This window comes from Streptomyces sp. NPDC104202 (assembly GCF_055584185.1).
In genome coordinates, this window is the sequence record NZ_JBVJMN010000059.1 from 1 (window position 1) to 55,086 (window position 55,086).

At 72.8% G+C, this 55,086-nt stretch carries 54 protein-coding genes and 1 rRNA gene; 34 read left to right on the top strand and 21 right to left on the bottom strand.

Translation table 11 applies throughout. The features are described from left to right. The 9 genes from rrf to ACZ60W_RS29635 form a co-directional block, all read left to right on the top strand. A 5S ribosomal RNA gene (gene rrf, locus ACZ60W_RS29595) occupies positions 1-91 on the top strand; the annotation flags it as partial. A 67-nt stretch (positions 92-158) separates the two neighbouring features. Further along, positions 159-806 carry an HAD family hydrolase gene (locus ACZ60W_RS29600; protein WP_469758454.1) on the top strand — a complete coding sequence of 216 codons (648 nt, stop codon included), beginning with the start codon at positions 159-161 and terminating at the stop codon, positions 804-806. 43 nt (positions 807-849) lie between these two features. Then, complete coding sequence (locus tag ACZ60W_RS29605) at positions 850-2,049, top strand: MFS transporter (RefSeq protein WP_469758455.1); 1,200 nt, start codon at positions 850-852, stop codon at positions 2,047-2,049. Then, positions 2,018-3,193 (top strand): acetoin utilization protein AcuC, encoded by a 1,176-nt coding sequence (locus tag ACZ60W_RS29610; RefSeq protein WP_469758456.1) that lies wholly within the window; start codon positions 2,018-2,020, stop codon positions 3,191-3,193. Before ACZ60W_RS29605 ends, ACZ60W_RS29610 begins: the two co-directional genes overlap by 32 nt. A 151-nt stretch (positions 3,194-3,344) precedes the next feature. Continuing rightward, positions 3,345-4,160, top strand: coding sequence for a phosphatase (locus ACZ60W_RS29615; RefSeq protein ID WP_469758457.1), 816 nt, complete (start codon positions 3,345-3,347; stop codon positions 4,158-4,160). A 127-nt stretch (positions 4,161-4,287) separates the two neighbouring features. Continuing rightward, positions 4,288-4,497 (top strand): helix-turn-helix domain-containing protein, encoded by a 210-nt coding sequence (locus ACZ60W_RS29620; protein WP_030223786.1) that lies wholly within the window; start codon positions 4,288-4,290, stop codon positions 4,495-4,497. Between the two features lie 164 nt (positions 4,498-4,661). Next, positions 4,662-4,760: a 30S ribosomal protein bS22 gene (locus ACZ60W_RS29625; RefSeq protein ID WP_003948845.1), complete on the top strand. Its 99-nt coding sequence runs from the start codon at positions 4,662-4,664 to the stop codon at positions 4,758-4,760. Positions 4,761-4,899: 139 nt separating this feature from the next. Further along, positions 4,900-5,991 carry an NAD-dependent epimerase/dehydratase family protein gene (locus ACZ60W_RS29630; protein WP_469758458.1) on the top strand — a complete coding sequence of 364 codons (1,092 nt, stop codon included), beginning with the start codon at positions 4,900-4,902 and terminating at the stop codon, positions 5,989-5,991. A gap of 16 nt (positions 5,992-6,007) precedes the next feature. Continuing rightward, positions 6,008-7,054, top strand: coding sequence for a lysophospholipid acyltransferase family protein (locus ACZ60W_RS29635; RefSeq protein ID WP_469758459.1), 1,047 nt, complete (start codon positions 6,008-6,010; stop codon positions 7,052-7,054). A gap of 70 nt (positions 7,055-7,124) precedes the next feature. Here ACZ60W_RS29635 and ACZ60W_RS29640 read toward each other — a convergent pair whose 3' ends face one another. The 3 genes from ACZ60W_RS29640 to ACZ60W_RS29650 form a co-directional block, all read right to left on the bottom strand. Next, positions 7,125-8,357 (bottom strand): DUF5667 domain-containing protein, encoded by a 1,233-nt coding sequence (locus tag ACZ60W_RS29640; protein WP_469758460.1) that lies wholly within the window; start codon positions 8,355-8,357, stop codon positions 7,125-7,127. Positions 8,358-8,664: 307 nt separating this feature from the next. Beyond that, positions 8,665-9,450: an ECF subfamily RNA polymerase sigma factor, BldN family gene (locus tag ACZ60W_RS29645; RefSeq protein WP_469758461.1), complete on the bottom strand. Its 786-nt coding sequence runs from the start codon at positions 9,448-9,450 to the stop codon at positions 8,665-8,667. A gap of 482 nt (positions 9,451-9,932) precedes the next feature. After that, positions 9,933-10,892, bottom strand: a complete 960-nt coding sequence (locus ACZ60W_RS29650) for an HAD family hydrolase (RefSeq protein ID WP_469758462.1) — start codon at positions 10,890-10,892, stop codon at positions 9,933-9,935. A 149-nt stretch (positions 10,893-11,041) separates the two neighbouring features. Here ACZ60W_RS29650 and ACZ60W_RS29655 point away from each other — a divergent pair, with 149 nt between their 5' ends. The 7 genes from ACZ60W_RS29655 to ACZ60W_RS29685 all read left to right on the top strand — a co-directional run bounded on the left by ACZ60W_RS29655 (position 11,042) and on the right by ACZ60W_RS29685 (position 17,996). Further along, positions 11,042-11,323 (top strand): glutaredoxin family protein, encoded by a 282-nt coding sequence (locus ACZ60W_RS29655; RefSeq protein ID WP_469758463.1) that lies wholly within the window; start codon positions 11,042-11,044, stop codon positions 11,321-11,323. A gap of 272 nt (positions 11,324-11,595) precedes the next feature. Continuing rightward, positions 11,596-12,387, top strand: a complete 792-nt coding sequence (locus ACZ60W_RS29660; RefSeq protein ID WP_469758464.1) for a redox-sensing transcriptional repressor Rex — start codon at positions 11,596-11,598, stop codon at positions 12,385-12,387. Then, positions 12,384-13,739, top strand: a complete 1,356-nt coding sequence (locus ACZ60W_RS29665) for a glutamyl-tRNA reductase (protein WP_469758465.1) — start codon at positions 12,384-12,386, stop codon at positions 13,737-13,739. Before ACZ60W_RS29660 ends, ACZ60W_RS29665 begins: the two co-directional genes overlap by 4 nt. Then, a complete protein-coding gene (gene hemC / locus ACZ60W_RS29670; protein WP_469758466.1) occupies positions 13,736-14,722 on the top strand; it encodes a hydroxymethylbilane synthase in 987 nt (328 codons plus the stop codon). The genes ACZ60W_RS29665 and hemC overlap by 4 nt, the downstream gene beginning before the upstream one ends. After that, positions 14,719-16,389 carry a bifunctional uroporphyrinogen-III C-methyltransferase/uroporphyrinogen-III synthase gene (locus ACZ60W_RS29675; protein WP_469758467.1) on the top strand — a complete coding sequence of 557 codons (1,671 nt, stop codon included), beginning with the start codon at positions 14,719-14,721 and terminating at the stop codon, positions 16,387-16,389. Before hemC ends, ACZ60W_RS29675 begins: the two co-directional genes overlap by 4 nt. Positions 16,390-16,561: 172 nt before the next feature. Further along, positions 16,562-17,566, top strand: coding sequence for a porphobilinogen synthase (hemB, locus tag ACZ60W_RS29680; protein WP_469758468.1), 1,005 nt, complete (start codon positions 16,562-16,564; stop codon positions 17,564-17,566). A 160-nt stretch (positions 17,567-17,726) separates the two neighbouring features. After that, positions 17,727-17,996: a DUF1876 domain-containing protein gene (locus ACZ60W_RS29685; protein WP_469758502.1), complete on the top strand. Its 270-nt coding sequence runs from the start codon at positions 17,727-17,729 to the stop codon at positions 17,994-17,996. 51 nt (positions 17,997-18,047) lie between these two features. On the opposite strand, the gene argS is transcribed toward ACZ60W_RS29685, so the two are convergent. After that, entirely contained in the window at positions 18,048-19,817 is a 1,770-nt protein-coding gene (gene argS / locus ACZ60W_RS29690) for an arginine--tRNA ligase (protein ID WP_469758469.1), read from the bottom strand. 149 nt (positions 19,818-19,966) lie between these two features. Here argS and lysS point away from each other — a divergent pair, with 149 nt between their 5' ends. Continuing rightward, entirely contained in the window at positions 19,967-21,748 is a 1,782-nt protein-coding gene (gene lysS, locus ACZ60W_RS29695; RefSeq protein ID WP_469758470.1) for a lysine--tRNA ligase, read from the top strand. A gap of 98 nt (positions 21,749-21,846) precedes the next feature. On the opposite strand, the gene ACZ60W_RS29700 is transcribed toward lysS, so the two are convergent. From ACZ60W_RS29700 to ACZ60W_RS29710, 3 genes are all read right to left on the bottom strand, one after another. Then, positions 21,847-23,241 (bottom strand): DUF2637 domain-containing protein, encoded by a 1,395-nt coding sequence (locus ACZ60W_RS29700; protein ID WP_469758471.1) that lies wholly within the window; start codon positions 23,239-23,241, stop codon positions 21,847-21,849. Between the two features lie 120 nt (positions 23,242-23,361). Then, on the bottom strand, positions 23,362-24,102 hold the full coding sequence (locus ACZ60W_RS29705; RefSeq protein WP_469758472.1) for a DUF3558 domain-containing protein: 741 nt from the start codon (positions 24,100-24,102) through the stop codon (positions 23,362-23,364). 132 nt (positions 24,103-24,234) lie between these two features. After that, positions 24,235-25,131: a DUF3558 domain-containing protein gene (locus tag ACZ60W_RS29710; protein ID WP_469758473.1), complete on the bottom strand. Its 897-nt coding sequence runs from the start codon at positions 25,129-25,131 to the stop codon at positions 24,235-24,237. A 174-nt stretch (positions 25,132-25,305) separates the two neighbouring features. On the opposite strand from ACZ60W_RS29710, the gene ACZ60W_RS29715 reads away from it, so the two are divergent. Next, complete coding sequence (locus ACZ60W_RS29715) at positions 25,306-26,499, top strand: RtcB family protein (RefSeq protein WP_469758474.1); 1,194 nt, start codon at positions 25,306-25,308, stop codon at positions 26,497-26,499. Positions 26,500-26,579: 80 nt separating this feature from the next. On the opposite strand, the gene ACZ60W_RS29720 is transcribed toward ACZ60W_RS29715, so the two are convergent. Continuing rightward, positions 26,580-27,344, bottom strand: a complete 765-nt coding sequence (locus tag ACZ60W_RS29720) for an SDR family NAD(P)-dependent oxidoreductase (protein WP_469758475.1) — start codon at positions 27,342-27,344, stop codon at positions 26,580-26,582. A 163-nt stretch (positions 27,345-27,507) separates the two neighbouring features. On the opposite strand from ACZ60W_RS29720, the gene ACZ60W_RS29725 reads away from it, so the two are divergent. Next, on the top strand, positions 27,508-27,990 hold the full coding sequence (locus ACZ60W_RS29725; protein ID WP_469758476.1) for a hypothetical protein: 483 nt from the start codon (positions 27,508-27,510) through the stop codon (positions 27,988-27,990). 17 nt (positions 27,991-28,007) lie between these two features. Here the strand turns inward: ACZ60W_RS29725 and ACZ60W_RS29730 are convergent, their stop codons facing one another. Next, positions 28,008-29,423, bottom strand: a complete 1,416-nt coding sequence (locus ACZ60W_RS29730) for an FAD-dependent monooxygenase (RefSeq protein ID WP_469758477.1) — start codon at positions 29,421-29,423, stop codon at positions 28,008-28,010. 115 nt (positions 29,424-29,538) lie between these two features. Here ACZ60W_RS29730 and ACZ60W_RS29735 point away from each other — a divergent pair, with 115 nt between their 5' ends. Together ACZ60W_RS29735 and ACZ60W_RS29740 are read left to right on the top strand one after the other, a co-directional pair. Next, positions 29,539-30,099, top strand: coding sequence for a TetR/AcrR family transcriptional regulator (locus tag ACZ60W_RS29735; RefSeq protein ID WP_469758478.1), 561 nt, complete (start codon positions 29,539-29,541; stop codon positions 30,097-30,099). Between the two features lie 31 nt (positions 30,100-30,130). Then, on the top strand, positions 30,131-30,616 hold the full coding sequence (locus ACZ60W_RS29740) for a MarR family winged helix-turn-helix transcriptional regulator (protein WP_469758479.1): 486 nt from the start codon (positions 30,131-30,133) through the stop codon (positions 30,614-30,616). 54 nt (positions 30,617-30,670) lie between these two features. On the opposite strand, the gene ACZ60W_RS29745 is transcribed toward ACZ60W_RS29740, so the two are convergent. Further along, complete coding sequence (locus ACZ60W_RS29745; protein WP_469758480.1) at positions 30,671-31,408, bottom strand: Mut7-C RNAse domain-containing protein; 738 nt, start codon at positions 31,406-31,408, stop codon at positions 30,671-30,673. A gap of 79 nt (positions 31,409-31,487) precedes the next feature. After that, positions 31,488-32,339 carry an NAD(P)H-binding protein gene (locus ACZ60W_RS29750; RefSeq protein WP_469758481.1) on the bottom strand — a complete coding sequence of 284 codons (852 nt, stop codon included), beginning with the start codon at positions 32,337-32,339 and terminating at the stop codon, positions 31,488-31,490. A gap of 126 nt (positions 32,340-32,465) precedes the next feature. Here ACZ60W_RS29750 and ACZ60W_RS29755 point away from each other — a divergent pair, with 126 nt between their 5' ends. After that, positions 32,466-32,915: a GNAT family N-acetyltransferase gene (locus tag ACZ60W_RS29755; RefSeq protein WP_469758482.1), complete on the top strand. Its 450-nt coding sequence runs from the start codon at positions 32,466-32,468 to the stop codon at positions 32,913-32,915. A 46-nt stretch (positions 32,916-32,961) separates the two neighbouring features. Here ACZ60W_RS29755 and ACZ60W_RS29760 read toward each other — a convergent pair whose 3' ends face one another. Next, a complete protein-coding gene (locus ACZ60W_RS29760; RefSeq protein ID WP_469758483.1) occupies positions 32,962-33,492 on the bottom strand; it encodes a GNAT family N-acetyltransferase in 531 nt (176 codons plus the stop codon). A 14-nt stretch (positions 33,493-33,506) separates the two neighbouring features. Further along, positions 33,507-34,403: a DUF6597 domain-containing transcriptional factor gene (locus ACZ60W_RS29765; RefSeq protein ID WP_469758484.1), complete on the bottom strand. Its 897-nt coding sequence runs from the start codon at positions 34,401-34,403 to the stop codon at positions 33,507-33,509. A 104-nt stretch (positions 34,404-34,507) separates the two neighbouring features. On the opposite strand from ACZ60W_RS29765, the gene ACZ60W_RS29770 reads away from it, so the two are divergent. Next, positions 34,508-35,089 (top strand): TIGR03086 family metal-binding protein, encoded by a 582-nt coding sequence (locus ACZ60W_RS29770; protein ID WP_469758485.1) that lies wholly within the window; start codon positions 34,508-34,510, stop codon positions 35,087-35,089. Positions 35,090-35,107: 18 nt separating this feature from the next. Here ACZ60W_RS29770 and ACZ60W_RS29775 read toward each other — a convergent pair whose 3' ends face one another. Beyond that, positions 35,108-35,356, bottom strand: a complete 249-nt coding sequence (locus tag ACZ60W_RS29775) for a hypothetical protein (protein WP_469758486.1) — start codon at positions 35,354-35,356, stop codon at positions 35,108-35,110. Between the two features lie 271 nt (positions 35,357-35,627). On the opposite strand from ACZ60W_RS29775, the gene ACZ60W_RS29780 reads away from it, so the two are divergent. Continuing rightward, entirely contained in the window at positions 35,628-36,455 is an 828-nt protein-coding gene (locus tag ACZ60W_RS29780; protein ID WP_469758487.1) for an ABC transporter substrate-binding protein, read from the top strand. A 17-nt stretch (positions 36,456-36,472) separates the two neighbouring features. Here the strand turns inward: ACZ60W_RS29780 and ACZ60W_RS29785 are convergent, their stop codons facing one another. Beyond that, on the bottom strand, positions 36,473-36,889 hold the full coding sequence (locus ACZ60W_RS29785; RefSeq protein ID WP_469758503.1) for a MerR family transcriptional regulator: 417 nt from the start codon (positions 36,887-36,889) through the stop codon (positions 36,473-36,475). 97 nt (positions 36,890-36,986) lie between these two features. Here ACZ60W_RS29785 and ACZ60W_RS29790 point away from each other — a divergent pair, with 97 nt between their 5' ends. Next, positions 36,987-38,996 carry an APC family permease gene (locus tag ACZ60W_RS29790; RefSeq protein ID WP_469758488.1) on the top strand — a complete coding sequence of 670 codons (2,010 nt, stop codon included), beginning with the start codon at positions 36,987-36,989 and terminating at the stop codon, positions 38,994-38,996. 56 nt (positions 38,997-39,052) lie between these two features. Here ACZ60W_RS29790 and ACZ60W_RS29795 read toward each other — a convergent pair whose 3' ends face one another. Both ACZ60W_RS29795 and ACZ60W_RS29800 read right to left on the bottom strand, forming a co-directional pair. Continuing rightward, positions 39,053-40,219: an alpha-hydroxy-acid oxidizing protein gene (locus tag ACZ60W_RS29795; RefSeq protein WP_469758489.1), complete on the bottom strand. Its 1,167-nt coding sequence runs from the start codon at positions 40,217-40,219 to the stop codon at positions 39,053-39,055. A gap of 166 nt (positions 40,220-40,385) precedes the next feature. Further along, positions 40,386-40,988 (bottom strand): hypothetical protein, encoded by a 603-nt coding sequence (locus ACZ60W_RS29800; RefSeq protein WP_366308786.1) that lies wholly within the window; start codon positions 40,986-40,988, stop codon positions 40,386-40,388. A gap of 230 nt (positions 40,989-41,218) precedes the next feature. Here ACZ60W_RS29800 and hemL point away from each other — a divergent pair, with 230 nt between their 5' ends. The 8 genes from hemL (at position 41,219) to ACZ60W_RS29840 (ending at position 49,611) form a co-directional block, all read left to right on the top strand. After that, a complete protein-coding gene (gene hemL / locus ACZ60W_RS29805; protein ID WP_469758490.1) occupies positions 41,219-42,565 on the top strand; it encodes a glutamate-1-semialdehyde 2,1-aminomutase in 1,347 nt (448 codons plus the stop codon). Then, positions 42,562-43,266, top strand: coding sequence for a histidine phosphatase family protein (locus ACZ60W_RS29810; RefSeq protein ID WP_469758491.1), 705 nt, complete (start codon positions 42,562-42,564; stop codon positions 43,264-43,266). Before hemL ends, ACZ60W_RS29810 begins: the two co-directional genes overlap by 4 nt. Positions 43,267-43,535: 269 nt before the next feature. Then, complete coding sequence (locus ACZ60W_RS29815) at positions 43,536-44,786, top strand: polysaccharide deacetylase family protein (protein WP_469758504.1); 1,251 nt, start codon at positions 43,536-43,538, stop codon at positions 44,784-44,786. A gap of 77 nt (positions 44,787-44,863) precedes the next feature. Continuing rightward, positions 44,864-45,466 (top strand): TlpA family protein disulfide reductase, encoded by a 603-nt coding sequence (locus ACZ60W_RS29820; RefSeq protein ID WP_469758492.1) that lies wholly within the window; start codon positions 44,864-44,866, stop codon positions 45,464-45,466. Between the two features lie 4 nt (positions 45,467-45,470). Then, a complete protein-coding gene (locus tag ACZ60W_RS29825) occupies positions 45,471-46,208 on the top strand; it encodes a cytochrome c biogenesis CcdA family protein (RefSeq protein ID WP_469758493.1) in 738 nt (245 codons plus the stop codon). A gap of 5 nt (positions 46,209-46,213) precedes the next feature. Further along, the gene (gene resB / locus ACZ60W_RS29830; RefSeq protein WP_469758494.1) at positions 46,214-47,956 is read left to right on the top strand and encodes a cytochrome c biogenesis protein ResB; all 1,743 of its coding nucleotides are present in this window, start codon (positions 46,214-46,216) and stop codon (positions 47,954-47,956) included. Next, positions 47,953-49,035, top strand: a complete 1,083-nt coding sequence (gene ccsB, locus ACZ60W_RS29835) for a c-type cytochrome biogenesis protein CcsB (protein ID WP_469758495.1) — start codon at positions 47,953-47,955, stop codon at positions 49,033-49,035. The genes resB and ccsB overlap by 4 nt, the downstream gene beginning before the upstream one ends. A 45-nt stretch (positions 49,036-49,080) precedes the next feature. After that, positions 49,081-49,611 (top strand): SRPBCC domain-containing protein, encoded by a 531-nt coding sequence (locus tag ACZ60W_RS29840; RefSeq protein WP_469758496.1) that lies wholly within the window; start codon positions 49,081-49,083, stop codon positions 49,609-49,611. 10 nt (positions 49,612-49,621) lie between these two features. On the opposite strand, the gene ACZ60W_RS29845 is transcribed toward ACZ60W_RS29840, so the two are convergent. From ACZ60W_RS29845 to ACZ60W_RS29860, 4 genes are all read right to left on the bottom strand, one after another. Next, the gene (locus tag ACZ60W_RS29845) at positions 49,622-51,169 is read right to left on the bottom strand and encodes an ABC transporter substrate-binding protein (protein ID WP_469758497.1); all 1,548 of its coding nucleotides are present in this window, start codon (positions 51,167-51,169) and stop codon (positions 49,622-49,624) included. A 4-nt stretch (positions 51,170-51,173) separates the two neighbouring features. Next, on the bottom strand, positions 51,174-53,237 hold the full coding sequence (locus tag ACZ60W_RS29850; protein ID WP_469758498.1) for a hypothetical protein: 2,064 nt from the start codon (positions 53,235-53,237) through the stop codon (positions 51,174-51,176). A 148-nt stretch (positions 53,238-53,385) separates the two neighbouring features. Beyond that, positions 53,386-53,838 carry a nucleoside deaminase gene (locus ACZ60W_RS29855; RefSeq protein ID WP_469758499.1) on the bottom strand — a complete coding sequence of 151 codons (453 nt, stop codon included), beginning with the start codon at positions 53,836-53,838 and terminating at the stop codon, positions 53,386-53,388. Positions 53,839-53,869: 31 nt separating this feature from the next. Continuing rightward, entirely contained in the window at positions 53,870-54,154 is a 285-nt protein-coding gene (locus ACZ60W_RS29860) for a GntR family transcriptional regulator (protein WP_469758500.1), read from the bottom strand. 150 nt (positions 54,155-54,304) lie between these two features. Here ACZ60W_RS29860 and ACZ60W_RS29865 point away from each other — a divergent pair, with 150 nt between their 5' ends. After that, positions 54,305-54,661: a hypothetical protein gene (locus tag ACZ60W_RS29865; protein WP_469758501.1), complete on the top strand. Its 357-nt coding sequence runs from the start codon at positions 54,305-54,307 to the stop codon at positions 54,659-54,661. The last annotated feature ends 425 nt before the right edge of the window (positions 54,662-55,086 follow it).

Genomic DNA, 55,086 nt, shown 5'->3' on the forward strand with positions numbered 1-55,086 from the left:
GCCCGGTTACATTCCGAACCCGGAAGCTAAGCCTTTCAGCGCCGATGGTACTGCAGGGGGGACCCTGTGGGAGAGTAGGACGCCGCCGAACAATTTTTAGCCTCAACCCCCGGACATCGTCCGGGGGTTGAGGCATTTTTGCGTTCTAGGCTGTGGTCATGCGATACGACCTGGTCATCTTCGACAACGACGGTGTGCTCGTGGACAGCGAGCCGATCTCCAACACGCTGCTGGCCGGCTATCTGACGGAGCTCGGGCACCCGACGACGTACGAGGAGTCGGTGCGGGACTACATGGGGTCGGCGATGCACCGGATTCACGACCTGGTGGAGGAGCGGACCGGGCAGAAGCTGCCGGCGGGGTTCGACGAGACGTTCCACGGGCGGGTCTTCGAGGCGTTCCGGGCGGAGTTGGAGCCGGTGGCCGGGGCCACGGACGTGCTGAAGGGGCTCGTCGCGGCGGGGGTGCCGTACTGCGTGGCGTCCTCGGGGAGCCATGAGCGGATCCGGGTCGGGCACCGGAAGACCGGGCTGGACGCGTGGTTCCGGGACGAGATCGTGTTCAGCTCCGAGGACGTGGGGCGGGGCAAGCCGGCGCCGGACCTGTTCCTCCACGCCGCGGAGCGGATGGGGGTGGTCCCGGGGCGGTGCGTGGTGATCGAGGACAGCCGGCTCGGGGTCCAGGCGGCGCTGGCGGCCGGGATGGACGTGTACGGGTTCACGGCGATGACCCCGGAGGAGAAGCTCGCCGGGGCCGCCGGGTTCTTCGGGAGGATGGACGAGCTGCCCGCGATTTTGGGCCTGTGATCCATCTACCCAGCGGTAGGTTCCGGCCATACGCTGTGCCGCTATGACGGATGCGCGGTTGCGGCGTGGGCGGGGAGCCCTGGCGGTCAGTTTCTTCGTGCAGGGGGTCACCTTCGCCCTGCTCGTGACCCGGATCCCGGCGATCCAGGACCGGTACGGGATATCCGACGGGCTGCTGCCGGCGTTCCTGGCCGCCGTGCCGATCCTGGCCGGGGTGGCGAGCGTGGCGACCGAGAAGGTCGTCGCCCGGGTGGGGCCCGCGGTGGTGCTGCGGTGGGCGCAGCCGTTCGTGCTGCTCGCGCTCCTGGCGGTGGGCGCCGGGTCGGAGCTGTGGCAGGCGGCCGTCGCCCTGGGGCTGTTCGGGCTCGCCGTCGGTGCGCTGGACGCCTCGATGAACATGCTCGGGGTCAGTCTCCAGAGGGCGTACGGGCGGAGCATCATGCTCGGCTTCCACGCCTCGTACAGCCTCGGCGGAATCGCGGGGGCCTCGCTGGCCTGGGTGGGTGCCCACTGGCACCTGTCGCTGTTCGTGTCGTACCTGCCGGTCGTGGCCGTGCTGCTGCCCGCGGCGTTCGTCGGGAGCCGTTGGTACGTGGCCGGTGGGGACGGGCCGGCGGAGGAGGCGGCGGCTGCCAAGGGGAGCGGGATCGCGTTCCGGCTGCTGCTGCCGCTGTGCCTGGTGATGACCTTCGCGTACATCGGGGACTCCACGGTCTCCAACTGGAGCGCCAAGTACCTCCAGGACGTGCTCGGCAGTTCGGAGGAGGTGGCGACCGTGCCGTACAACGCGTACATGGTCACGACGCTGCTCGGGCGGGCCGTGGGGGACCTGGGGGTGCGCAGGCTCGGGGCCGCGGCGGTCGTGCGGGGCGGGGCGGTGCTCGCGGCGCTGGGGTTCGCGGTGGTGTCGGTGGCGCAGGGGGCCTGGGTGGGGATCGCGGGGTTCACGGTCCTGGGGTTCGGGCTGAGCGTGATCGTGCCGCAGACCTTCGCGGCGGCCGGGCGGCTGTTCCCGGGGTCGAGCGACGCGGCGGTGGCGCGGCTGAACGTCTTCAACTACGTGGGGTTCCTGGTCGGGTCGCCGTTGGTGGGGGCCCTGGGGGACGCGTGGAGCTATCGGGGGGCGATGCTCGTGCCGATGGTGCTGGTCCTGGTGACGGTGGCGTACGCCACGTCGTTCGGCTCGCGGGAGGCCCGATACGGTGGCGGTCATGAGCGGCCGCGCACTGTTGATGTGGGATGAAGCTGTCACGCAGTACGACTTCGGGTCCGAGCATCCGATGGATCCGGTACGGCTCGCGCTGACGATGTCGCTGGTGCGGGCGTTCGGCCTGGACGGGGCGGTGGACGTGGTGTCGGCGAAGCCGGCCGGGGACTCCACGCTGCGGTTGGTGCACCGTGAGGACTATGTGGCCGCGGTGCGGGCGGCGTCGGCGGATCCGCGCGGTGCCGACCAGGGGTACGGGCTGGGCACCGTCGACGACCCGGCGTTCGCCGGGATGCACGAGGTGTCGGCGCTGATCGCGGGGCAGTCGGTGGGGGCGGCGGAGGCGGTGTGGCGCGGGGAGGCCGCGCATGCGGTGAACTTCGCGGGCGGTCTGCACCACGCGATGCCGGGCTCGGCCTCGGGGTTCTGCATCTACAACGACGCCTCGCTGGCGATCGCGCGGCTGCTCGAACTGGGCGCGGAGCGGGTCGCGTACGTGGACGTGGACGTGCATCACGGCGACGGGGTGCAGGCGGCGTTCTGGGACGATCCGCGGGTCCTGACGGTGTCGCTGCACGAGCATCCCCGGACCCTGTTCCCGCAGACGGGGTGGCCGGAGGAGACGGGCGCGGCGGGGGCCGGCGAGGGCGGGGCCGTGAACGTGGCGCTGCCGGCCGGGACGGGGGACGCGGGGTGGCTGCGGGCGTTCCACGCGGTGGTGCCCGAGCTGCTCGCGGACTTCCGGCCGCAGGTCCTGGTGACGCAGCACGGGGCGGACACGCACTTCGAGGATCCGCTGGCGCACCTGGCGGTGTCGCTGGACGCGCAGCGGGCGGTGCAGGAGGCGTGTCACGAGCTGGCGCACGCGCATGCCGACGGGCGCTGGCTGGCGCTGGGCGGCGGCGGGTACGCGGTGGTGGACGTCGTGCCGCGGTCGTGGACGCATCTGGTGGGGATCGCGGCGCACGCGCCGGTGGACCCCGCGTCGGTGATCCCGTCGTCGTGGCGGGACGAGGTGTACGCGCGGACCCGGCAGTTGGGGCCGGCGCGGATGACGGACGGGCGGTGGCCGGTGGGCTTCCGCGACTGGTCCGAGGGGTACGACCCGGCGGACCGGCTGGACCAGGCGGTGCTGGCGACGCGGAAGGCCGCCTTCCCGCTGCGCGGGCTGCTCGCCTAGGCGTCTCCTCCGGTCCCGGGGGGACGCGGCCGGGGTGGTCGTCCCCCCTTTCGGGGCGGCTGAGGGGACCGCACGGCCGTGGTTACGCCGACCGTGCGGTGTGCGGGGGGTTTCGACTCGGCGGCGAGGGTGTTCCGGCAGCATCGGAAGGGTGTTGAGTACCGGGGCGCTGCGGGCGCATCTGTTGGCGGCGGGGTTGGCGGGGACCGTGGCGACGTCGCGGGAGGAGAACCTGCGGAGCTACCGGCTCTTCGCCGCGCGGGATCCGCGGGTGCTGCTGGGGCTCGATCCGACCGGTGGGTGGGATGAGGCCGATCTGCTGAGGCTGATGGCGGACAAGTGCGGGGTGTCGGGGGATCCGGCGCACCGGACGGGGGCCGACGCCATCGATCCCGAGCGCACGTTGAGGGGGCTCGACGCCTTCGCCGGGCGGCTGGCCGCGGCGGCCGCGGGGCGGGTCCCGGTGCTGTTCGGGACGGGGCACCCCCACCGTCTGCTCGGTTTCTACGTCGCTCTCGCAGACGCTTTGTCGGCGGCGGGATGTCTTGTCCTCACCCCGGCGCAGGGGAGATGTGTCGACATAACGACCCGGTTCGGCGTACGCACGTACCTCCTCGACTACGTACGGGGGGTCGCGCTGGTACGGGAGCCCGGACCGCCCGGGGGAGGGCGTGAGCGGGGGGCGCATTCCCACTCGCCGTTGCCGGTCAGGGCCGCGCTGGAGAGCGCGGCCGAGGCCGGCGGGCCGCTGCCGGAGCTCGTGGTCGGGGATCACGGCTGGGTCTGCGGTGCTGGTCAGCTGGGTATCGAGGCCATCGGGCTGGCCGATACGGATGATCCGGCGCTGTTCGTCGGTGAGGCGGAGGGGCAGGTGTCGGTGGCGGTCCCCCTGGACGACGGCGTGCGCTCCGCCTCCTACCGTCCTCTCACGCGCTATGTACTCAATCGAGCGTGTCTGTCACGGTAAACGGCCGATGGCAGCTCCTCTTCCCCACTCGTACCACCCGCCCCTAGTCTGGAGAGTGAGCGCTCGGCGACGAAGAGTCACCGGAGGGGAAGCCGGTGGGCGTCGCGGCGGAAGGTACAGGTGGGTCATGGCTGCTGGCGATCGACCTCTCAACGAGGTCAAGTTTCTGACCGTGGCGGAAGTCGCCTCGGTGATGCGCGTCTCGAAGATGACCGTGTACCGCTTGGTGCACAGCGGTCATCTGCCGGCGATCCGGGTGGGCAGGTCCTTCCGGGTGCCGGAACAGGCGGTTCACGAGTACCTGAGGGAGTCCTTCGTGGGGGTGGGGACCGCGTAGCGAGCGCGCGGCCGTAACGCCGGGAGACCTCCGTACGGCCCTCGGATTACAAGCCCGGTGCTCGGGACGGTAGGCTAGGCCGACGTAGGTCGTGTGGGCCCAGACGCCCCGCACCGATCCCCGCCGGGAGGCGGGGATGTTCCGAGAAGTGAGCGAGGGTAGTCGTGGGCTCTGTTATCAAGAAGCGGCGCAAGCGGATGGCGAAGAAGAAGCACCGCAAGCTGCTCAAGCGCACGCGCGTTCAGCGTCGCAACAAGAAGTAAGGCGACCGCTGCACCGCAGCATTTCGTGCGTCAGGCGTGGCCCTTCACCGTTCGCGGTGGAGGGCCACGTTTTTTATCGCGCGGAAATCCGGAGGCGCTACGGTGGCGACCAAAGGAAGACGGACGGAAGGCGCGGATCTTGGGCAAGGTCGTGCTCGTCACCGGTGCCGCCCGGCATCTGGGCGGCCGCTTCGTGCGGCGGATCCAGCGGGACCCCGAGGTGGACCGGGTGATCGCCGTGGACGCGGTCGAGCCGCAGCACCAGCTCGGCGCCGCCGAGTTCGTCCGCGCCGACATCCGGCGGCCGGAGATCGCGAAGGTCCTCGCCGAACACGACGTCGACACGGTGGTCCACCTCGACGTCACCGGCACCCCGCTCGGCGCCGGCGGCCGGACGTCGGTCAAGGAGACCAACGTCATCGGCACCATGCAGCTGCTGGGCGCCTGCCAAAAGTCGCCGCGGATCGGGCGGCTGGTGATCAAGTCCAGTACCGGCGTCTACGGTGCCGCGCCCCGCGACCCGGCCGTCTTCACCGAGACGACCCCCGCCAAGTCGCTGCCGGGCGGCGGCTTCGCGAAGGACGCCGTCGAGGTCGAGGGATACGTACGGGGCTTCGCCCGGCGCCGCCCGGACGTGGCGGTCTGCGTGCTGCGCTTCGCCAACATCCTCGGGCCCCGGATCGACTCCCCGCTGGCCGAGTACCTGGCGCTCCCGGTCCTGCCCACCGTCCTCGGCTACGACCCCCGGCTCCAGTTCGTCCACGAGGACGACGTCGTCGACGTGCTGCGCCTGGTGGCGCACGAGCCGCGCCGGTCCACCCTGAACAGCGGCACGTTCAACATCGCCGGGGACGGGGTGCTGCTGCTGTCGCAGTGCGCCCGGCGCCTCGGCCGGCCGACCGTGCCGGTGCTGCTGCCCGCGGTCACCTGGGTCGGCACGGCGCTGCGCACGGTCGGGATCACCGACTTCGCGCCCGAGCAGATCCGCCTGCTGACCCACGGACGGGTCGTCTCGACGGTCCAGACGCGCGAGGTCCTCGGCTTCACGCCGCGCCGGACCACGGCGGAGGCCTTCGCCGACTTCGCGCACAGCCGGGGGCCGGGGCTGCTGCCGCCCGAGCTGCTCGCCGGGGCCGTGGACCGGCTCGCCGGACGCCTGGGCCGCTCCGCGGCCGCCGCGCCGGCCGCCTCTCCCGTGACCCCTGTTCCCCCTGTTCACGACGGCGCCTGAGGAGACCGGACAAGCGATGGCGGACGCCAAGGTCATTCCGTTCGACGACGACCGGTCGCGGGCCCGGCGGCGGCCCGGGAGGGCCGACGGCGAGGCCGCGCCCGTACGGGCCCTGCCGGGGCCTCAGCAGGACGCCGGGGAGCCTGAGTCGGCCGGCCCGGCGACCGGCGCGCACGGCGGCGCGGACGGGCCCGCAGAGGGCTCCGGCGAGCGCGCCGGGGGCAGCGGCTGGGAGCGGCGGCTCGCGGGCGGGCTCGCGTTCCTCCGGCGCCGGATCACCGGCGAGTACGAGGTCGACGAGTTCGGCTACGACGAGGAGCTCACCGACCAGGTCCTCATGTCGCTGCTGCGCCCGCTGTACGAGAGCTACTTCCGGGTGGAGGTGAAGGGCGTCGAGAACATCCCGGCCGACGGCGGGGCGCTGATCGTCGCCAACCACTCGGGGACGCTGCCGCTGGACGGGCTGATGATGCAGGTCGCCGTCCACGACCACCACCCGGCCGGCCGGCACCTGCGCCTGCTCGCCGCGGACCTGGTCTTCATGCTGCCGGTCGTCAACGAACTGGCCCGCAAGGCGGGGCACACGCTCGCCTGCGCGGAGGACGCGGAACGGCTGCTGCGGTCCGGCGAGATCGTCGGCGTCATGCCGGAGGGCTTCAAGGGGATCGGGAAGCCGTTCGGGGAGCGGTACAAGCTCCAGCGGTTCGGGCGGGGCGGCTTCGTCTCGACGGCGCTGCGGGCCGGGGTGCCGATCGTGCCCTGCTCGATCGTGGGCGCCGAGGAGATATACCCGATGATCGGGAACGCCAAGACCCTGGCGCGGGTGCTCGGCTTCCCCTACTTCCCGCTGACGCCGACCTTCCCGTGGCTGGGTCCGCTGGGGGCGCTGCCGCTGCCGACGAAGTGGACCATCCAGTTCGGCGAGCCGATCCCGACGGACTCGTACGCGCCGGAGGCCGCGGAGGACCCGATGCTGATGTTCAACCTGACGGATCAGGTCAGGGAGCAGATCCAGCACACGCTCTACAAGCTGCTGGTGCAGCGGCGGTCGGTCTTCTTCTGACCGACCGCCTGCCGGCCGACGGGCATGAAGAAGGGGCGCCCCCCGTCCGTGGGGGCGCCCCTTCTCCTTGCTAGCGAGCGTCCTCGCTGTCGATGCCGAGGCCCGGAAGAAGGCCCGGCAGGAGTGGCGGAAGGGTGACGTCGGGGACGTCCGAGGTAGCCTGGCCGCCCGACGGGACGGACGGGGTCCCGGTCGGGGAGGGCTTGAGCAGCCCGCCGGCGCTGCCGCCGAGGAGACCGTCGTCCTCCGGGTCGACCGTGCCGCCCGCGCTCGGGCTGGTGCCCGTGCTCGGCCCGGACGGACGCGGCGGCGCGGAGTGGCCGCCGGGCGCGGTGGTGTCGCCGGACGGCGGACGCTGGGCGTCCGTCCCCTGGCCGCCGCCCGGGGAGCCGGGCCTGCTGCTCGGGTCGGCGGAACCGATCGCACCCTTCTCGGGGGTGCGGGGGAGCATCGACTGGAGCGGCTGGACGTCCTCGTCTATGGCGTCGAAGACGTGCGTCACCTCGCTGCCGACGTCCGCGAGCTGCACGGGCAGCCGGTCGCGGAGGCCGTTCCAGGCGTCCCGGTGGGCCTGGGCGAAGGAGTTGAGCCGTGCCATCGGGGCGATCTCGCCGTCCCGCTGGTACGCCTGGCGGAGCAGGCGGTGGCCTTCGCTGGCGTCGTGCTTCATTCCGCCCAGGACCCGGCGGATCTCGCCGAGGGACTCGTGGTCGAGGTCGCCCGCGCGGCCGCGCTCCATGAGCCTGCGGGCCTCGCTGAGGCGGGTGGAAGCCTGGTCGAGGTAGATGCCGCCGCGGTCCGCGTCGTCATCCGCCATGCCCAGCTTGATGTCCTCCATGCCCCGCTTGAGCCCGTAGAGCGAGTCGCCCGGCAGGGCGTCGGAGCTTGCGGCGGCCACCCCGCCGAAGGCTCCCGCCGCCACACCGACGGTGAGACCGCCGGCGGCGAGGCCCTTGGTCCAGCGGGAACGGGGGCGCAGCTTGCGGAGCGGGGAGGCCCGGTGGGTCCCCTTGCCGCCGGCCGTGCGCTGCTCCGGGACCATGGGGCCCCCGGCCGCGCTGCCCTCCATGAGCATCGCTTCCATGGCGGCGACGAGCTGGGCTCGTTGCACCACCTTGACCTCGGGGTCCAGCTGTGGCTTCGGCAACGCGCCGAGACCGTTCGCCAAGGCCGACAGCCGCCCCTGCTCGGCCGGTTCGGCCGGGGCTTCGGGCTGCTCGGCCGCCGCGCCCTCGGACGCCCGGTCCTCCAGGGCCTGGGCGAAGGCGTTCGCCCGCCGGTGCGCCGATACGTTCGCGATCACGGGCGGCACCTCCTCTCGTCATGATGGTCGACTCCCCGGGGTGTCCGGAGGGTTGCACACCTTGAGCGCATCCACACGAAAGAGTGAGTGGCTGCGGACATGGCGTGTCCACAGGGAGCCTGCATCCCGCACAACGAGCGGCGCGGCACTTGGGTTACGCGCGAAAGATGATCGGACCAGTGCGTCATCGAGGCGTCACCGACTGTGAGTTGGGCGGGGGTCGTGGGGGCGTGGGGAAAGACGTCGGAGTGGGGGGAGGGAGCGTGCCGGACGGGGCACGGGACCGCGTGTGGGGGGCGCGGAGCGGTCAGCGGGCGTCGTCCGGGAGGAGGCGGGCCAGGGTGCGGACGGCCCGGTACTGGAGGGTCTTGATCGCACCCTCGTTCTTCCCCATGACCCGGGCGGTCTCGGCGACCGAGAGGCCCTGGAGGAAGCGCAGGGTCACGCACTCCTGCTGCTGGGGGTTGAGGCGGCGGACGGCGTCGAGGAGGGCGGCGTTGGAGAGGGACTCCAGGACCGAGTCCTCGGGGCTGCGCTCGACCTCGTTGGCGTCGAGCATCTCGCCGGTGGTGACCTCGAGGCGGAAGCGGCTGGACTTGAAGTGGTCCGCGACCAGGTTCCGGGCGATGGTGACCAGCCAGGCGCCGAAGTCGCGGCCCTGCCAGGTGAAGGTGGAGATCCGGCGCAGGGCGCGCAGGAAGGTCTCGCTGGTGAGGTCCTCCGCCGTCGCCTTCCCGCCGACGCGGTAGTAGATGTAGCGGTAGACCGTGTCGCTGTACTGGTCGTACAGGCGGCCGAACGCCTCGGCCTCGCCGGCCTGGGCCCGCTCGACCAGGTCCATCATGCGGGCGCTGTCGCTGTCGGCGGTGGGCCGGCGGTGGGTGGTCGAGGTCGTGGATCGCGCGCCACGTCTGCCCACGGCGGCCCCGCCGTCGGCGAGGGCGTAGCAGGGCCCGACGGGTGCCGGTGCGGCGAAGGCGAAAGCGGGGACAGGGCCGGCGTACGCGGTGGGGACGAAGCCGCGCAAGAGGTCGAGGACCGTTGCGCGCAGCGTAGCCAGGCCCGAGGTGTCAACCCCGACGTGTGGGTACACGGGACTCCCAGAGGCAGAGCTTCCATCACGTGCAGTGCGGGACCGTTCACCCGTCGTGACGACGCGAGGGGTCCTTTGTGCGTCTGAGGAGAATAACGCTTCGTACAGGCAGCGCTACACCCAGTTGCTCAAATCACCGGTTCCGTCGTTTCCGTTACCGCTTGCAGTCGGAACAAGGCACGGTTAGTGACTAGTTGTTGATCGTTTTGCTTCCGAGTGTGACTGCGTGCGCGTTACGTTGTGTTCAAGTGCGCGACGTGTGCGTGATCGTGGCCGCTGCTGGGTAAGGAGTCCGGATTGCCTGGTGGTCGACGCGTGCGGGGGTGTTCGACCACGGACGGGTGAGGGCCGCTGGTCCGGGGTTGTCGCAGATGATCGCAGCCGAAACGTATCGGCAGGTGGGCGGCGCACCCGGAGGCCGCGGCCCCCGGGCCGCCCGGCGCGGCGGGCCCGGGGCGGACGGGGCGGGTGCCCCCGGGGTGTCAGTGGCGGCGGCGGTGCAGGGCGACCGCGGCGGCCGTCCCGCCGGCGAGGGCGCCGAGCCCCGCGGCCGCGGGGATGCCGACCTTCGCGGCCTTGCGGCCGGTGCGGTAGTCGCGCAGCCGCCACTCGCGGTCCCGGGCGTGCTTGCGCAGCTGGGCGTCGGGGTTGATCGCGTACGGGTGGCCGACGAGCGACAGCATCGGGATGTCGTTGTGCGAGTCGCTGTACGCGGCGCAGCGGGTCAGGTCCAGGCCCTCGGCGGTGGCGAGCGCCCGTACCGCCTCGGCCTTGGCCGGTCCGTGCAGGGGCTCCCCGACCAGCTTGCCGGTGTAGACGCCGTCCACGGACTCGGCGACCGTGCCGAGCGCGCCGGTCAGCCCGAGCCGGCGGGCGATGATCGTGGCCGTCTCGACCGGGGCGGCCGTGACCAGCCAGACCTTCTGGCCGGCGTCCAGGTGTGCCTGGGCCAGGCCGCGGGTGCCGGGCCAGATGCGGTCGGCCATGTACTCGTCGTAGATCTCCTCGCCGATCGACATCAGTTCGGCGACGCGGTGGCCCTTGACGATGGAGAGGGCGCTGTCGCGGGCGTCCTGCATGTGCTCGGGGTCCTCGACCCCGGCGAGCCGGAACCATGCCTGCTGCCAGGCGAAGCGGGCGAGTTCGCGGCGCTGGAAGAACTTCCGCTTGTAGAGGCCGCGGCCGAAGTGGAAGATCGCGGCGCCCTGCATGACGGTGTTGTCGAGGTCGAAGAAGGCGGCGGCCCTCACGTCGCCGACGACCGGGAACTCCGGTTCGGGCGGGGTCTCGGCCTCGGCCGCAGCCGCGGCCGCCTCCTCCTCCCGCTCCCGTTCCAGCTGGAGCGAGGACTTGCGCGCCGCCTCGGCAGCGGCCTCGCCTGCGAGGACGCTGCGCGCGGTGGCGGAGCGCCTACGGGGGGTGAGCCATCCCAGAGAGGCCATGTCGTGAGCATAGCCAGTCTGTTCGGTCCTACCCGACGTGTGACGATGCCAGGGCGTGAACAGTGTGGGGCTCCCCTGTTAATCGGGTGCCGCTCGGTCGCGGACGGGTCGCGCACGGTGGCGGGGCGCCGCCCGGCCGAGGGGACAGAATGGACGTCATGTTCGGACGGACGAAGAAGAAGGCCGACCCCGCGTCGCGCACCGTGACGCTGATCGGCAAGCCGGGGTGCCATCTCTGCGACGACGCCCGCGCGGTGGTCGAGGCGGTGTGCGCCGAGACGGGCGCACGCTGGGAGGAGAAGGACATCTCCCGGGACGAGGAGCTCCACCGGGCCTACTGGGAGCAGATTCCGGTCGTCCTGGTCGACGGCGAGCAGCACACGTTCTGGCGCGTGGACGCGGAGCGGCTCCGGCGCGAACTGGGTGCGTGACCGAAAGGCGGTTACCATCATGGACGTTTTGTTGGGTTTCGGGGGCGACGTCGTGAGAGGTGTGTGCGGTTTTGCCCCCTTCGGGTTCCCAACGCGCTGACACGCTCTCCGGTTCCGCGACGATGCGAACCGGCCGCGTGACCCCGGTCACTTTGGCCGGACAAAACGGACACCATCTTTGTGCACGCGTTCACAAAGACATAGCCTGCATTCGACGGGGCGGTCTTGGGACATATGGCCGCCTGCAGCCCCGCTCATCCCGCAGGAGCACCGTGGCAACTGGCCGAACTCACCGACCGGCGACCCGAAGCCGAGGAATTCCCGAGGCCACCGTCGCCCGCCTTCCGCTGTATCTGCGCGCCCTCACCGCGCTCTCGGAACGCTCCGTACCCACGGTCTCCTCCGAGGAGCTCGCGGCCGCCGCCGGCGTCAACTCGGCGAAGCTGCGCAAGGACTTCAGCTACCTGGGCTCCTACGGCACCCGCGGGGTCGGCTACGACGTCGAGTACCTCGTCTACCAGATCTCCCGCGAGCTGGGCCTCACGCAGGACTGGCCCGTCGTCATCGTCGGCATCGGCAACCTCGGTGCCGCGCTCGCCGGCTACGGCGGCTTCGCCTCCCGCGGCTTCCGCGTCGCCGCGCTGATCGACGCCGACCCCGCCATGGCCGGCAAGCCGGTCGCCGGGATCCCCGTCCAGCACAGCGACGACCTCGAGAAGATCATCAACGAGGACGGCGTCTCCATCGGCGTCATCGCCACCCCGGCCGGCGTCGCCCAGCAGGTCTGCGACCGGCTCGTGGCCGCCGGGGTGACCTCCATCCTGAACTTCGCCCCCACCGTGCTCTCCGTGCCCGACGGCGTCGACGTGCGCAAGGTCGACCTCTCCATCGAGCTCCAGATCCTCGCCTTCCACGAGCAGCGCAAGGCCGGCGAGGAAGCGGGCGGCGAGAACGCCCCCGAGCCCGACGCCGAGACCGCCGCCGTCGCCCCGCCCGCCCCCCGCGGCGCGAGCGGCGGCCGCAAGGGACCCGACGGGGACCTCCCCGCGGTGATGCCGGCATGAGCCTCCTCGTCGTCGGGCTGAGCCACCGCAGCGCCCCCGTCTCCATCCTGGAGCGGGCCTCGCTGGCGGCGGACACCCAGGCCAAGCTGCTCCAGGACACCCTCGCCGCCGAACCGGCCGCCGAGGGCACCGTCCTGGCCACCTGCAACCGCATCGAGCTCTACGCCGACGTGGACAAGTTCCACGCCGGTGTCGCCGAGCTGTCCACGCTGCTCGCGCAGCACAGCGGCGTCGGCCTGGACGAGCTCACCCCCTATCTCTACGTGCACTACGAGGACCGCGCCGTCCACCACCTCTTCTCGGTGGCCTGCGGGCTCGACTCCATGGTCGTCGGCGAGGGGCAGATCCTCGGCCAGATCAAGGACGCCCTCGCCCTCGGCCAGGAGCTGCACACCGCCGGACGTCTCCTCAACGACCTCTTCCAGCAGGCCCTGAGGGTCGGCAAGCGCGCCCACAGCGAGACCGGCATCGACCGGGCCGGCCAGTCGCTCGTCACCTTCGGCCTGGAGCAGCTCGCCGACGGCACCGACGTGGAGAGCTGGGCCAAGGGCAAGAAGGCGCTCGTCATCGGCGCCGGCTCCATGTCCTCCCTGGCCGCCGCCACGCTCGCGCGCTCCGGCGTCTCCGAGATCGTCGTCGCCAACCGCACCCTCGCCCGCGCCGAGCGGCTCGCCCAGATCCTGGGGGAGCCCGGCGGCACGGGGGTCGCCGCACGCGCGGTCGAGATGGTTGCCGTCGGCGACGAACTGACACGTGCCGACGTCGTCGTCTCCTGCACCGGCGCCACCGGACTCGTCCTCACCGGCGAGGCCGTCGAGGACGCCGTACGCGACCGCCGCGCCCCGCTCGCCCTGCTCGACCTCGCGATGCCCCGCGACATCGACGCCGCCGCCCACCGCATCCCCGGTGTCCGGCTCGTCGACATCGAGTCGCTTGCCGAGGCCTCCGCCGACGCGCCCATGGCCGCCGACGTCGACCAGGTCAGGGGCATCGTCGCCGACGAGGTGGCCGCCTTCGGCGCCGCCCAGCGCGCCGCCCACATCACCCCCACCGTCGTCGCCCTGCGCACCATGGCCGCCGACGTCGTGGCGAACGAGGTCGCGCGCCTCGAGGGCCGGCTCCCCGGCCTCGACGAGAAGCAGCGCGCCGAGATCACCCAGACCGTGCGCCGGGTGGTCGACAAGCTCCTGCACGCGCCGACCGTGCGGGTCAAGCAGCTCGCCAGCGAGCCCGGCGGCGCCGGGTACGCGGACGCGCTGCGGACACTCTTCGACCTCGACCCGGAGACGGTGGCTTCTGTCAGCCGGGCCGACCTGAATGACGCCGACGTCAAGAACCGAGGGCGAGTATGACCGAGAGGGCACTGAGGCTCGGGACCAGGCGCAGCAAGCTCGCCATGGCCCAGTCCGGGCACGTGGCCGACGCCGTCCGGCAGCTGACCGGCCGGCCCGTCGAGCTCGTGGAGATCACGACGTACGGGGACACCTCCCGGGAGCACCTCGCGCAGATCGGCGGCACCGGCGTCTTCGTCGCCGCCCTGCGCGACGCGCTGCTCGCCGGCGAGGTGGACTTCGCCGTCCATTCCCTGAAGGACCTGCCGACCGCGCAGCACCCCGAGCTCGCGCTCGCCGCGATCCCGCGGCGCGAGGACCCGCGCGACGTCCTGATCGCCCGCGAGGGCGTCACCCTGGACCGGCTGCCCCAGGGCGCGCGGGTCGGGACCGGTTCGCCGCGGCGGATGGCCCAGCTGCACGCCTACGCGCGCAACCACGGTCTGGAACTCACCTGCGTCCCGATCCGGGGGAACATCGACACCCGGGTCGGCTTCGTGCACAGCGGTGCACTGGACGCGGTGGTTCTCGCCGCGGCCGGCCTCAACCGCATCGGCGGGACGGCGGAGCTCACCGGCTCCCTGTCGCTCGACCACCTGTCGGTCGACTCCGTCCTGCCCGCCCCCGGCCAGGGGGCACTGGCGATCGAGTGTCCGGCGTCCGACGCCGACCTCGTCGCCGCGCTCGCCGCGCTCGACGACCCGCACACCCGGGCCGCCGTGACCGCCGAGCGATCCCTGCTCGCCGCCCTGGAGGCCGGCTGCTCCGCACCCGTGGGTGCGCTGGCCGACCTGCAGGCCGACGACCCCGGTCACGGGCAGGTTGTCACCGAGATGCGCCTGCGCGGCGTCGTCGGCACCACCGACGGCTCCACGCTCGTGCAGCTGTCCACCACCGGACCCGTACCCACCTCGCACGACGAGGCCATGGCGCTCGGACGCGAACTCGCGGACGAGATGCTCGCCAAGGGAGCGGCCGGTCTTATGGGGGAGCGAGCACTTTGAACCCCACCAGCCCGACCACCAGCCCGCTGTCCCCGGCCTTCGCCGGCCACGGACACGTGACCTTCCTCGGCGCAGGCCCAGGCGACCCCGGACTGCTGACCCTCAGGGCCGTGGAGGCCCTGTCGGGAGCGGACGTCCTGATCGCCGAGCCCGAGGTGCTCGAGGTCGTCCGCGGCCACGCACGTGCGGGGGTGAGCACGCCGGAGCTGACGGTTGTCGACGAGGCGTCAACAGCCGCCGGGGTCCCCGTGTTGAGGGATGCGGCCAATCTTGTCATGGAGGCCGCGAGGGGCGGCAGGCGGGTCGTCCGCGCGGTGACCGGCGACCCCGGCCTCGACGGGAACGCGGGAGCCGAGATGCTCGCCTGCGCCGCCGAGGGCATCCCCTTCGAGGTCGTCCCCGGCGTCGCCACGGCCGTCGGCGTGCCCGCGTACGCGGGTGTGCCGCTGCGTGACGCGCAGGGCACGGACGTGCGCTTCGTCGACGCCCGCACCGCCGACGAGCGGTGCTGGGCCGAGGTCGGCGCCTCCGACGGCACCGTCGTCGTCTCCACCTCCCTGGACTCGGTGGCCGCCGCGGCCGGCGAGCTGGTGTCCGCGGGCCGTAAGCCGGACACCCCGCTCACCGTCACCATCGCCGGCACCACCACCCGCCAGCGGACCTGGAACGCGACGCTCGGCACCATCGCCCAGGTCTTCAAGCAGGGCAAGATCCTCCCCTCGCCCGAGGGCCACCGGCCGGTCATAGCCGTGGTCGGCGACCGCAGCGCCGCGGCCCAGCGGGACCAGCTGTCGTGGTTCGAGTCGAAGCCGCTCTTCGGGTGGCGGGTGCTCGTGCCGCGCACCAAGGAGCAGGCCGCCTCGCTCTCCGACCAGCTGCGTTCCTACGGCGCGGTGCCCCACGAGGTGCCGACCATCGCCGTCGAGCCGCCGCGCACGCCCCAGCAGATGGAGCGGGCCGTCAAGGGGCTCGTCACCGGACGCTACGAGTGGATCGCCTTCACCTCGGTGAACGCCGTCAAGGCCGTCCGCGAGAAGTTCGAGGAGTACGGGCTCGACGCCCGCGCCTTCGCCGGCATCAAGGTCGCGGCCGTCGGCGAGCAGACCGCCGCCGCGCTCGTCGACTTCGGCGTCAAGCCCGACCTGGTGCCCAGCGGGGAGCAGTCCGCCGCCGGCCTCCTGGAGGACTGGCCGCCGTACGACCCGGTCTTCGACCCGATCGACCGCGTCTTCCTGCCGCGGGCCGACATCGCGACCGAGACGCTCGTCGCGGGGCTCATCGAGCTCGGGTGGGAGGTCGACGACGTCACCGCCTACCGGACCGTACGGGCGTCGCCGCCGCCGGCGGACACGCGGGAGGCGATCAAGGGCGGCGGGTTCGACGCGGTGCTCTTCACGTCCTCGTCGACGGTGCGGAACCTGGTCGGCATCGCCGGCAAGCCGCACAACGTGACCGTCATCGCGTGCATCGGTCCCGCCACGGCGAAGACCGCCGAGGAGCACGGGCTGCGGGTCGACGTGCTGTCGCCCGAACCCTCCGTCCACAAGCTGGCCGAGGCCCTCGCGGACTTCGGTCTGCGGCGGCGCGAGGCGGCGCGGGAGGCGGGCGATCCCGTCACGCGGCCGAGCGAGCGGAGGCCGGGGGCGCGGCGCCGTCGGACGACGTAGCGGGTTGCAGTGCGGGGGTGCGGGTCCTTCGGGGCCCGCACCTTTTGTCTTGTGCGGGACGACTGCCCGCACGGAGGGCCACCTGGGATCCCGTTCCGGGGGCGGGACGGGGGGAGGTATGCCCACAAGGTGTTGGTAAGGGCAGGGGGACGGCGGGCGTAGCCTCGGTGGCATGAACTCGTACGGATCGTTTCCCGGGACGCGGCCGCGGCGGCTGCGGACGACGCCCGCCATGCGGCGGATGGTGGCGGAGACGCGGCTGGATCCCGCAGACCTGATCCTGCCCGCGTTCGTGCGCGAGGGGATCGCGGAGCCGGTGGCGATCAAGGCGATGCCCGGCGTCGTGCAGCACACGCGGGACACGCTGCGGCGGGCCGCGGTGGAGGCGGTGGAGGCCGGGGTCTCGGGGATCATGCTCTTCGGGGTGCCGGAGGACGCGAAGAAGGACGCGGCGGGGACGGTGGGGACCGACCCGGACGGCATCCTGCAGGTCGCGATCCGCGACGTGAAGGCCGAGGTCGGGGACGAGCTCGTCATCATGTCGGACCTGTGCCTCGACGAGTTCACCGATCACGGGCACTGCGGTGTCCTGGACGCCGAGGGCCGCGTCGACAACGACGCCACGCTGGAACGTTACGCCGAGATGGCGCAGGTCCAGGCGGACGCCGGCGTCCACGTGGTGGGCCCCTCGGGGATGATGGACGGGCAGATCGGGGTCATCCGCGACGCGCTCGACACCATCGGCAAGGAGGACGTGGCGATCCTCGCGTACACCGCGAAGTACTCCTCCGCGTTCTACGGTCCCTTCCGCGAGGCCGTCGGTTCCTCGCTCAAGGGCGACCGCAAGACCTACCAGCAGGACCCCGCCAACCTCCGGGAGTCGATGCGCGAGCTCGCGCTCGACCTGGAGGAGGGCGCCGACATGGTCATGGTGAAGCCGGCCGGTCCCTACCTGGACGTCCTGGCGAAGGTCGCGGAGTCGGTGGACGTGCCGGTCGCCGCCTACCAGATCAGCGGGGAGTACGCGATGGTCGAGGCGGCGGCCGAGAAGGGCTGGATCGACCGCGACAAGGCGATCCTGGAGACCCTCACCGGCATCCGCCGCGCCGGCGCGCAGATGATCCTCACCTACTGGGCCACCGAGGTCGCCCGGAAGCTGTCCGCCGGACGCCGCTGACCCGGTCCCACCGGCACCCCCTGGGGGCGAGGCCCCACCGGGGCCTCGCCCCCAGGGGTGTTCCGGCGACGCGGCCCGCGTGGGCGAGTGGTGGGGCGGCACGGGGCGGCGCACCCTGGAGGGGTAGCCGACAGGTACCTCGGTGGAGGTGGTCCTCATGATGCACACGCTTGTCGGATGGCATGTGGAGATGGAGTTCAAGGAGGAGGGCGACCGGACGCGGGCCGCGGCGATGGTCCGGCTGTCGGACGGGACGGAGTTCCGGGCGCACGGCACCGCGAACCGTCACCCCTCGGACCCGGACCAGCTGCGGGTGGGCGAGGAGATCGCCGGGGCGCGTGCCCTGATGGATCTGGCCTCGCAGCTGCTCCAGAAGGCCCACACGGAGATCGACCAGGTGTCGGGCCGGACCTCGCACAGCATCCGCTGACGACGAAACCCCCGGCACGGTCGTCCGCGCCGGGGGTTTCGCCTGGGTGTCTCAGAGGCGCTCGGGCGTCCGGATGCCGAGCAGGGCCATGCCCTGGTGCAGGGTGCGGCCCGTCAGGTCGCAGAGGAAGAGGCGGTTCTCCGCGACCTCCTGCGCCGGCTCCGGCTTGATGACGGGGCACTGGTCGTAGAACGTCGTGTAGAGCGAGGCGAGCTGGTAGAGGTACGCCGTCAGCTTGTGCGGGGCGTACTCCGTGGCGGCCTCGGCCACCGTCTCGGCGAACCGGTCCAGGTGGAGGCCGAGCGCGCGCTCCGCCGGGGCCAGCTCCAGCTCGGGGTGGGCGGCGGGGCGACGGTCGCCGGCCTTGCCGAAGATCGACCTGATCCGGGCGTAGGCGTACTGCAGGTACACCGACGTGTCGCCGTTGAGCGACACCATCTGGTCCAGGTCGAACTTGTAGTCCCGCGCCGCGGACGTCGACAGGTCGGCGTACTTCACGGCGCCGATGCCCACGTACCGGCCGTTCTCGACGATCTCCGTCTCGGACAGGCCGACCTTCTCGGCCTTCTCGCGGACGACGGCCGTCGCCCGGTCGACCGCCTCGTCCAGGAGGTCGACCAGCCGCACCGTCTCGCCCTCACGGGTCTTGAACGGCTTGCCGTCCTTGCCGAGGACCGTGCCGAAGGCCAGCTGGACGGCCTTGACCTCGTCGTTCAGCCAGCCGGCCCGGCGGGCCGTCTCGAAGACCATCTTGAAGTGCAGGGACTGGCGGGCGTCCACCACGTACAGCAGGGAGGAGGCCTTGAGGTTCTGCACCCGGTCGCGGATGGCGGACAGGTCCGTCGCCGCGTACCCGAAGCCGCCGTCGGACTTCTGGACGATGAGCGGGGTCGGGTTGCCGTCCGGGCCCTTCACGTCGTCGAAGAAGACGCACAGCGCGCCCTCGGAGCGGACCGCGACGCCCGACTCCTCCAGGATGCGGCAGGTCTCCACCAGCATGTCGTTGTAGCCGGACTCGCCGACGACGTCGCCGTCCCGGATGTCCATGTCGAGCTTGTCGAAGACCGAGTAGAAGTAGATCTTCGACTCGTCGACGAACCGCTGCCACAGCGCGAGGGTCTCCTCGTCGCCGGCCTGCAGGTCGACGACCCGCGCCCGGGCCCGCGTCTTGAACTCCTCGTCGGAGTCGAAGAGGGCGCGCGAGGCCTTGTAGAGCCGGTTCAGGTTCGACATGGCCTCCTCGCCGGAGACCTCGGCGTCGGAGGAGTGGTCCAGCTCGTGCGGGTGCTCGATCAGGAACTGGATGAGCATGCCGAACTGGGTGCCCCAGTCGCCGATGTGGTGGCGGCGGACCACCGTCTCGCCCGTGAACTCCAGGATCTCGACCATCGCCGCGCCGATGACGGCGGACCGCAGGTGCCCGACGTGCATCTCCTTGGCCACGTTCGGCTGGGCGTAGTCGATCACCGTGGTGCCGGCCGCCTCGTTGAACGGGACGCCCAGGCGGGCGTCGGCGGCGCGGGCCGCCAGCGTCCCGACGATCGCCGCGTCCGTCACCGTGATGTTGAGGAAGCCGGGGCCGGAGACCTCGATCTCCTTCAGCACGTCGTTGGCCGGGATCGCCTCGACGACCTTCGCCGCCAGCTCGCGCGGGTTGCCCTTGAGCTGCTTGGCCAGCGCCAGGATGCCGTTGGCCTGGAAGTCGGCCCGGTCGCTTCGTCGCAGCAGCGGGTCGGCGGACGCGGCGTCCGGCAGGGCTGCCGAGAGGCCGTCCGCGAGGCGCTGCTGCACGGTCGAAGCGAGGGAAGGGACCGAGGCCATGAGCTTCCGTTCCTGTTGAGTCCGTCAGATCTGATTCGCCCGTCAAGTGTCCCACGGGCTCGCAACGCGATTTCCCCGCCTGTGGACGGCCGGGCCGTACGGGATGTCGGCTGTGGACAACCTCCGAGTGCGCTCTTCCGTCTGGGAGAATGGCTCACGCAAGGGCTGTCAGGCAGAACCCCCTCAGGAAGAAGGACGTACCGACCGTGGCTCAGAGCAGCACCGAGACCGACTGGGTCTCCCGTTTCGCGGACGAGGTCATCGCCGAGTCGGAGCGACGTGCGCCTGGCAAACCGGTCGTCGTCGCCTCCGGCCTCTCCCCGTCCGGCCCCATCCACCTCGGCAACCTCCGCGAGGTCATGACCCCGCACCTGGTGGCCGACGAGATCCGCCGCCGCGGGCACGAGGTCAGGCACCTGATCTCCTGGGACGACTACGACCGCTTCCGCAAGGTGCCGAACGGCATCGAGGGCATCGACGCGTCCTGGGCCGAGCACATCGGCAAGCCCCTGACCTCCGTCCCGGCCCCCGCCGGCTCGCCCCACCCCAACTGGGCCGAGCACTTCAAGGCCGCGATGGTCGAGTCGCTCGCCGAGCTGGGCGTCGCGTACGACCCCATCAGCCAGACCGAGCAGTACACCGCGGGCACCTACCGCGAGCAGATCCTGCACGCGATGAAGCACCGCGGCGACATCGACGCCATCCTCGACCAGTACCGGACGAAGAAGGCGGCGAAGAAGCAGTCGCAGAAGCCGGTCGACGCGGCCGAGCTGGAGGCCGAGGAGGGCTCCGGCGCCGCCGCCGAGGACGACGGCTCCGGCGGCTCCTCGGGCTACTTCCCGTACAAGCCGTACTGCGGGCGGTGCGACAAGGACCTGACGACCGTCACGTCGTACGACGACGAGACGACCGAGCTGGCCTACACCTGCACGGACTGCGGCTTCTCCGAGACCGTCAAGCTCAGCGAGTTCAACCGCGGCAAGCTGGTCTGGAAGGTCGACTGGCCCATGCGCTGGGCCTTCGAGGGCGTCGTCTTCGAGCCCTCCGGCGTCGACCACTCCTCGCCCGGCTCGTCCTTCGTCGTCGGCGGCCAGATCGTCCGCGAGATCTTCGGCGGCGTCCAGCCCATCGGCCCGATGTACGCCTTCGTCGGCATCAGCGGCATGGCCAAGATGTCCTCCTCGCGCGGCGGGGTGCCGACCGCGGCCGACGCCCTGAAGATCATGGAGGCGCCGCTGCTGCGCTGGCTCTACGCCCGCCGCAAGCCCAACCAGTCCTTCAAGATCGCCTTCGACCAGGAGATCCAGCGGCTGTACGACGAGTGGGACAAGCTGGAGGCCAAGGTCGCCGACGGCACCGTGCTGCCCGCCGACGCCGCCGCCCACTCCCGCGCCGCCCGCACGGCCGCCGGCGAGCTGCCCCGCACGCCCCGCCCGCTGCCGTACCGGACGCTCGCCTCGGTCATGGACATCACCGCCGGCCACGACGAGCAGACCCTGCGGATCCTGACCGAGCTCGACCCGGAGAACCCGGTCACCTCGCTCGACGAGGTCCGTCCGCGGCTCGACCGCGCCGAGAACTGGATCACCAACCAGGTCCCGGCCGACCAGCGCACCATCGTCCGCGAGGAGCCCGACACCGAGTTGCTCGGCTCCCTCGACGACGAGGGCCACGAGTCGCTCCGGCTGCTTCTGGCCGGCCTCGACACCCACTGGTCGCTCGACGGGCTCACCACCCTCGTCTACGGCGTCCCGAAGGTGATGGCCGGTCTCGACGCCGAGGCCAAGCCGACGCCCGAGCTGAAGCTCGCGCAGCGGGCCTTCTTCGCCCTGCTCTACAAGCTCCTCGTGAGCCGGGAGACGGGACCGCGTCTGCCCACGCTGCTCCTGGCCGTGGGCGCGGACCGGGTGAGGAAGCTCCTCGCCGCCTGAGGTCGCGCACGGTACGGAGGAGGGCCGCCCCCGGGAATCCGGGGGCGGCCCTCCTCCGTCCGCCGCGGCGCGACCCCTGCGGTCGTCGCCGCCGGGCGTCAGGCGGTGTCGAGCTCGGCCATCGCGTCCGAGACCCGCTGCTGGGTCGCGGGGATGATCCGGTACAGCAGGTCGGTGTCCGCGGCCGGGAACTCCTGGAGGCCGTAGTGCGCGGCGACCAGCTGCGCCAGCTCGGCGTCGGCCGGGAACCGGTCGTTGTCCTGCACGTACGACCACATGATCTTGAAGACGTCCTCGTCGAACTCGTTCACGGGAGGCTGCGCCTCCTCGACGTACTCGGGGTACGGGACGAACTCCTCGGGACCCGGCGGCGGCACGTCCTCCGGACCCTGCGGGACCGGGACCGGCATGGGCTCCAGGCCCTCCACGATCTGCGGGTTGTACGTCCCCTCGTACGTCTCCGGCGACGTCTGCGCCGCGAACCACTGGCTCTCGTGGTTCACCGGCCCGCCGGGGTGCGGCCCCTGCGCCGGGACCTGCCCCTGCGGCTGCCCCTGGACCGGTCCCTGGACCTGCCCCTGGACCTGCCCCTGGGCGGGGAACTGCGGCTGCGGCTGCCCGGGGACCTGCCCCTGGGGCGGAACCTGGCCCGGCACGGGAAGCGGAGCGCCCGGAAGCTGCCCCTGGCCCTGGCCCTGGCCCTGCCCCTGCCCCTGGCCCTGCACCGGCTCCTGGAACCCGGCCGGCAGCTCGGCCTGACCCGGCACGAGCGCCACCGCCTGCTGCTCGGACGGCAGCACCGCCGGCTCGATGCCCGCCGCCGCCAGACCCGCGGCGGCCGTCTCGGCCAGCGGGACGCCGTACCGCGCCAGCCGGAGCGGCATCAGCGCCTCCACCGGCGCCTTCCTGCGCCAGCCGCGACCGAACCGCGCCTGCAGGCGGGCCTGGTAGATCAAACGTTCCTGCTCCAGCTTGATGACCTGCTCGTAGGAACGGAGCTCCCACAGCTTCATCCGCCGCCACAGCCGGAACGTCGGCACCGGGGAGAGCAGCCAGCGGGTGATCCGCACGCCCTCCATGTGCTTGTCGGCCGTGATGTCCGCGATCCGGCCCACCGCGTGCCGCGCGGCCTCGACGGCCACCACGAACAGCACGGGGATCACCGCGTGCATGCCGACGCCCAGCGGGTCGGGCCAGGCGGCCGCGCCGTTGAAGGCGATCGTCGCCGCCGTCAGCACCCACGCCGTCTGGCGCAGCAGCGGGAACGGGATCCGCAGCCACGTCAGCAGCAGGTCGAGCGCCAGCAGCACACAGATGCCGGCGTCGATGCCGATGGGGAAGAAGTACGAGAAGTCGCCGAATCCCTTCTGCAGGGCGAGCTCACGGACGGCGGCGTACGAGCCCGCGAAGCCGATCCCGGCGATGACCAGCGCACCGGCGATGACGAGGCCGATGAGTATTCGGTGTGTGCGTGTCAGCTGCATCGCGGCCACCCGCGATCCCCTCCCGTCAAACGACATCCGGCGCGCACAGAGTGGCACATGCGCGAGGAGCCCGGCCCCCGGGGGAGGGACGGGCTCCGCATGGATGTGCCACCCTGCGCGGGTTTGTGACTACTTGTTTGCCGCCGCGACCGCCGCCACGGCCTCCTTCGCCGCCGCCACGGCGCCGTCCACGATCGCCTTGTCCGTGGGGGTCGCGGCACCCGCGTATCCGGCACCGTTGTACGACAGCAGCACCAGCACGTTCCCGGTCCGCGCCACGACCGACGCGTACACGAAGTCCTCGTCCGTCTTGCGCACCTGGTAGGTCACCGCCTGCGCCTCGTCGCCGATGCCCGGCGCCGCCAGCGTCCGGAGCTTCTTCGCGCCCGGCGTCTGCTGGACCTTGGCGAGCTCCTTGCCCAGGTTCTCCTGCGCGCGCTCCTGGCCGCTGCCGAGCGCCGCGTCCGACTCGTACCGGTAGAAGGACACGTCCAGCCAGCGGTAGTGCGAACCCTTCACGCCCTTGTCGTCCAGACCGTTCCACGAGCAGCCGCCCCGGTGGGCCAGGTCGCTCGACGCGGCGGGCGTGCCGGTCTTCGTCTTCGCCTTGGGCACCAGCGCGCCCGTCGTCTTCGCGGAGATCGACTTGCAGACGTCGGGCAGCTTCGCGAACTTCGCGGGATCGACCGTCTTCGTCGACTGCGAGGGCGACGGGGTCGCCGACGCGGACGCGGACGCCTTGTCCTGCCCCTGAGGGGTGCCGGAGCTGCTGGAGTCGCCGGAGTCCGAGGAGCAGCCGGCGGCGACGAGCATCACCGGGACGGCTGCGCAGGCGAGTATGCGGGTGAGTCGCGAGGCAGATCGCTGCATGGTTCCTTCAGTCGCTTGTCGTACGGTCCGGCCGGCGGTCCGGGTGACGGCCGTGGCCGTGGCCACGGGGCGGTCACGGGTACGCCGACACGTTACGTGGTCGCCGTCCGCTCACGGAGCGGATGCGGACGGCTACTCCTCCAGCCGGTCGGCGAGCAGCCGGGCCAGATTCCGGGCCTTTTCCTGCAGTTCCTTGCTGTCGGGGGCCTCGACGGAACCCGTCGCCTGCTCCCGGTAGGACACCGTCACGATGACGTTCGATGTGCGGAACACCACGCTGACGGACCGCTGGTGGACGTTCGCGCCGACCTTGCCGAGGACGTCGTCGAGGAACGCGATGTCGCCGAGACCGTCGAGCAGGCGCGGTTCGAGCCCCGTGGAGGCCGGGTCCGGGGAGCCCGTCGGGGTCGGGACGGCCTTGGTCGCCGACGGCTTTCCGGCCGGGTTCTTGCCCTGTGCCGAGAAGGGGGTCCCCACCTGGCTCGTCGTCGCGGGCGGCGTCGTCGCGGTGGCGGTGGTCGTGGGCGTGGGCGGAGGGGTGGGCGCCAGTGGGATGCCCGCGCCGAGCTGCTTGCCGGTGAACACCTCCTGCGCGCGGTCGGCGTCGCTCACCGTGGTGTCGTAGGAGACGACCCGCTCGATGTCGAGGGTGAGCTGGTGGGAGGTGTCGGGGCCGTCGGCCCGCCAGGTGCAGCCCACGCGCCGGTCGGTGTCGTACGTGACGGCGGCCGACCCCCGGTACGCCTTGGCGCGCTCGGCGTCGGGCAGCGCGGCCGCGCCGGGGAGCAGGTCCTTGAGGGTGGCCTGCGGGATCGCGCCGCACGGCTCGAACAGGGTGCGGTAGCGGCCGGGCGGCGCGACGGGGACCGCGGGGCCCGCCTTCGCGTCGACGGCGACGTCGTCGGCCGGAGCGCCGGCGGAACAGCCGGTCAGCCCGAGTCCGAGGCCCAGCCCCAGGACGCTGGTGAGGACGACGGCGGTACGAGCCGTGGGCCTGGTGCGGCCGGGGGCGTACCTCTTTCGCTGCACGGTCCCAGGCTCCCTTCTCCCGAAGTCTTTCCCGAAAACTGTTTGCCGCGCGAACCCGGCCGATGGACACAATGTCTATCGCACACGCAGCCGTTGATGCCGGTCCGCTGTCACCTGTACGGGCTTTGGTTCCGGTTTTTGCGTTATCAGACTTTTCGGGGGAATCGAGGAAGTATGTCGTACGTAGAGGTACCCGGCGCGAAGGTGCCGATCCGGATGTGGGCCGATCCCTCCACCGTCGAGGGCGGCGCCATGCGGCAGCTGCAGAACGTGGCGACGCTGCCGTGGATCAAGGGCCTCGCCGTCATGCCCGACGTCCACTACGGCAAGGGCGCCACGGTCGGTTCCGTGATCGCCATGCAGGACGCGGTCTGCCCCGCCGCCGTCGGCGTCGACATCGGCTGCGGCATGTCCGCGGTCAAGACCTCCCTCACCGAGAACGACCTGCCCGGCGATCTCTCGCGCCTCCGCTCCAAGATCGAGCAGGCGATCCCGGTGGGCCGGGGGATGCATCGCTCGGAGGTGGATCCGGGCCGGCTCTTCCAGTTCCCGACGGCGGGGTGGGACGACTTCTGGTCGCGGTTCGACGGGGTGGCGGACGCGGTGAAGTTCCGCCGGGAGCGGGCCGCGCTGCAGATGGGGACGCTGGGCGCCGGGAACCATTTCGTGGAGTTCTGTGTGGACACGGAGGGCTCGGTGTGGCTGATGCTGCACTCCGGGTCCCGGAACATCGGCAAGGAGCTCGCCGAGCACCACATCGGGGTGGCGCAGAAGCTGCCGCACAACCAGGGCCTCGTCGACCGCGACCTGGCGGTCTTCGTCGCGGACACCCCGCAGATGGCGGCCTACCGGCACGACCTGTTCTGGGCGCAGGAGTACGCGAAGTACAACCGCGCGATCATGATGGCGCTCTTCCAGGAGGTCGTCCGCCGGGAGTTCCGCAAGGCGCGGGTGACCTTCGACCCGGTCATCTCCTGCCACCACAACTACGTGGCGGAGGAGCGGTACGAGGGCATGGACATGCTGGTCACGCGGAAGGGTGCGATCCGGGCCGGCTCCGGGGAGTTCGGGATCATCCCGGGCTCGATGGGCACGGGCTCGTACATCGTGAAGGGCCTGGGCAACGCGGCGTCCTTCAACTCCGCCTCGCACGGCGCGGGCCGGAAGATGAGCCGGAGCGAGGCCAAGCGGCGCTTCTCGACGCGGGATCTGGAGGAGCAGACGCGGGGCGTGGAGTGCCGCAAGGACTCCGGTGTCGTGGACGAGATCCCCGGCGCCTACAAGCCGATCGAGAAGGTGATCGACCAGCAGCGGGACCTGGTGGAGGTCGTCGCGAAGCTGAAGCAGGTCATCTGTGTGAAGGGCTGACCCGTAGGGGGACGGGGTCGTTCCCGGGCGGTGCGGGAAGGGGTCGGCGCGGGGGACGCGCCGGCCCCTTCCGTCGTTCGCTAGAGCTCGCGGTGGACCTTGGTGTTGGAGGCCTGGGCGCGGGGGCGGACGACGAGGAGGTCGATGTTGACGTGCGGGGGGCGGGTGCAGGCCCAGGTGATGGTGTCGGCGACGTCGTCGGCGGTGAGGGGGGACTCGACGCCGGCGTAGACCTTGGCGGCCTTGTCGGTGTCGCCGCGGAAGCGGGTGGTGGCGAACTCGTCGGTCTTGACCATGCCGGGGGCGATCTCGATGACGCGGACGGGGGTGCCGACGATCTCCAGGCGGAGGGTCTCGGCGAGGACGCGGGCGCCGTTCTTGGCGGCGACGTAGCCCGCGCCGCCCTCGTAGGTGGAGTGGCCGGCGGTGGAGGAGAGGACGACGACCGTGCCGTCGCCGCTCGCGGTGAGGGCGGGGAGTAGGGCCTGGGTCATGTGGAGGGTGCCGAGGACGTTGACCTCGTACATCCGGCGCCAGTCCTCGGGGTCGCCGGTGGCGACGGGGTCGGCGCCGAGGGCGCCGCCGGCGTTGTTCACGAGGACGGCGAGGGTGCGGAAGGCGGTGGCGAACTCGTCGACGGCGGCGCGGTCGGTGACGTCGAGGGCGTAGGCCGCGGCCTGGTGGCCGGCGGCGTTGATCTCGGCGGCCAGGGCCTCGATGCGGTCCTTGCGCCGGGCGGTGAGGACCACGCGGTAGCCGGCGGCGGCGAGCTGCCTGGCCGTGGCGGCGCCGATTCCGCTGCTCGCTCCGGTGATGACGGCGATGGGGGTACCGGGGCCGGTCATGACGTGCTCCTCGCGCAGGTGGTCGATTACGTCGATCGCCCGGTCAGGATAGGTGGGGGCGGGGTGCGGCGGCTTCGCGGGGCGGGGCGGCCGGGGATGGCGCCGGGACACGCGGACTGATGGCTTGTCACCATATGTGATGGTCCGTCGGTATTTTATGGCTATGCGTGGATTGCGGATGGGTGTGCTCGGGGCCGTTCTCGCGGCCGTGGTAGTGACGGGCGTGGGCGGGAGCGCCGGCGCGGTGGGGCCGGTGGCCGGGCCCGAGGCGGATCTGTCCCATCACGGTCACGTCTCCCTCTGGGACGGGCGGGTCGGGGTCTGGCTGGTGAGCGAGAACCACGGGCCCTCGGACCTGTCGCAGGCGACGGTCCGGCTGGCCTTCTCCGAGCCGATGGCGGGTGGCCAGGAGCTGCCGCCGGCCTGCCTGTGGAGCAGTGACCGGGTCGTGTCGTGCCGGACCGGGGAGCTGCGGGCGGAGGGCGGCTTCGGGGAGCTGGCGCTCGATCTGCGGACGGCGGGCCTGCCGGACGAGATGACGGTGGACGTCACGACGGCGTGGCGGGACGGGGTGGCCGACCGGAACCCGAGGAACGACCGCCACCGGGTCCTGGTGCTCGCCACGGGGGACCCGTACGTCTTCTGAGGTGAGGAGGCGGGCGGTCAGCGGTCGGCCCGGAAGACGTATCCGTCGGGGCGGACGAGGACCGTGGCGCGCCGGGCCGGGTCGGTCCAGGTGGCGTGGACGAGGTGCTCCGGGGCGACGGGGGCGGTCGCCGGGAGCACCGGAGGCGCGCCGGCCGGGGTGATGAGGACGAAGGCGCCGGCGCGGAGCAGTTCGTAGAGTCGTCCCTCCCGGAGGCGGACGTCGGGCGCGCGGCGGCCCGAGGGCCGGCGGGCGCCCGGCTGCGGCGCGTACGCGATGCCGATGCCGCTGATCATGCTCATGGCCCGGAGGCCGGCGGGCCGGACGGCGCCGACGAGGCCGGCGGCGAGGGAGCGGGCCGCCCGGGTGAGCGGGGTGTGGGCCATGGCGAGGCGCACGATGGCGCCGCTGCTGCGCAGGACCGCGGCGCCGACCGGGTGGCGCTCGGACTGGTAGCTGTCGAGGAGGGCCTCGGGGTCGGGTGCCTCGCCGCGGAGGGCGGCGACCAGCTTCCAGGAGAGGTTGGCGGCGTCCTGGAGGCCGGTGTTCATGCCCTGGCCGCCGGCGGGGGAGTGGACGTGGGCGGCGTCCCCGGCGAGGAAGACCCGGCCCACCCGGTAGGCGGGGGCCTGGCGCTCGTCGCTGTGGAAGCGGGAGATCCAGCGGGCGTCGTGCATGCCGAGGTCGGTGCCGAGGGCGGTGCGGGCGATCCCGCGGAGCTCGTCGAGGTCGACGGGCTCGCTGTCGGGGACCTGACGGGTGCGGTCCCAGCCCATGGCCCGGTACCAGCCGTCGCCGAAGGGGGCGAGGAACACGAAGGCGCTCCCGGAGCCGCTGACGGTGAAGGACTCGGCGGGCTCCTCGGCGAGGCGGACGTCGGCGAGGACGATGGAGCGGATGGCCGCGCGGCCCGGGAAGGGCAGGCCGAGGGCGGTGCGGACGGCGCTGCGGACGCCGTCGGCGCCGACGAGGTGGCGGGCGCGGAGGGTGAGGGGGCCGTCGGGGCCGGTGAGGTCGGCCGTGACGGTCTCGGCGTCCTGGCGCAGTCCGCGCAGTTCGGTGTCGTGGCGGAAGGTGACGCCGGCGGCGGTGGCCCGTCGCTCCAGGAGGCGCTCCACCTCGTACTGCGGGGTGACGAGCAGGTGGTTGAAGCGGGTGGGCAGCCGGGTCAGGTCGAGGTCGAGGCGGCCGAAGAGGCGGGCGTGGGCGAGGGTCGTGCCGGTGGCGAGGAGGTCGTCCGCGAGGCCGCGGGCGTCGAGCTGCTCCAGGGTGCGGGCGTGGACGCCGAAGGCCCGGGTCAGGTTGCCGAGGCCGTGCGCGCGGCGCTCGACGAGGGTGACGCGGATGCCGGCGGCGGCGAGGTCGCCGGCGAGGAGCAGGCCGGTGGGGCCCGCGCCGATGACGAGTACGTCCGTGTCCGTGGTGGTGCTCATGGCGTCCTCCAGGGTGCCCACGTCCGTTGGCCAACGGTTGTTTGCCAACGCTCGTTGACCACGGTAGGGGCGGCTCGGATGACATGTCAACACCTGTTGGCCTACAGTCGTTGGTATGACGACCGTCCGCCGCTCCGACGCCACCCGGGCCGCCATCCTGGAGGCCGCCCGCGAGCGCTTCGCCTCCGACGGGTACGAGCGCGCCACCATCCGGGCGATCGCCCGCGACGCCGGGATCGACCCGTCGATGGTCATGCGCTACTACGGCAACAAGGAGGGGCTGTTCGCGGCCGCCTCCGAGATCGAGCTCGACCTGCCCGAGCTGGGGCTGCTGCCGGCGCGCCACATCGGGGCGGTCCTGGTCACCCATTTCCTGGAGCGCTGGGAGCGGGACGACGTCCTGACCGGGATGCTGCGGGTGGGGGTCACCAACGAGGCCGGGGCGGCCCGGATGCAGGCGGTCTTCGCCCGGCAGCTCGGCCCCGTCACGCGCGGCGTGTGCCCCGACCCGGAGGACGCCCCGCGCCGGGCGGCGCTCGTCGCCTCCCAGATCCTGGGGATGGCGCTCACCCGCTACGTGCTGCGGCTGCCGCCGGCCGTCGAGATGTCCACCGACGAGATCGTCGCCTGGCTGGGCCCGACCGTGCAGCGCTACCTGACGGCCGAGGGCCCCTGAGCCGGCGGCCCCCGGACCGTACAATCCCTGCATGACGCAGAAGAGTTCCGTGCGGCGCGAGGCCCTGATGACCGAGCTGTACGGGGAGGCGCGGCGCTACATGGCCGCCTACGCCCTGTTCAACCAGGCCGTCGCCGACCACCTCGGGCTCCATCCGACCGACGTGCAGTGCCTGAACCTGCTCAGCCTGGAGGAGGGCCCGGTGACCACCGGGCGGATCGCCGAGCTGACTGGGCTCACCACCGGTTCGGCGACCCGGCTCGTCGACCGCCTGGAGCGCGCCGGCTACGTCACGCGCGCGCGTGACACCGAGGACCGGCGGCGGGTGCTGGTGTCCCTCGTGCCCGCCCGGACGGCGGAGCTCGGCGCCCTGTGGCGGAAGCTGAACCGCACCTGGGGCACCATGTTCGACGTCTACAGCGACGCCGAACTCGGCCTGCTCATCGCCCACATGCGGCGCACCGTCGAGGTGAGCGCCACGCAGATCGAGCGGCTGCGTGGCGGCGACCTCGACTGACGGCCCCGGCGGAGGCGGCCGGGACGGACGGCTCGGTCCTCGGCGCGAGGCCCCCTAGACGGCCGTCGCGTCGCCGAACTCGCGGACCGCGTCGGAGACGATCGCCTCCAGGCGGGCGTGGTGGGCGCCGCGCCAGTAGACCCGGCCGCAGGCCGTGCACTCGGCGAACACGTCGTAGGTCTTCTCGGTGCCGTGCTCGAGGCGCTCGCGGACCGTGTCCTTGTCGGCCCCGGTCAGCTCGCCGTTGCACGCGGTGCAGCGGGTCCAGGGCGCGAGCGGGGGAGCGAACCGCTCCAGGACGTCGCGGAGCTGGTCGTCCGGACGGTCGCTGTAGACGTAGGCGCCCGCCCAGAGTTCGCGGCGGCGCAGCAGGCCGCGGTCGCGCGAGAGCATGACCCGCCGCTCGCGCGCCGAGAGCGTGGCGAGCGCGGGGTCGCCGATGTCCTCGCTCTCGTACGCCGCGTCCACGCCGAGCAGCCGCAGCCGCCGGGCCAGCGTGCCGAGGTGGACGTCGAGCAGGAACCGCAGCGGGGCGCCGGGGACCGGCTGCGGGCGGTCGACGCCCTCGACCTCGACCGTGTCGCCCGGGCCCGGGACGTACGAGGTGTCGACCGGCCGGCCGTCGACCAGGAGGCGTCCGGCCTCGGTGAGCGGCACCCCCAGGGACTCCACGACGTGGCCGAGCGAGGAGCTGCCGTCGGTGGTCACCGCGGTGCGGCCCGAGCGCCGCTCCGAGGGGACGAACACCCGCAGGCCGGGGGCGAAGCTGATCTGGATCTCCGGTCCGTTCACGGGGGCAGGATCGCACCGCGGCGACGGCGGCGGCCAGGCAATTCACGGCGGCGGCGCGCGGGGGCCGTGTCGGGTCCGGTCAGGGGCGGAACGCCTCGGCGTGGTCGGCGACCCACGCGGCGAAGGGCCGGGCCGGGTGCCCGGTCAGCTCCTCGACCGTACGGGTCAGGGGCACCGGCCGGCCGTCGTGCGCGGCCCAGTAGGAGAGCAGGGCGTCCGCGAACGCCGCGGGCAGGAAGTCCGCGACCGACTCCTTCCACCGCTCCGGGGTGACGACGGTGTGGGGCGCGGGCCGGCCGGTCACCTCGGCGACGACCGCCAGCTGCTCGGCGAAGGTCAGCGACTCCGGGCCGGTCAGCACGTAGGAGGAGCCGCGCAGCCCGGGCCGGGTGAGTACGGCGAGGGCGGCCTCGGCGACATCGCGCTCGTGGATCGGGTCGCCGTGCGTCCGGGGGTGCGGCAGGGCCGGTCCCCGGCCCTCCCGCAGTGCCGGGGCCCACAGCAGGGTGTTGCCGGCGAAGGCGCCGGGCCTCAGGTGGGTGGTCTCGAAGGCGCCGGCGGCCGCGGCGGCGGTGAGGGCGCGTTCGGCCGCGAGGCGGGAGGCGGCGATCGGGTTCCCGGCGGCGTCCGGGGCGAGGACGGCGCTGGAGGAGAGCAGGACGACGTGCCCGACGCCGGCGGCGCGGGCCCGGTCGGCGAAGGCCGCGGCGTGCGCGGGCTCGGCGTAGAGGAAGACGGCGTCGACGCCGCTCAGGGCGGCGTCGAAGGTGGCCGGGTCGGCGAGGTCGCAGCGCACGGTGCCGACGCCGCGGGGTGGGGAGAGTCCGGCGGGGTCCCTGGAGGCGGCCCTGGCCTCGACGCCCGCGGCGTCGAGCAGGCCGAGGAGGGCGGAGGCGACGCGGCCGCGGCCGCCGGTGACGAGAACGGTCATGGGGTGTCCTTCCGAAGGGAGGCGGAGCCGTGTGGCTGCGGTGCGCATCCTCTGCGTGATGCAGACAAATATCCGCGAGAGTGCCACTCCCGTCAACCCCGGGACGGCCTGGGGTACCGTCCCGCCATGAAGATCACCGACCTCGAACCCGGCGACCCGCGGCTGGAGAGCGACCTCCTCCCCGTCCTCTCGGAACTGCGCCCGCACCTCACCCCGGAGCTCTTCCGCGAGGTGTACGAGGCCGGGCACCCCCAGGGGCTGCGGTTCAGCGCCGCCTACGCCGACGAAGGCCGCTGCGTCGGCGCGGCCGGCTGGCGGATCGTGAACAACACCAGCTCTCTGCGCAAGCTCTACGTCGACGACCTGGTGACCGCCGCCGCCGAGCGCTCGACCGGCGTCGGCCACGCGCTCGTCGCCCACCTGGAGACCCACGCCCGCGCGGCCGGCTGCCACGAGCTGAACCTGGACTCCGGCACCCACCGCACCGGAGCCCACCGCTTCTACCTGCGGGAGCGCTTCGACATCGTGGCCTTCCACTTCACCCGGCCGCTGGGCACGCCGGACGACGCCTCCTAGGGCCTGTCGTCAAAATCCCCTCTGCCCCGCGACGCCTGGCACGGCCCTAGAGGGCCGCGTCCCCCAGATCGAGCCGCCAGTCGTTGCAGCGCATCGGCCGCCCCGGCGGGTACTCGAAACCGCGCTCGCCGCGCAGCTCGAACCCCGCCTTGCGGCAGACCGCGTTCGACGCGGCGTTGTCCGTCGAGGGGAACGCGTGCAGCCGGGTCCGCCCGCCCGCCTCGCGGGCCCGGCGCGCCACCGCGCGCGTGGCGGAGGTCGCCACGCCGCGGCCCTGGAAGCCCGGCAGCACGGCCCACCCGGTCTCGTACACCGGCTCGCCGTCCCAGGTCTGCGCCCAGTAGCCGATGCTGCCGGCCACGACCTGTTCGGGCAGCAGCACGATCCGGAACATCCGCCCCGCGCCCGGGTCGCCGGAACTCATCTCCACGTACCGGCGGTGGCGCCGGACGAGCTGCTCCTCGGTCTCGGGGCCGCCGAGGTGGTGCATCGCCTCCGGCGCGTTGAGGGCGCGCAGCAGGGCGGCGTCCTCCTCGGACCAGGGCTCCAGGCGTACGCGTGCGGTGTCGTCGTCCATCTCCGCACGGTAGGTCACGGCACCGACACTCCGCGGGCGTACGCCGTCGGCGGCACCCCGATCGTCGCCGTGAAGTCCCGTACGAGATGGGCCTGGTCGCTGTAGCCCAGCTCGGCCGCCAGGGCGGCCCAGTCCGGGGCGCCCGCCGCCCCCGCCTCCTCGGCCCGCTCCAGGGCCTCGTGGATCCGGTAGCGCAGGATCACCCACTTCGGGCCCACGCCCACGTGCGAGGCGAACAGCCGCTGCAACGAGCGGGCCGAGAGGCCCGAGACGGCGGCCAGCCGCGCCACCGTGCGGACGCCGCGGTCCGCGCGGACCAGCTCCACCAGCTCCATCGCCTGCGCGGCGGCCGGGTCGGGCGCCGGCCCGCGGGCCAGCAGGAAGGCGTCGAGCGCCGCCACGCGCGCGTGGTCCGCGTCCGGGGACAGCACGGCGGACAGCGGGCCGGACGGCGGGTGGGACGGCACGGCGGACGGCGGGCCGGCGTCCGCCGGCTCCTCCGGGAAGACCTCGGCGAGGGGCACGCGGCGGCCCGTCCACTCCGACACCGGCCACGCGGGCGCGAAGGGGCGGAAACCGCCCGGCCGGAACTGGACCCCGCAGACCCGGCCCGTGCCGGCCAGCTTCTGGGTGAAGAGGCCGAGCCCGACCCCGGCGACCTCGGCGGACGCCTCGGCGGCCTCCTCCGGCCCGTCGAGCGGACCGTACCGCTGGAAGACGACGTTCACCGTGGGATGCGGGACGACGTGCGACGCGTACGGCTCCGGAAGCTCCCAGTCGATCAGCCAGTAGTGCTCCAGGAACGGCCGCAGCTCCGGCGCCGGGCTGTGCCGCCGGAAGCGCACACGGGACAGCAGTTCGGCGGGGTCGACGATCCCCCGGGTGTCCCGGCGGGGAGCGGAGGCGGACATCCTCCGATGCTAGGCCGTCCCCGGAGCCGCCCGCCCGGCCCGACGGGACGCTCGTGGCGTGTTTCTTCAAGACCCGGGCGGGCGGGCTCCGTAGCGTCGGTCCCATGACGAACCAGGCCCCGCCCCGCATCGCCGACCTGCTGCGCACCGCCGCCGCCCAGGCCGCGCCCCTGGTCGAGGGCGTCGACGACGCCGCGCTCGGCGCGCCCACGCCCTGCGCCGACTACGACGTGCGCGCCCTCCTGAACCACCTCTTCGCGGTCGTCGTCCACTTCCAGGCCCTCGCCGCCAAGCGGCCGGCCGACTTCTCCGAGACCCCCGACCGGGTGGGGGAGGCCGGCTGGCGCGCCCGCTTCGGCGCGGAGACCGGAAAGCTCGTCGCGGCCTGGGCGGCGCCCGGCGCCGACGAGGGCACCACCGGCGCGATGGGGATGCCCGCCCGGACCGTCGGGTCCATGGTGCTGCTCGACCTGACCGTGCACGCCTGGGACCTGGCGCGCGCCACCGGACGGGCCTTCGAGCCCGACCCGGCCGTGGTGGAGGGGCTCACCGAGGAGGTCGCGCGGATGGCGCCGACGGCCCGGAAGATGAACGTCTTCGGCGAGGCGGTCGAGCTGCCCGGGCGGGCCACCGCCTTCGAGCGCCTCCTCGCGACGACCGGCCGCGACCCGCGCGCCTGGGCCTGAGACCCCGCGCCCGGGCGCTCAGCGCAGGCGGCCGGGCGATCCGGGGGTGAGGCGGGAGACGACCTGGCCGAAGGCGTGCTCCTCGGCCGGGGTGAGGGCCACGGACTCCTGCGGGTGCCAGACGCGCTCCAGCGGGAGGTCCGCCCGGTGACGGCGGTCACGGGAGCGGGCGCGCATGCCCGCGGTCAGCCAGACCACCGTCGAGACGGCGAGCAGGCCGAAGAGCGTGAGGACACGGGGGTCGGACAACGGGCCGGGCAAGGACATGGCTGGCTCCAGGACGTGCGGGCCGCCCGCGCCCGGCGCGCCCCGGCAGGTGGCGCGCGTGCGCGACGGCACTGGTGATGCGTACTGCTTCCTCCCGATCTGTTCAGTTAACACCACCCCGGGGGACTTTCGGCAGGGGGGTCCGGGACCGAAGTCCCGACCCGCCCCCCCCGGGGGCGTCCGGCGGTGGCGGGCAGGCCCTCTTGTGCGGGCCGGGGAACCGTTCCAAGGTGGCGAACAGGGAGATTCCGGCCGGGGAGGGAGCAGCCGCATGTCCGCAGCACAGGCATGGGGATTCACGGACGACAGGGGCGCGGAGCAGGGCGCGGACGGTGTGCCGCGGAGGGTGGTCGCGTACGTGCGGGCCGGTGCGGCCCTCCACGACCTCGGGATCACGCCGGTGGCCGTCTACGGCTCCGGGCACGACGGCGAGGCGCTCGACCCGGCGAAGGCGGGCGGACTCGCGGCCGCCGGGGTGCGCTACGCCGGGCCGGGGCGGGCTCTGGACGAGGGGCTGCTGAGAGAGCTGCGGCCGGACCTGGTCGTGGACGTCACCTACGACGGCAAGAGCCCGTACGCGCTGGACGAGGCGCTGCCCGAGGCGCTCGGGGTGCCCCTGGTCGCGCTGTCCGTCGGCAACGAGCTCACGCTGCCGGCGATCCTGGACCGTTTCGGCGCGCTGGCCGTCTCGCTGGGGGTGGCTGTGCCGGAGGCGGCCGCTCAGGACGAGGCGGAGGCCGCCCTCCGGGAGGCCGCGGCCCGGTCGGACGTCGGGGTGCTGGCCCTCTCGGGCGCCGGTCCCGGCCAGGTGCACCTGGCCCGTCCGTCGGCCTGGCCCGAGCTGGCGCGGCTCGCGGAGCTCGGGGTCCGGCTGCTGGACCCCGGCCCCGGTCCCGGGGCCAACTGGCTCACCGGCGACTGGGACCGCGCCGCCGAGCTCCGGCCCGGCCTGGTGCTCTTCGACAGCCGCGAGCACGCCACGCCGCCGCACGGGGTCCTGCCGGGTGCCCGGCTCGCCCCGTGGAACCCCGAGACGCCGCCGAGCCCCGCCGCGTACGCCCGCTTCTTCCGCGAGCTCGCCGACGCGCTGGCCGGCTGAGGGGCTGGCCGTCCGGGTCAGGACCGGGTGGTCGTGAGGCGGGTGCGCAGCGAGTCGGCGAACTCCTCGGCGCGGGCCAGCTGCGCCCGGAGTTCGGCGACGCGCTCCGCCGCGGCCTGCTCGTACCGGCGCACGCGGGCGGTGAGGGCGGCGCGCTCGTCGGGGTCGAGTTCGCCGGCCGTGCCGGCGCGGTCGGCGGCGAGGAGGTCGACGGCGGTGAGGAGCTCGCGGGTCTCGTCGAGGGTGAAGCCGAGCGGCTTCATGCGGCGGACGACCATCAGCCGGGAGACGTCCGCGTCGGTGTAGAGGGGGAAGCCGCCCGGGGAGGCGGCGGACGGTACGACCAGGCCGCTGTCCTCGTACTGCCGGATGGTCCGCAGGGAGAGTTCGGTCCGTGCGGCGACCTCGCCGATCTGCATGGGTCCGCCGGCCATTCGTACTCCGCTCACGCGTCAGGTCCTTCCTCGTACGGGGCTGCCCCAGGGCGCGGCTTCCGCGCATTACATCCCATTCGTCCTAACTTCATCACTTATGAGAGCTGGAAGTGCGGCGAAACGCCTGCTGGTCGGTCGTCCGTTGGACAGTGGTCGGCTCGGCGAGACGCTGCTGCCGAAGCGGGTCGCCCTGCCGGTCTTCTGCAGCGACCCGCTCTCCTCGGTCGCCTACGCCACCGAGGAGATCCTGCTGATCCTGGCCCTGGGCGGGCTCGCGGTGCTCCACCTGGCCTGGTACGCGGCGGCCGGCATCGTGATCCTGCTGCTCGTCGTCGTCGCCTCCTACCGGCAGACCTGCTACGCCTACCCGGGCGGCGGCGGGGCCTATGTCGTCTCCGCCGAGAACCTCGGGCAGCGGGCGGCGCTCACGGCCGCCTCCGCGCTGCTCATCGACTACGTGATGACCGTCGCGGTCTCCGTCGTCTCCGGGGTCGCCGCCATCACCTCGGCCGTCCCCTCGCTCGACGGCCACGCCGTCGCGCTGTCGGTGTTCTTCGTCGTGGTGCTGGCCTGGATGAACCTGCGCGGGGTGCGCGAGTCGGGCCGCTGGTTCGCCCTCCCCACGTACGCGTTCATCGGCGTCGTCTTCCTGATGTTCGCCGTCGCGGCGGTGCGGATGGCGACGGGGGCGACGATCCGCGCCGAGTCCGCCTCGCTGCCGGTGGAGGAGGTGTCCGTCTACTCGGGGCTCGCGCTCGTCCTGCTCGGTCTGCGGGCCTTCGCCTCCGGCTGCACCGCGCTGACCGGCGTCGAGGCCGTCAGCAACGGCGTGCCCGCCTTCGCCAAGCCCAAGAGCCGCAACGCGGCCATGACGCTCGCGATCATGGGGGTGCTCTCCGCGACCATGTTCTTCGGGATCACCGTGCTCGCCATGGTCTACGAGGTCCACGTCGCCGAGGACCCCACCGAGCTCGGCCTCCCGCCCGGCACTCCGATGTCCACCGCCCTCGCCCAGATCGGCCGGGCCACCTTCGGCGACTGGCACGTCCTGTTCTACGCGCTCCAGGCCGTCACCGCCGGCGTCCTGGTCCTGGCGGCCAACACCGCCTTCAACGGCTTCCCGATGCTCGCCTCGGTCCTCGGCCGCGACCGCTACGCGCCGCGCCAGCTCTTCCACCGCGGCGACCGGCTCGTCTACTCGAACGGCATCGTGCTCCTCGCCCTCGCCGCGATCGTCCTCATCGTCGCCTTCGACGCCCAGCTGACCCGCCTCATCCAGCTCTACATCCTGGGCGTCTTCGTCTCCTTCACCCTGTCCCAGGCCGGCATGGTCGTGCACTGGCGCCGGGAGCTCGCCACCCCCGCGGGCGCCGCCGACCGCCACGGCATCCGGCGCCGGCTCGCGATCAACGCCTTCGGCGCCTGCCTCACGGCGGTCGTCCTCGTCATCGTGCTCCTCACCAAGTTCACCCACGGCGCCTGGATCGTCGTCATCGCGATGCCGGTGCTCTACGCCGGGATGAAGGGGGTGCGGCGGCACTACGAGGCCGTCGCCGCCGAGGTCGCCGTGGGCCCGGGGGAGCGTCCCCACGCCCTCGCCGAGAACCACGTCCTGGTCCTGGTGGCCTCCGTCAACGCGCCGAGCCTGCGGGCGCTGTCGTACGCCAAGACGCTGCGCCCGGCCTCGCTGACGGCGGTCACCGTCGCCGAGGACCCGGCCGAGGCGGAGGTGCTCCGCGCGTCCTGGGAGGCGCACGGGATCGACGTACCGCTGCGGGTGCTCCACTCGCCGTACCGCTCGATCGTCCAGCCCGTGCTGCGGCACGTCCGGGAGGCGCCCGAGCGGAGGGCGGACGCCGTCGTCTCGGTGGTGATCCCCGAGTACGTGGTGGGGCACTGGTGGGAGCAGCCGCTGCACAACCAGAGCGCGCTGCGGCTCAAGAGCCGGCTGCTGTTCATGAAGAACGTCGTGGTCGTCGACGTGCCCTACCGGCTCGCCTCCGCCCGCGAGCTCGCCGCGGCCGCGAAGGCGGCGGCGAACGCACGGGCCGCGGAGCCGGGAGGCGACGGGCCGGCGGCCGGCGGTGACGGCCGCGGCGTGCGGTGAGCCGCTCGGCGTGCGGGCGGCGGGCGGGGCGGGGGGCGAGCCGGGCGGAGTGGGGGTCAGACGCGGACCAGCGCGCCGTCCGCCCGCAGGTCGGCGAGGGCCGGATAGCCGTCCACCGCCATGATCAGGTCGGCCTCGGCGAGCAGCGACCGCAGGACGTGGACCACGCCGTCCTCGCCGCCGGCCGCGAGCCCGTAGGCGTACGGGCGGCCGACGCCCACCGCCGTCGCGCCGAGCGCCAGCGCCTTCACCACGTCCGCGCCGCCGCGCACCCCGGAGTCGAAGAGCACCGGCAGGCCCTCGGCCGCCTCGACGACGCCGGGCAGCGCGTCCAGGGCGGCGAGGCCGCCGTTGGCCTGCCGCCCGCCGTGGTTGGAGCAGTACACGGCGTCCACGCCGCCGTCCCTGGCGCGGCGGACGTCCTCCGGGTGGCAGATCCCCTTGAGGATCAGCGGAAGATCGGTGAGCGAGCGCAGCCACGGCAGGTCGTCCCAGGTCAGCGGGTTCCCGAAGATCTGCGTCCACTCCCGCACCACCGCCCCCGGGTCCTCCTCGGGCGCCTTCGCGAGCCGGGCCCGGAAGACCGGGTCGGAGGTGTAGTTGGCGAGCGCGTGGCCGCGCAGCTGCGGGAAGTTGCCGGTGCTCAGGTCCCGCGGGCGCCACCCGGTGATCCAGGTGTCGAGGGTGACGACGATGCCGCGGAACCCGGCGGCCTCGGCGCGCCGCACGAGGCTCGCGGCCAGCTCGCGGTCGGTCGGCGTGTAGAGCTGGAAGAGGCCGGGCGTCGTGCCGAACGCCCCCGCCACCTCCTCCAGGGGGTCGACGGAGAGCGTCGACGCGACCATCGGCACCCCGGTGCGGGCCGCGGCGCGCGCGGTGGCCAGGTCGCCGTGCCCGTCCTGGGCGCACAGGCCGATCACGCCGACGGGCGCCATGAACAGCGGGGAGGGCAGCGTCAGCCCGAACAGCTCGACGGAGAGGTCACGCCGCGCGGCGCCGACCATCATCCGGGGGACGAGGCCCCAGCGCTCGAACGCCCGGACGTTCGCCCGCTGGGTGTGCTCGTCGCCCGCGCCGCCCGCGACGTAGGACCAGACCGACGGAGGGAGAGCGGCCCGGGCCGTCGTCTCCAGCTCCGCGAACGCCATCGGGTACTTCGGCTGCACGCCGAAGAGGCCCTCGAAGTAGATCTCGTTCTGGTACTCCCCGAACTGCTGGGTCACTGTGCTGCTCCTTCTCGGTCGTGGCACCGGGGACCAGGGTGCCGCCCCGGGGCGGCACGGGCCAGGGAGCGGCCGGCGGGATCGCGCGGGTGCCACCCGCCGGGTCCGGCGGGTGCGGGCCCCGCCGCCGGGTTCGACCGGAGGCGGCGGTGCGGGCCTCGGCGGGTCAGGGCCAGACCAGGCAGTACGGCTGGTGGCCGGCCTCGTGGAGGCGGACGGAGAAGTCCTGCCACTCGTGGAGCAGCTGGTACACGTCGAAGGCGTCGCGCGGTCCGCCGCGGTCGGGGACCGTCGACCAGATGAAGGCGGCGGCCCCGACCGACTCCTCGCCGATGCCGCGCAGCGGGTCGACGACGGTCATGGGCAGCTTCACCACGGCGTAGTCGGGGTGGAGGACGACCAGTTCCAGCGGGGGCACCTTGTTCAGGGGCATGCCCTGGATGCCGGTCAGGACCATGGCCGCTATGGTCTCGGGCTTGATCTTGGTGAACATGCCGCCCATGCCGAGCTCGTCGCCGCCGAGCTCCTCGGGGCGCATCGAGATGGGGACCTGGGCCGCGGTCGCGCTGTTGGGCGCGCCGAAGTACTTGTACGTCACCCCCAAGCTCCGGCTCCCGCCGACAGGGGGCGGTTCCGCCGCGGGTTCCGGGGTCGCCCGGCCCTCCGACCCGGCCGGATCCTCCCGCCGCCGGCGCCGGTGCCTCCCCCGCCGGGCAGACTCCGGACCCAGGTCGTCCGTCCCCTCGCCCGGTCCGCCACCGCGATGCATATCTCCACCCGACTGCTTTTTCTCGGCAACACGACGGTGCCGCGCAACCCGATCATCGTGTCAGTGACCTCCCCCGCGTTCGTACGGTGAAACACCTGTCCGCAAGAACGCCGTGGCCTCTGACACCATGGATTCCGTGAGTCATCCCTATGACGCCCCAGTTTCGCAGACGTAGAAGGCGGGCGCCCCGGCGTCGTACCCAGGATGTCCACGCCGTCCCTCCGTTCCCGATGTCGTGCCCGAAGTCGTTCTCGCAGGTCAGGATCACAGTGCCGTATTCATACGAAGCCCCAGTCTCACAGACGCTTTTCGACCGCGCTTCCCTCGTGACGCCCGGCGGCGTGAACTCACCGGTACGTGCCTTCCGGGCCGTGGGCGGAACGCCCCGGTTCATGGTGTCCGGTTCCGGTCCGTACCTCACCGACGCGGACGGTCGTGAGTACGTCGACCTGGTCTGCTCGTGGGGGCCGATGATTCTCGGCCACGCGCACCCGGAGGTCACCGCCGCGGTGCAGGCCGCCGTCGCCCGCGGCACCTCGTTCGGCACGCCCGGCGAGGGCGAGGTCGCGCTCGGCGAGGAGATCGTCGCGCGGATCGAGCCGGTCGAGCAGGTGCGTCTGGTCTCCTCGGGTACGGAGGCCACGATGTCCGCGATCCGGCTCGCCCGCGGCTTCACCGGGCGCGCCAAGGTCGTCAAGTTCGCGGGCTGCTACCACGGCCACGTGGACGCGCTGCTGGCCGCCGCCGGTTCCGGCGTGGCGACCTTCGGCCTCCCGGACACGCCCGGCGTGACCGGTGCGCAGGCCGGCGACACCATCGTGCTGCCCTACAACGACCTGGCGGCGGTCCGGGAGGCCTTCGCGGCGCACCCGGGCGAGATCGCCTGCGTCATCACGGAGGCCTCGCCCGGCAACATGGGCGTCGTCCCGCCGGCCGAGGGCTTCAACCAGGGTCTGGCGGACCTGTGCCGGGAGAACGGCGCGCTGTACATCTCCGACGAGGTGATGACCGGTTTCCGCACCAGCCGGGCCGGCTGGTACGGCGTCGACGGCGTGAAGCCCGACCTGATGACCTTCGGCAAGGTCATGGGCGGCGGCTTCCCGGCCGCGGCGTTCGGCGGCCGCGCCGACGTGATGGGGCACCTGGCCCCGGCCGGACCGGTCTACCAGGCCGGCACCCTCTCCGGTAACCCGGTGGCGACCGCCGCCGGCCTCGCGCAGCTGCGGCTGCTCGACGAGGCCGCGTACAGGACGGTGGACGCCGTCTCGGCGGAGATCCAGGCCCTGGTCACCGGCGCGCTGACGAAGGAGGGCGTGGCGCACCGGCTGCAGACCGCGTCCAACATGTTCTCGGTGTTCTTCACCGCGGACCGGGTGACGAACTACGACGAGGCCAGGAAGCAGGAGGCGTTCCGCTTCAACGCCTTCTTCCACTCGATGCTGGCCGACGGCGTGTACCTGCCGCCGTCCGCGTTCGAGTCCTGGTTCGTGTCGGCCGCGCACGACGAGCGGGCGGTCGAGCGCATCGCCGCCGCCCTGCCGGCCGCCGCCCGCGCCGCCGCGGAGGCGACGGCATGAGCGACGCCACGAGCCTTCCGACGAGCGACCAGGACATCACCGTCGTCCACCTGATGCGCCACGGCGAGGTGCACAACCCCGACGGCGTCCTCTACGGGCGCCGCGCGGGCTACCACCTGTCCGAGCTGGGCCGTCAGATGGCGGACCGGGTCGCCGAGCACCTGGCCGACCGCGACATCACCCACGTCGTGGCCTCCCCGCTGGAGCGGGCGCAGGAGACGGCGACGCCGGTCGCCAAGGCGCACGGCCTCGACCTGGCCACCGACGAGCGGCTGATCGAGGCGGCGAACGTCTTCGAGGGGAAGACCTTCGGCGTCGGCGACGGGGCGCTGCGCAAGCCGGCGAACTGGAAGCACCTCACCAACCCGTTCCAGCCGTCCTGGGGCGAGCCGTACGTCGAGCAGGTCGTGCGGATGATGGGCGCGCTCGACGCGGCCAAGGACGCGGCCCGGGGCCACGAGGCGGTCTGCGTCAGCCACCAGCTGCCGATCTGGATCGTCCGCAGCTTCGTGGAGAAGCGGCGGCTGTGGCACGACCCGCGGCGGCGCCAGTGCACGCTCGCCTCGCTGACCTCCTTCACCTACCGCGGCGACAAGATCGTCTCGGTCGGGTACAGCGAGCCGGCCCGGGACCTGGTCCCGGCACACCTCCTGGCGGGGGCGAAGCCGGTCAAGGGCGCGTCGAAGGCGTTCGGGGCCTGACGGGTCCTCCCGGAAGGGACGGCGTAGTTCCCGCGGGAAGGCGCCCCGGTTCTCCGGGGCGCCTTTCGCGTGCGTGCGCCGCTCCACTGGACAGCGTGCGGGCGAAGGTCCACAGTTCAGGGCGTTCGATGATGTTCATGTCATCCGAACGTCCTTAAATTTTTGTGCTATTTCCCGGAACCTCCGTGTTCCTCCCTGCATCTCACTCATTGTCGGTTTGGATGACGTTCAGTTCATACGTCAGCGCGAATGGGGATGTCATGCGCGGGATCAGCGGTATCAGTCGAAGGAGGCTGCTCGGGGCGGGTGTCGGGGCTGCGGCGGCCGTCGGCATCGCCGGGTGCGGTACCAACAACCAGGACAAGCCGGGACGTTCCGGACCCGGCAAGGGGGGCGACGTCACGACGGACCCGACCGCGCCCACCCCGAGCAAGGACGACGCCCGGCTCATCGGCGACGGTTCCACCGCCGACACCGGCAAGCAGCCGCACCAGCCCGACACGCCCGTCCCGCTCGAACCGGGCCAGACGCCCCCGCAGTTCGTGATCTTCTCCTGGGACGGCGCCGGAGAGGTCGGCAACGGCCTCTTCCCCCGCTTCCTCGAACTCGCGAAGAACCACGACGCGGCGATGACCTTCTTCCTCTCCGGGATCTACCTCCTGCCCGAGGCGAAGAAGGACCTCTACCGCCCGCCGAACAACCGCGTCGGCGCCTCCGACATCGGCTACCTCACCGACGCCCACATCAAGGACACCCTGAAGTACGTCCGGCAGGCGTGGCTGGACGGCCACGAGATCGGCACCCACTTCAACGGGCACTTCTGCGGCGGCTCCGGATCCGTCGGCAACTGGACCCCGGCCCAGTGGCAGAGCGAGATCGACCAGGCCACCAGGTTCGTCACCGAGTGGAAGACCAACAGCGGCTGGACCGACCTCGACCCGCTGCCCTTCGACTACTCCAAGGAGCTCGTCGGCGGCCGCACCCCCTGCCTCCTCGGCCAGGACAACCTGCTGCCCACCGCCAAGCGGCTCAACTGGCGCTACGACGCCAGCTCGCCCGGCGGCCGGCAGATGTGGCCCGACAAGCGCCAGGGGATCTGGGACCTGCCGCTCCAGGCCGTGCCCTTCCCCGGCCACAGCTTCGAAGTCCTCTCGATGGACTACAACATCCTCGCCAACCAGTCGAACAACACGACGAAGGGGATGCCCTCCCGCTACCCGGGCTGGCGCAAGCAGGCCACCGAGGCGCTCCTCGGCGGCTTCACGCGCGCGTACGAGTCGAACCGCGCCCCCTTCTTCATCGGCAACCACTTCGAGCAGTGGAACGGCGGCATCTACATGGACGCCGTCGAGGACGCGCTCAAGGGGATGGCCGGAAAGAAGGACGTCAGGCTGGTCTCCTTCCGGCAGTTCGTGGACTGGCTCGACGTCCAGGACCCGCTGATCCTGGACAAGCTGCGCTCGCTCGACGTGGGACAGAAGCCCACCGGCGGCTGGAACACCTTCCTCACGGCCGCTTAAGCAGCCTTGACAAGGGGCTTTACGGGCACGTAGGGGGGTGCCCAAGATCCCCCAAACGCCCATGCGAAACTTTTCACATGAGCCTTAGCCGTGCCCCTCGCCGCACCCTGCTCGCCGTCGGAGCGCTGACCGCCGCCCTCACGCTCTCGGCCTGCGGCGACGACAGCGGCAAGTCCGGCGGCGGTGGCAACACCAACTTCGTGACCAACACGGGTGGCATCTCCACCGCCGCCAAGGGCGAGCGCGCGGCCACCGGGAAGCTCGCGGGCGAGACCCTCGACGGCAAGCAGCTCGACGTCGCCGACCTCAAGGGCAAGGTCGTGGTCCTCAACGCCTGGGGCTCCTGGTGCGGCCCCTGCCGCGCCGAGGCCCCCCACTTCGCCAAGGTCGCCCAGGACCTCAAGGGCCAGGGCGTCGAGTTCGTCGGCCTCAACACCCGCGACCCCAACAAGCAGCCCGCCCTCGCCTTCGAGGAGGACTACGGGGTCCCCTACCCCAGCCTCTACGACCCGCAGGGCAAGTTGATCCTCTTCGGTTTCCCCAAGGGCACCCTCAGCCTCCAGGGCATCCCCTCCACCGTCGTCCTCGACAAGGAGGGCAGGATCGCCGCCCGCTCGCTCATGGCACTCGACGAGAAGAAGCTCCGGTCGATGATCGAGCCGCTCCTCAAGGAGAAGTGAGCCCGTGAACGAGACGGTCACCAGCGGAGCCCTGCTGCTCGCCCTCCCCATCGCGGTCCTCGGCGGACTGGTCTCCTTCTTCTCGCCGTGCGTGCTCCCCCTCGTCCCGGGCTACCTCTCGTACGTGACCGGCGTCACGGGCACGGACCTCGCGGAGCGCCGGCGCGGCCGGATGACCACCGGAGCCGTCCTGTTCGTCGCCGGCTTCTCCGCCGTGTTCGTCTCCGGCGGGGCGCTCTTCGGCTACTTCGGCGCGACGCTCCAGGAGTACCGCGAGACGCTCACCACGGTCCTCGGCGTGCTCATGGTCCTCATGGGCGTCTTCTTCATGGGCCTGATGCCCTGGCTCACCCAGCGCGAGTTCCGCTTCCACCGGAAGCCGGCCGCCGGGCTGATCGGCGCCCCGCTGCTCGGCGCGCTCTTCGGCATCGGCTGGACCCCGTGCATCGGCCCGACCCTCGCCTCCGTCCAGGCGCTCGCCTTCCAGGAGGCCAGCGCGGGGCGCGGCGCGATACTCGCCTTCGCGTACTGCGTCGGCCTCGGCGTACCGTTCGTCCTCGCGGCCCTCGCGTTCCGCAAGGCGCTCGGCACGTTCGGCTGGGTCAAGAAGCACTACGCCTGGGTCATGCGGATCGGCGGCGGCATGATGATCGTCACCGGTGTCCTGCTCCTCACGGGCGCGTGGGACAGCATGGTCGCGACGATGCAGGGCTGGTCCAGCGGTTTCACGGTGGGGATCTGAGTTCCATGAGCAAGACCGATACGAGCGAGACCGGACGCACCGCGGAGGAGGCGGCCGGAGCGCAGCTGTCGACCGCCCCCCGGGAGGACACCGCCGTCGGCGGCCCCGTCCTCGGCGTCGTCGGCTGGGTCCGCTGGTTCTGGCGTCAGCTGACCTCGATGCGGGTCGCGCTGATCCTCCTCTTCATGCTCTCCCTGGGCGCCGTCCCCGGCTCCCTCGTCCCGCAGACCAGCGCGGACGAGCTCAAGGTGCAGACGTTCAAGGCGGCCCACCCCACCCTCACGCCGCTCTACGAGAAGCTCCAGTTCTTCGACGTCTACAGCTCGGTGTGGTTCTCCGCGATCTACATCCTGCTGTTCGTCTCCCTCATCGGCTGCATCGTGCCGCGGACCTGGCAGTTCGTCGGCCAGCTCCGCAGCCGTCCGCCGGGCGCCCCGCGGCGCCTGACCCGGCTGCCCGCGTACACCACCTGGCGCACCGAGGCCGAGCCCGAGCAGGTCCGCGAGGCGGCGCTCGCCGTCCTGAAGGGACGCCGGTTCCGCGCCCACCGGGCGGACGACGCCGTCGCCGCCGAGAAGGGCTATCTGCGCGAGGCCGGGAACCTGGCCTTCCACGTGGCCCTCATCGTGATGCTCGTCGCCTTCGCGTGGGGCCAGCTCTTCAAGTCCGAGGGCGGCAAGCTGATCGTCGAGGGCGACGGGTTCTCCAACACGCTCACCCAGTACGACGACTTCAAGTCCGGCTCGCAGTTCGGCACCGACGAACTGGAGCCGTTCGGCTTCACCCTGAACTCCTTCACCGGCACGTACGAGAAGGGCGGCCCGCAGCGCGGCACCCCGCGCACCTTCGAGGCGGACGTCAGCTACTCGCGGGGCGGCGCGGAGAAGAAGGCGGTCATCCGGGTCAACGAGCCGCTCGAGGTCGGCGACTCCAAGGTCTACCTGATCGCCCACGGCTACGCGCCGGTCGTCACCGTCAAGGACGGACGCGGCAAGGTCGTCTTCCACGGCGCCGTGCCCATGCTGCCCATCGACAACAACATCACGTCGACCGGCGCGATCAAGGTCATGGACGGCTACCGCGACAAGAACGGCAAGAAGGAGCAGCTCGGCTTCACGGCGCTGTTCGTGCCGACCTTCGCGGGCGCCGGCAAGGGCACGATGTTCTCGCAGTTCCCGGCGCTGGACTTCCCGGTGCTCGCGCTCAGCGGCTACCACGGCGACCTGCGCGTCAACTCCGGCCTGCCGCAGAACGTGTACCAGCTGAACACCTCCAAGATGACCCAGTTCAAGGTCGACAAGGGGACCGGGGTCGCCCAGCGGATGCTGCCGGGCGAGACGATGACGCTCCCCGACGGGGCCGGCTCGATCACCTTCGAGAAGGACATCAAGGAGTGGGCGAGCTTCCAGATCTCGCAGCAGCCGGGGAACGGTCTCGCCCTCGCGGGCGCGATCGCCGCGATCGCCGGTCTGACCGGTTCGCTCTTCATCCAGCGCCGCCGGGTCTGGGTCCGCGCCGTCCGCGGTGAGGACGGCGTCACCGTCGTGGAGATGGCCGGGCTCGGCCGCAGCGAGTCCGCGAAGCTGCCGGAGGAGCTGGCCGACCTCGCGGTCGCCCTCACGGCCCAGGCGCCGCCGACGGCGGACGCCGCACCCCAAGCCGATCCGGAGGCCGATCCGGAAGCCGTACCGGTGTCCGCGGGCGAACCCGCGGACGACCCTGCCCCGTCTGGAGAGGCCGACAAGTGATCCTCGCCGCCACGACCAACGAGAGCCTGGCGCGGATGAGCGACCTGCTCATCTACTCCTCGATGGCCGTCTACACCCTCGCGTTCTTCGCCCACATCGCCGAGTGGGTGTTCGGCAGCCGCAGCAAGGTCGGCCGGACCGCCGCGGCCCTGACGCAGCGGACGCAGGCCGCCGCCGCGGCCGTGACCGTCCAGGTCAAGCAGGCCGGCGGCACCGCCGTGCTCGACAAGCCGAAGGTCGTCACCCGCTCCGCGGCCGGCACCCGGGACGTCCCGGACGGGCCCGGCGCGGCCGGCGGCACGGTCAAGGGCGACCTCTACGGCCGGATCGCCGTCTCGCTCACCGTCCTCGCCTTCGCGGTCGAGGCCGCGGGCGTGGTCGCCCGCGCGCTCTCCGTGCAGCGTGCCCCCTGGGGCAACATGTACGAGTTCTCCACCACCTTCTCCACGGTGGCGGTCGGCGCCTACCTCGGCTTCCTCCTCGCGAAGAAGAACATCCGCTGGATGGGCCTGCCCCTGGTGACGACCGTCCTGCTGGACCTGGGCATGGCCACCACCTGGCTGAAGACCCCCAGCGACCAGCTGGTCCCGGCGCTGGACTCGTACTGGCTGTGGATCCACGTCTCCACCGCGATCTTCTGCGGCGCCGTCTTCTACATCGGCGCCGTCGGGACCCTGCTCTACCTCTTCCGCGACTCGTACGAGAACAAGCTCGCGACCGGCGGCGACCCGGGCGCCTTCGCCCGCTCGGTCATGGAGCGGCTGCCCTCGGCGGCCTCGCTGGACAAGTTCTCCTACCGGGTCAACGCGGCCGTCTTCCCGCTGTGGACCTTCACGATCATCGCGGGCGCGATCTGGGCCGGCGACGCGTGGGGCCGCTACTGGGGCTGGGACGCCAAGGAGGTCTGGTCCTTCATCACCTGGGTCGGCTACGCCGCGTACCTGCACGCGCGCGCGACGGCCGGGTGGAAGGGGCGCAAGGCCGCGTACATCGCGCTCATCGCCTTCGCCTGCTTCCTCTTCAACTACTACGGCGTCAACATCTTCGTCAGCAGCAAGCACTCCTACGCGGGCGTCTGACCGGCTGCGCTAGCGGGTGACGGGCCCCGGGGCCACGCTGGAGACATGAGCGAGATAACCCGGGGCAGGTGCGAGACGCAGGACGGCGACACCCATCTGGTGCGGTTCGTGATCGACCTCCCGCACCCGGTGCCGGTGGTCTGGGCGGCCGTCGCCTCGCCCGAGGGCCTGCCGGGATGGCTCTGCGAGGCGGATCCGCTGGAACCACGGCTGGGCGGGAAGGTCACGCTCCGCTGGCTGAACGGCGACACCGAGGTCTCCGGGCGGGTGACCGCCTGGGACCCCGACTGCGTCGCCGAGTACACGGTCGAACCGACGCACGGCCGGATCCGGTTCCATCTGGAACCGGGGACCGGGGGCGACGGGGCGACCGTGCTGCGTTTCACCAACGAGTTCCAGGGCTCCCGCGCCTACCGCCTCGACTGCCTCGCCGGCTGGCACGACCACTTCGAACGGCTCGCCGCCGCGCTGGACGGGCGCCCCACGGACTGGCGGGACTGGACGCCCGAGCGGTGGCGCCACCTGCGCGAGCTGTACGCGCGGGACGACGAGCCCTGGCCGAAGTGGGTGCCGTGACCCGACGGGCTCAGTCCCGCTTCGGCGGCAGGCACGCCGCCGTCGGGGGCCTGCCCTCGGGCCACGCCGTCTGGACGAAGCGCTGGGTGCCGTCCTGGGCGAGCTCCACGATGGGGACCGCCTTGTTGTACGGGTTGCCGTGGTTGTCCAGGCAGATCCAGCCGCTCGCGCCCTCCACCCGCAGCGAGCCCTTGACCTGCGGCCACTGGGTCCCCACGTCCTCCTTCGCCGGATAGGCCGCGCCCTCCGGGGTCGCCTGGCGGATGGCGTGGACCGCCGTCGCCATCGCGTCGTAGGCGATGATCGCCTGGCCGTCCGCGAGCGCCACCGGCCGCTCCTTCGGGGCCGCCCGGGCGATGTCCGCCACGAAGTCCGCGTACGCCCGCGGGGAGCCGCCGGTCGCGGGTAGCCTGCGGCCCGGCGCGGGCTGCCAGGCGTCCGGGTGGGCGAGGGCCGCGTACCGCACGGTCAGCCGCGTCTTCAGGGCGTTCCGGTCGAGCTTCTTGTCGGCGCCCAGGTACGAGCCCTCGTCGCCGGTCAGGACGGTGAAGGCGCGGTCGACGCAGCCGCGGTCGCCGAGCGCGTTGATGAACTGGCGCAGCTGGGTGTGGCGCCCGGCGAAGAAGACGGTCTCGGTGCGGGTGTCGCAGATCAGATGGGTGATGTTACGGAAGGTGTTGGCGGTGGTGCCCTCCTGGGTGGGGTCGGCGGAGGAGGTGAACTCCTGCGGCTCCAGGGGCGCCTTCTTCAGGGACGCGGCGAAGGCGGCCTTCAGGGTGTCGACGTAGTGGTCGCCGCCGCGGGTGTCCTGGACGAGGAGCGCCTTGGCGGCGTCGACGCGGCCGAAGTTCGCCAGCGCCCGGGCCTCGTCGCCGTTGGTGGGGGAGACGCGGGCGAGTCCGGGGAAGGGCTTGCGGCCCGGGCCGTTGGCGATGTCGTCGGCGGTGATGGTCGTGCCCACGACGGCGACCCTGGCCCTGGTCAGGGCGGTGACCGCCTCGCGCATCTCGGTGGAGGAGGTCGCGATGCCGGAGACGGCCCGCAGCCGCTCGGGGCCGTCGGCCATCGCGACGAGCCGGTCGACGGTGGTGCGCCAGTAGGCGTTGCCCCGACCGGTGTTGGCGAGGACGAGCCGGATCGTGGGCCGCTGGCCGTTGGACCGCTGGTTGGCCCGGAGCTGGTAGGCGTACGCGCCCTGCACCTCGTGCACGACCTTGGCCCGCATGCCGGCGTCGGTGGAGGTCAGGGGCAGGAGCACGGCCACGGTCACGTACTCGCCGGCCGTGAGCCCGGCGTTCTCCCGGCCGATGGCCCGGGCCGCGTCGGTGAGTTCGGCGATGCCGAAGTCGTGGCCGTCGCCGTTGACGCCGACGCACTCGGCGCTGCCGGCCGGCCGGTCGACGCCCGGTGCGCAGGAACGGTCCTCCGGGGCGGTGAGGCGCACGATGCCGTAGCCGCCGAGGCCGAGGACGACGGCGGCGGTGACGACGGAGGCGACGAGCCTCTGGCGGGGTGTGCGGACGCGGCGGCGCAGCCGGTCGGTCAGACGGTCGGGCATGGCGTCAGACTCCGTCCTCGCGGCCCGGCGGGAGCGAGGGCTCCCGCCGGGCAAGGATGTCGCGCGGCCAGTGGGTGGCCGCGTCCCAGAGCGAACCGCTGCCCGTCAGGTGACGGCCGGAGAGCCGGCGCAGTTCGTGCGCCAGCCGGTCGGCCACCTCGTCGTCGGGCAGCGCGAGCGGATCGGTGAGCAGCCATACGGCGTGCAGCAGCCGCCGTACGGAGAGGTGGAGTTCGGCGGCGTCGGCGTCGAGGCCGGTCGGCAGGCCGTCGACCGGGTCCTGGCCGAGCGCGACGGCCCGGCGCGGGTCGGGGCCCGGCCGGTCCCGCTCGCGCGGGTAGGGGGCGGCGGCGATGAATCGCAGCCGCCCGAGCCAGCCGAGGACGTCCTGCCCGGGGAAGCCGGCCCGCAGGTGGCCGACGGCCTCCTCGGTGCGGCCGAGCGCCAGGTCGTGGTGGAGGCGGTACGGGCCGGGCTCGGGCCCGTAGTGCCGGTGCAGGGTCTCGTGGACGGCGTGCCAGGCGGCGTAGTGCGGGTGGTCGCCGTCCTCGAAGCGGAGCCGGTGCAGGAGCAGGGCGCGCAGCAGGGGGTCGGCGACGAAGTGGCCGGGGCCCTCGGGCCAGTCCTCGGAGCGGAGCGCGTCGCGGACGCGCAGCGCCACGTCCCCGTCGAGGGACTCGCCCTGGAGCCGGGTGCGGGCCAGCATCCGGGCGGACTCCTCGTCGTGGGCGGCGGCGAGCACCGCGTACGGCCCGGGCCGGCGCACCGGGAGCAGTTCGGCGAGGAGGGCGGGGGCGACGGGCACCGGCGGGGTGTCCTCGCGGAGCTCCACCGTCAGATCGAGCAGGGCGCCCGGGGTGAGGCGGGCGCGGACGGCGGCGGGCGCCTCGCCGGCGGCCCGGCCCAGGAGGGCCACGCCGAGCGGGCGGCCGCCGGTCAGCCGGTGCACGGCGCGGGCGAGTTCGGCGGGGGCGCGGCCGGCCGGGTCGTGGCGGTCGAAGGCGGTGCGGGTCTGGGCGGGGGAGAGCGGGGTGAGGGCGACGGCGAGGATGCCGGAGCCGACGCTCGCGCCGCGCGGGCAGGGCGCCCGGTGGGCGGTCTCCGGCAGCCGGGTCCTGGTGGCCTGCCGCAGCCCCTCGTGGTCGTGGACGCGGGAGGTGGCGAGGACGACGACCCGGTCGCGGCGGCCCTCGGCGGAGCGGGCGCGCAGGATCGGTTCGACCAGCTGACGGCCGAGCGGTTCGTGGGCGTTGTCGAGGAGGAGCAGGGGCCGGCCGAGGCGGCTGCCGCGCCGGAGCCCGGTGTAGGCGTGGACCAGGTCCTCGGTGAGGGCGCCGACGAGGAAGTCCTCGGCCTCGCGCCGCCGCCGGCCGCCCTGCTCGAAGTCGATCGCGAGCTGCTGGAGTCCGGCCTTGCCGCGGCCGCCGGCGTTGCGGTAGCTGCCGTACCAGCTCTCGGAGGCGCGCTGGAGGCGGCCGAAGACCTCCTCCAGGACGGTCTCCACGGTCGCCTCGGCGAGGAGTCCGGCGAGCGGGACGGTGGCCTCGGCGAAGGTCGCCGCCAGTTTGGCGAGGACCTTGCCGACCCAGTTCGTGGCGGCGCCCCGGGTCGCGTCGACGGTCGCGAGCAGCGGCCCGAGCCGCTGGAGATCGCGGCGGGCGCGCTCGTCGTCCTCGCGGGACCAGCCGAGGGAGGCCACGGCGACCAGGCCGAGGGAGAGCCGGGGGAAGCGCACGGGGCGGGCGCCGAGCACCTTGGGGGACATCTGGACGGCGAGTTCGGCGAGCGCCCCGGTGACCGGGGTCCAGCCGGGGCCGTGGTCGGCGGGCGGCTCGACGTGGGCGCAGTCGAGCAGGGCCAGCGGCGTGTACCCCTTGTAGCGGTTGCGGACCTCCTTGAGCAGGGCGGTCTTCCCCATGCCGCGCCCGCCGGTGAAGACCGCGACCGGCGGGTCGTCCCCGTGCTCGTACGCCACCCGGGCCGCCCCGTACCGGGTGACCCCGCAGAGCCGTGCCACGAGCCCGCCGTCGTCCAGGACCGCCTCGCGGCCGTACAGTTCCCTGTCCATGCCCCGTCACCCCCGTCACAGTCAACTCAAGGATATCGACGGGGTGTTGGGAAAGCCTCGGGCTTTCGCCACGGCTTTCCACTCTGTTGCCGGGTTGTCGCCGGGACGTCGCCGCTCCGTGGCGAGGGCGTCCCCCGGCGGGGCCGGCTCACTCGTCGCCGATGTCCTCGTTCCACAGCGCCGGCTGCTCGGCGACGAACCGCCGCATCAGCGCGGTGCATGCGGGATCGTCGAGCACCAGGACCTCGACTCCGTGCTCCGCCAGCCAGTCGTGCCCGCCGTGGAAGGTCTCCGCCTCCCCGACCACCACCCGCGAGATCCCGAACTGCCGCACCAGGCCGGAGCAGTACCAGCAGGGCGAGAGGGTCGTCACCATCGTCGTGCCCCGGTACGAGCGCTGCCGGCCGGCGGCCCGGAAGGCGGCGGTCTCCGCGTGCGCCGACGGGTCCCCGTCCTGTACGCGGCGGTTGTGCCCGCGCCCGAGCAGCGTCCCGTCCGCGCCGTACAGCGCAGCCCCGATCGGGATCCCGCCCTCGTCCCCGCCCGCCCGGGCCTCGGCGAGGGCGGTGGCGAGCCACCGGTGGGCTTGTTCCTGGTCCATGCGGGGAGCCTTCCCCGGCGGGCCCGGGTCGTCACACCTGCTGGTGGCCCTCGTCCGTCGGCAGCGGATCGGCGACGAAGGTCCCCTTGCCGTGAACGGTCAGGATGAGACCGCGTTCGCGCAGGACCCGAGCGGCGCGGCGGACCGTGAGGTAGGCGACCCCGTACTCCTCGGCCAGGTCGCGCTCGGCGGGCAGGCGAGCACCCCGGGGCAGCTCTCCCGCCGAGATGCGAGCCGCGATGTGGTCGGCCACCGCGACGTAAAGCAGCTGGGGGCCCTGCGGGTTGAACTCGGGGATCTCGCCGTGGTCGTTCACACGACCAACGTAGGCATCGAAGACCTGTGCTAACCAGTGTTGAGCTATGCAGAGCTATACATGCCTCATAGGGTCGTCAGACACGAAGACCCCGGCGAGGTGGCTAGACCTCCCGGGGCATGGCCACCAACTACCAACGGAGTTGATGACGTGCGGAACCCTATCGCGCGGGTCCTGGGGCGGGCCTGGATCCCGCTCCTTCTCTGGCTGCTGATGCTCACCCTGCCGCCCACCGGCCGGCACCGGCCCCGGCCGGTCGCCCACCGCTCGCCCCGGCCCCGCCGCGCCGCGGCCCCCGGGCCCCGCCACCGCGTCCCGGCCCGGCGGTCCCCCTACGCCCGGGAGCAGGCGATGCTCCTCGACGGTGCCCGGTCGCCCCTGGAGCGGCCCTACCTCGCGGCGGCCTCGGCGCGGGACGAGCAGCGACGGCGGCGGCGGGCGCTGTGGCTGGCGACGGTCGGGGTCGACGTCGACCAGCGGAACATCCACGCCGGGAGGGCCCGATGAGCCGCTGCGGGGCGCGGAGGTCCGTGTTCGCCGTGGCCGAGGTGGTGCGGCCGGTGTGGGGCGGTTCGGTCTGCGTGCTCGCCGTGGGGCACGACGGGCACCACCGCGATCGGGCCGGTGACGGCTGGTGGGTGACGCCGGAGATCGCCGACGCGGTGAGTCTGTCGCTGCTGGGCCACGGGCTCGGCGCCGTGCCCGAGCCGCCGGAGTTCACCTCGCCGCGCTGCGTCGTCGGCCCACCGCGACCGCTGCCGGGACCATGTGCGCCGGGACAGCGGCGTGGAGGGGGTCGTCCCCCTCGTGTGCGGGTGCCCCTGTCATCCGGCGCCGCCGGCACGCGGGGTTCCGCCGGAGGGGTGACCGCCGCGCGGCGGTCGGCACCGGCCGAACCGGTCCGCCTCGCCGCCGATCGGCTGAGGCGCGGG

What these genes read in the sequence shown, in the direction of transcription:
- ACZ60W_RS29780 (WP_469758487.1), top strand. Translation starts at nt 35,628, where the DNA reads ATGTCCGCAGCACAGGCATGGGGATTCACGGACGACAGGGGCGCGGAG.
- ACZ60W_RS29655 (WP_469758463.1), top strand. Translation starts at nt 11,042, where the DNA reads ATGGACGTCATGTTCGGACGGACGAAGAAGAAGGCCGACCCCGCGTCG.
- ACZ60W_RS29855 (WP_469758499.1), bottom strand. Translation starts at nt 53,838, where the DNA reads ATGGACCAGGAACAAGCCCACCGGTGGCTCGCCACCGCCCTCGCCGAG.
- lysS (WP_469758470.1), top strand. Translation starts at nt 19,967, where the DNA reads ATGGCTCACGCAAGGGCTGTCAGGCAGAACCCCCTCAGGAAGAAGGAC.
- ACZ60W_RS29685 (WP_469758502.1), top strand. Translation starts at nt 17,727, where the DNA reads ATGCACACGCTTGTCGGATGGCATGTGGAGATGGAGTTCAAGGAGGAG.
- ACZ60W_RS29850 (WP_469758498.1), bottom strand. Translation starts at nt 53,237, where the DNA reads ATGGACAGGGAACTGTACGGCCGCGAGGCGGTCCTGGACGACGGCGGG.
- ACZ60W_RS29605 (WP_469758455.1), top strand. Translation starts at nt 850, where the DNA reads ATGACGGATGCGCGGTTGCGGCGTGGGCGGGGAGCCCTGGCGGTCAGT.
- ACZ60W_RS29765 (WP_469758484.1), bottom strand. Translation starts at nt 34,403, where the DNA reads ATGTCCGCCTCCGCTCCCCGCCGGGACACCCGGGGGATCGTCGACCCC.
- ACZ60W_RS29665 (WP_469758465.1), top strand. Translation starts at nt 12,384, where the DNA reads ATGAGCCTCCTCGTCGTCGGGCTGAGCCACCGCAGCGCCCCCGTCTCC.
- ACZ60W_RS29750 (WP_469758481.1), bottom strand. Translation starts at nt 32,339, where the DNA reads ATGACCGTTCTCGTCACCGGCGGCCGCGGCCGCGTCGCCTCCGCCCTC.
- ACZ60W_RS29600 (WP_469758454.1), top strand. Translation starts at nt 159, where the DNA reads ATGCGATACGACCTGGTCATCTTCGACAACGACGGTGTGCTCGTGGAC.
- ACZ60W_RS29650 (WP_469758462.1), bottom strand. Translation starts at nt 10,892, where the DNA reads ATGGCCTCTCTGGGATGGCTCACCCCCCGTAGGCGCTCCGCCACCGCG.
- ACZ60W_RS29785 (WP_469758503.1), bottom strand. Translation starts at nt 36,889, where the DNA reads ATGGCCGGCGGACCCATGCAGATCGGCGAGGTCGCCGCACGGACCGAA.
- hemL (WP_469758490.1), top strand. Translation starts at nt 41,219, where the DNA reads ATGTCGTGCCCGAAGTCGTTCTCGCAGGTCAGGATCACAGTGCCGTAT.
- ACZ60W_RS29790 (WP_469758488.1), top strand. Translation starts at nt 36,987, where the DNA reads ATGAGAGCTGGAAGTGCGGCGAAACGCCTGCTGGTCGGTCGTCCGTTG.
- argS (WP_469758469.1), bottom strand. Translation starts at nt 19,817, where the DNA reads ATGGCCTCGGTCCCTTCCCTCGCTTCGACCGTGCAGCAGCGCCTCGCG.
- ACZ60W_RS29740 (WP_469758479.1), top strand. Translation starts at nt 30,131, where the DNA reads ATGACGCAGAAGAGTTCCGTGCGGCGCGAGGCCCTGATGACCGAGCTG.
- ACZ60W_RS29735 (WP_469758478.1), top strand. Translation starts at nt 29,539, where the DNA reads ATGACGACCGTCCGCCGCTCCGACGCCACCCGGGCCGCCATCCTGGAG.
- ACZ60W_RS29775 (WP_469758486.1), bottom strand. Translation starts at nt 35,356, where the DNA reads ATGTCCTTGCCCGGCCCGTTGTCCGACCCCCGTGTCCTCACGCTCTTC.
- ACZ60W_RS29760 (WP_469758483.1), bottom strand. Translation starts at nt 33,492, where the DNA reads ATGGACGACGACACCGCACGCGTACGCCTGGAGCCCTGGTCCGAGGAG.
- ACZ60W_RS29705 (WP_469758472.1), bottom strand. Translation starts at nt 24,102, where the DNA reads ATGCAGCGATCTGCCTCGCGACTCACCCGCATACTCGCCTGCGCAGCC.
- hemB (WP_469758468.1), top strand. Translation starts at nt 16,562, where the DNA reads ATGAACTCGTACGGATCGTTTCCCGGGACGCGGCCGCGGCGGCTGCGG.
- ACZ60W_RS29845 (WP_469758497.1), bottom strand. Translation starts at nt 51,169, where the DNA reads ATGCCCGACCGTCTGACCGACCGGCTGCGCCGCCGCGTCCGCACACCC.
- ACZ60W_RS29715 (WP_469758474.1), top strand. Translation starts at nt 25,306, where the DNA reads ATGTCGTACGTAGAGGTACCCGGCGCGAAGGTGCCGATCCGGATGTGG.
- ACZ60W_RS29730 (WP_469758477.1), bottom strand. Translation starts at nt 29,423, where the DNA reads ATGAGCACCACCACGGACACGGACGTACTCGTCATCGGCGCGGGCCCC.
- ACZ60W_RS29810 (WP_469758491.1), top strand. Translation starts at nt 42,562, where the DNA reads ATGAGCGACGCCACGAGCCTTCCGACGAGCGACCAGGACATCACCGTC.
- ACZ60W_RS29800 (WP_366308786.1), bottom strand. Translation starts at nt 40,988, where the DNA reads ATGCATCGCGGTGGCGGACCGGGCGAGGGGACGGACGACCTGGGTCCG.
- ACZ60W_RS29840 (WP_469758496.1), top strand. Translation starts at nt 49,081, where the DNA reads ATGAGCGAGATAACCCGGGGCAGGTGCGAGACGCAGGACGGCGACACC.
- hemC (WP_469758466.1), top strand. Translation starts at nt 13,736, where the DNA reads ATGACCGAGAGGGCACTGAGGCTCGGGACCAGGCGCAGCAAGCTCGCC.
- ACZ60W_RS29820 (WP_469758492.1), top strand. Translation starts at nt 44,864, where the DNA reads ATGAGCCTTAGCCGTGCCCCTCGCCGCACCCTGCTCGCCGTCGGAGCG.
- ACZ60W_RS29725 (WP_469758476.1), top strand. Translation starts at nt 27,508, where the DNA reads ATGCGTGGATTGCGGATGGGTGTGCTCGGGGCCGTTCTCGCGGCCGTG.
- ACZ60W_RS29610 (WP_469758456.1), top strand. Translation starts at nt 2,018, where the DNA reads ATGAGCGGCCGCGCACTGTTGATGTGGGATGAAGCTGTCACGCAGTAC.
- ACZ60W_RS29770 (WP_469758485.1), top strand. Translation starts at nt 34,508, where the DNA reads ATGACGAACCAGGCCCCGCCCCGCATCGCCGACCTGCTGCGCACCGCC.
- ACZ60W_RS29635 (WP_469758459.1), top strand. Translation starts at nt 6,008, where the DNA reads ATGGCGGACGCCAAGGTCATTCCGTTCGACGACGACCGGTCGCGGGCC.
- ACZ60W_RS29620 (WP_030223786.1), top strand. Translation starts at nt 4,288, where the DNA reads ATGGCTGCTGGCGATCGACCTCTCAACGAGGTCAAGTTTCTGACCGTG.
- ACZ60W_RS29720 (WP_469758475.1), bottom strand. Translation starts at nt 27,344, where the DNA reads ATGACCGGCCCCGGTACCCCCATCGCCGTCATCACCGGAGCGAGCAGC.
- ACZ60W_RS29755 (WP_469758482.1), top strand. Translation starts at nt 32,466, where the DNA reads ATGAAGATCACCGACCTCGAACCCGGCGACCCGCGGCTGGAGAGCGAC.
- resB (WP_469758494.1), top strand. Translation starts at nt 46,214, where the DNA reads ATGAGCAAGACCGATACGAGCGAGACCGGACGCACCGCGGAGGAGGCG.